This window comes from Ruminococcus sp. AF31-8BH (assembly GCF_003460605.1).
Taxonomy (GTDB): Bacteria; Bacillota; Clostridia; order Lachnospirales; family Lachnospiraceae; genus Blautia_A; species Blautia_A acetigignens.
The window spans coordinates 130120-187790 of record NZ_QTVN01000009.1 but is presented as its reverse complement, the minus strand read 5'-3'; the positions used below and the strand labels follow the sequence as shown (position 1 = coordinate 187790).

Genomic DNA, 57671 nt, shown 5'->3' with positions numbered 1-57671 from the left:
ATTGCAGTTCAGACAAAATACAATCTGGTACGTATGTACATAGTGATTCAATGCAAATTACACATTATATATTTTTCAGGCTGGCTGTCGGAAGTAGCATGACAATTAGCCTGTTTTTCGGAAAGGAGGAGATACAAATGCAGAAAGCACAATACGGCATTTTAAGGCTTGCAAAATACAAAGGACCTGAAATCAGCAATATTGAAGCACATAATGAACGGAAAAAAGGAAAATATGCCAGCAATCCGGATATAGATAACAGTCGAAAAAATCTGAATTATCACTTGGTTGAACCAGTCGGAAAGTACCGGGCAGAATTGAATCGACTGATTGAAGAATATGGATGCCGGACACGCAAAGACAGTGTACGTGTTATTGAAGCCTTGATTACTGCCACACCAGAATTTTTCAAAGGTAAGAAAAAGAGTGAAGTCAGAGCGTATTTCCAAACAGCTTTGGAATTTATAGAGAAATATCAAGATTCAAAAACAATCCTTTCGGCTGTGGTGCATATGGACGAGAAAACTCCACATATGCACCTTTCCTTTGTCCCGATAACCCAAGATGGGAGGCTCTGTGCAAAAGAGATTCTTGGAAATAAGAAAAAGCTGACCTGGTGGCAGGATGAGTTCTGGAAACACATGGTAGAAAAATATCCAGATCTGGAACGTGGAGAAGCCGCCAGTATGACCGGGCGTGAACATATTCCGCCACGACTTTTTAAAGAAGCAGCACATCTTACCCGGCAGGCTAAGCAGATTACTGATTTGCTGGAAAACACAAATTTCTTTAATGCCGGTAAAAATACAGATAAAGCGGTAGAACTTTTACAGAAATTCTTTCCTGCAATGGAGAACTTTCAGACACAGGTCCGGAAATATGATAAGACGATTAGTTCCTTAAAGTCAGATAATGTATCATTAAAAAGGCAGACACAGGATTTGAGCAGATAGGTAAAAGAAGCAACGTCCAGCAGTATACGAAAGAAAATGGATGATGCCAGGCTCAGAGCTGACTATGAAAATCTCCAGAATCTGATGGATTGTATTCCACCAGAAATACTGGAACTGGCAAAACGAGGACAATTAACCCATTCAGATCGTGAACGGTAAAATTATTTTAAAGTGGACAGACACGAAAACTGTCCACTTTTTATATGATAGTTATAGAAAATTTAAAAGAAAGGATGTGATAACCTTGCGGAAGCCAACGTATTATCTTTGGCGTAATGATTTTTCTTCACAGGAAGAATTTGAAGCTGAACGTAAGAAATATGCTGATATTGGCTTCAGGGTTGTCACATTTCTGGATGGAGATTCAAACACTAATATTCATGATGGTATTAAAGCACTGGTTAAAAATCACTGGGATAGTGTATAATTTAACCAGTTTTTGTTTTCAGAGCCGCCGCTTCTTTTTTGCGTAATTCTTCTGTAAAATGGAAGTTATCTATTTCTCCTCTTCGTTAAGACCTAGTACAGCGAATATTACTTGCTATCCCTGATACCTTATTCTTTCTACCAGCGTTTCCTTTTTCAGATTACTGCTTAAAACACAGGAAAGTACAATCTGCAACAGACCGACCAAAAAAATCATAATAAAAATTGGTACGATTGGAACATGATAGATATTCATTCCAAATATTCCATTATGTTTTGCATAGGAAAAAAGTGCATAGCCGAGCGGCAGACCAATGATCAAAGCTACGCATATGGTGCCAACCGTAAAAATCAGTCCCTGTAACTGCAGGCATAAATTTAATTGTTTATTTGTCATACCCACAGCCTGTAATATACCATATTCCTGCTTTTTTGTCGTAATATTCATGATCATGGTATTCGCCATATTCATAAACCCGATGAGTCCTACAATAGCCATAAACAGATAACAGCCAAGCTTCATCATGCTGCTTGCAAATTCGGCAGATTGTAACTGCGCATGATAAGTATCCATTTTTATATGCGAAGTATTAGAAATCAAAGTATTCAGACTTTGTTCTACAGATGCCACATCTTTTTTATCACAGTCCACCCACAGATAGCCATAGGCTGTTCCTCTCAGATTCATGGAACGATATACACCTTCCGGAATGACAAGATAAGTGTCCGCACTTACAAAAGATCCTGCAATCTTTCCCTGATAGGTATAGGTCCCACTTCCATTCTCAAAGTCAAATGCAATGGATTCACCCGGAGCATATCCATCTTGTTCCATCCACGTTGACCAGCCAAAGAAAATATCACCATTCTTTACCGCCTGATCATAGTCCATAGAGCCAATATCCCCTTCTTGGCGCATAAAATCAAAATCCTTTTTACTCACAATAGTAGCCGGAAATCTTGTTCCGTTCAGATTTACAGAGACAATCTCTCTCGTCATGACATCTGTTACTCCCGGAATGCTTTTGATTTCTTCAATCAGCGAATCATTCAATGGATCATCCGTCAGAATCGTATCCAGATTATTCTCCGGATATCTTTCATCATACTCAGCAGAATAGTCAAGCTGCAGTTCAAATTGTCCATGATTAACGGAAAGACGTGCTTCATGCTCCGTGTCAATATTTCCCACATAATTAGAGATAATCACAAACAATACGCAAGAAAAACCCATTGTGAGGATAGTACCAATAGTTCTTTTGGGATTACCCGTTACATTTGCCATTGCCATAGAAAACACGGTGACATTTTTCCTGCCATTTCGTTTTCCTTTTTTTTGTGTTTCTGCATTTTCTAAATACCGTGTTGCTTCGATAGGTGAAATCCGTGAAACAATTTTCATTGGTTTACGCAGCGCCAAAGCAACGGTAAGAAATGATACGAAAATACAGAGAAGCATAACAGGCAGGGAAAACAGAGGAACCTGCTGATTTTGAACTCCCATAGAGCCAGTTCCGGTTGATACAAGGTTCCCCTGTTCTACCAGCCAGTTAAAACCGCATTTTGCAATCAGAAAGCCCAAAAGCAATCCAACTGGTATTGAAAAAAATGTCAAAAAAATGCCCTCTCTGAAGATCAGTTGTTTCATCTGCTTTTTTGTCGCTCCCAGAGCCTTGATTTTTCCATACTCCTGTATCTTGTTGGCAATACCGACCTGAAAAATATTATAAATAACCACAACAGAGAAAAGTACAATTGCAAGAATCAAAACCCCGCATACCGCAATCGTTTCATAACTCGGCTGCAAGACCCATTGCAAATAGAGATCATTGACTATAACGTTTTTTTCTTCGATCCCACAAGCTGCTGCAATCTGCTTTATAACCGAATCAATATTATTCATAGATACATTTGCAGAATCATTTAAAGTAAAATAAATATTATACTGTCTGTCATTCTCTGCGACGTGCTCATCATAAAACTCCTGTGACCCGAAAGCAACATAAGATGCCTCGATGGTATACTCATCCCGATCATATAGGATTCCGCTGACAACAAATTCTTCCGGCTTATATTCTGACTGCATCCCTGCGCGGTAATCCAGTGTAACCGTATCTCCGACCTTTACATCATCATATCCCATTTCACTAAAAAATGCTCTTCCTGCGGCAATTTCCTGCGTTCCCACCGGATACTTTCCTTCCTTTAACTCATATTCCTTATTATAGGGAAGCATTTTTCTTGCAGTCTCATCCATGCAGACAAACCCGCCTTTTTCATTGCCTTTTATGATACCTTCGGTGCACATAGTGCCTGTAGCATCTATTTCCGCACGGCGGTTTACTTCTTTTAACTGCGATCCGTCTGCTGCAACAAACAAACCATAATTGCTTCCATATGAGCCTGCCGCCTGACTTTTCTGTAAATGAATTACCCCATTTCCCACAGTATTGATAATCACAAGCAGCATCGTAGTCAGACATATGGACATCATGATCAGTATACTTCTTGTCCTGTTCCTTTTGTCATTGCTATATGCAATCCTGCTTATTGTCTTCATCTAAAATCCACCACCTGTCCATCCTCAATTACCAGAATACGATCAGCGACCTGTGCAATTTCGTCATCATGGGTAATCATTACAATTGTCTGTCCATATTTTTTTGCTGTCATCTTAAGCAGAGCGATTACCTCATCACTGGTCTTAGAATCAAGATTTCCTGTCGGCTCATCTGCAAATATAATTTCCGGACGATTCACCAGTGCTCTTGCAATTGCTACTCTCTGCTGCTGCCCTCCGGATAACTGATTTGGCAGATTATAAATCCGGTTTTCAATCCCCAGAGTTGCAATAATATCATTTACATACGCTTCATCCACTTTTCTTCCATCCAGCCCCAGTGGCAGTACAATATTTTCCCAGACATTAACAGATGAAACCAGATTAAATACCTGAAAAACAAATCCGATTTTTCTTCTGCGGAAAACAGCAAGGGCATCTTCCTTCATCCTGTATAAATCTTTCCCTGCTAAAGTAACACTGCCTTTTGTCGGGGTGTCTAGCCCTCCAAGCATATGAAGTAATGTACTTTTACCGGAACCTGACTTTCCAACAATTGCGACAAATTCTCCCTGCTCAATCTGAATGTCCACCTGATTGACCGCTTTGACCTGATTCTCACCTACGCCATAAAACTTACAAAGCTGCTTGGTTTCTAATATCACACTCATGTGTTGCCTCCTTTTCAATTCTGTAAAGCGTACCTTTTCAGCGCGCTTTCTTTGCCTGTTTATATATTTGGTCATTTTTCAACCTACATCCAAATTGTATCAGGGCAATCTTTCATTTCACTTTCAAAAAACGAGCAGAAGTCTTACAGAATTGTAAGATTTCTGCTCACTTAAAATTTAACCAACATATGGTAATTGAATCACAAACGTGCTTCCTTTTTTCTTTTTGCCAGAGGTTACCGTAATCGTACCTGCGTGTTTTTCGATAATTTCTCTCGATAGAAAAAGTCCGATTCCTGTACCACTCTTTTCCATGACCTCCTTGGAACTTCCTCTGTAAAATCGTTGAAAAATTTTGTGATACTCATTCTGCGGAATACCAATTCCCTGATCCTCAATTTCCATTCTTACAAGATCGTTTCTTTTTTGTAACCGGATAAATATTTTTGAACCACACGGACTGTACTTGATTGCATTATCCAGAACGTTGATCACAGCTTCACCAAGCCACCTTTTATCCTGCATAATCGTGCATGTTTCCAGCTCTTTTTCATAGTCAAAAACGAATTCAATTTCTTTCTCATCCGCTTTAGGATAAGTGCGGTTCACAGCAGATATGACAGTATCCATAAGCGGAAGTTTTTTCTTATTAATCTGGATCAGTCCAGTTTCCATCTTAGATATTTCAAGAAGCGACTGCAATAATGTCTCCAGTCCATCCAGAGCACTCCGACAACGGATACGAAACTCCTCCTGTTCTGTGGCACTTAAGTCATTCTGCATCAGCACACTAAAACATGTATCCAAAGCTGCAACCGGTGTCTTTAACTGGTGAGAAATATCAGAAACCATTTCTTTCGTGTTCTCCTTTTCTGCCCTTGCTTCTTCCTTTATCAACTGAATATGATGTCCGATTGCTTCAAGCTGGTCATTCAATTTTTCCAGTTCTGCATGATTTTCCGTTTTCAGTAAATCATCAAATTTATTTTCACGGAATCTGATCAGAATTTCTTCCAACTGGTCTAAAATTTTCTGATGACACGCATCTTCTTTTTTCTTCCAATAAAGTAAAAAAGTCAAAAGAAGCACGCATATCACAGTGCTTACAGCACCAGTCACCATAACCTGATGCCGGAATTGCGAATAAAATGCATTCCCTTTATTCCCCCAGTATCCATATTGCTCCAATAATCGCCTTCCCTGTTCGTTAGTTTCAATATCCTTATCCTTAAGCAATTCCGAAACAGCATCCAGCCCGGAAAATTCTTCCTTTGCAGCAATCTCTGTCATAAGATTCATTTTATATTTATAATCTTCATAAAACACATACGTGGTAAAGCAATTTAATATTGCAAACAATACTATGACAGGTAATACCAAGGAGAGCACTACTGTAATCTTCTTGCGATATCTCTTTGTCACTGCCTTACCTCCTGATTCCATATATACCCAAGACCTCTGATATTCTTTATATAGACCGGTGCAGCCGGATTGTCTTCGATTTTCTCACGGAGTCTTCTGATATTGACAGCGATTGTATTTTCATCCACAAAATCCCCTTCCAGATCAAACACATTTTCCAATATTTGTGTTTTTGAAAGAATCTGTTTCGGATTCTGAAGAAAAAAAGTCAGCATTTTCAACTCCGTTTTTGTCAGACTGATTTCACGACTCTTTATCAGGACTTTCATTTCTCCTGCGATAAATACGATATCTCCCGAAATCATCTTTCCGGCTTCCGCTTTCTCCTGTCTGCGGCGGAAATGTGCTTCTATTTTCAAAAGAAGTACCGAAAGGCTAAACGGCTTTGTAATATAATCATCTGCCCCTGCTTCATATCCCATAACCTGATCCATCTCCTGATCCAGCGCTGTAAGGCAAATAATGTATGTATTATAATTGCTTCTCATCCACCTTACAAATTCCAGTCCATTCCCATCCGGAAGATTCACATCACAAATGGTAACATCCACATTATTATCACTTGCAATTCTTTTCGCTTTTTTCACTGATTCTGCAGAAAAAACCTCATATCCGGATTTTTTCAGTGAGAATGTAATTCCACGATTTAAATTTTCATCATCTTCGACCACGAGTATACCTGGCATAGCATATGCACCTCTCTTTATTAACTATTTTTCCTCTTCGTTAAGACCTAGTTCATTACATATTTGTTCTGCCTCAATATCCTCGGCAGTGACTTTCCCTGTAATATCCCTATAGGCTTCTTTTATTCCATTTTTGACCGCCCACTTAATTATAAAATATAATGCAAGTAAGACGATTAGTGCTGTGCCAAAACTAATTCCTAATTCTTCAAACATTTCATTACCTCTGTCAATTCCGATTTGTTAAGTTTCTATTTTTTAAATTATATCAAATTCTACATGCTTCCGCAATCAAACAACGCATCTAACACTATCTGTTTCTAAGAATCTTAAAATTTTGTTATATACATTTTTAAATTTTAGATATATAATATAATTACATTGTGCTTAATGAATATATTTACATTCAAAGAAAGGAATGTCTATGAATGCAGGATATGTCCGTCTCTCCAGAGACGATGATAAAAGGAATTATGTTTCCATAGAGAATCAGAAGCTGATTATCAACCAGTATGCAGCAGATCATGGTGTGGTTATTGACCGCTGGTATGAAGATGACGGCATTTCCGGCTATATCTTTGACAGACCGGGATTTCAGCAGATGATGGCTGATCTGGATAAAGATATTGATACTGTATATGTCAAAGACTTTTCACGCCTTGGCAGACATAATGCAAAGGTGCTGTTGCTTCTGGATGAATTTCAGGAACGTGGAAAACATCTGGTTGTGATTGACGATAATTATGATTCTATGGATTCCAGTGACGATACGATTGGCATTAAAACATGGTTTAATGAGCGATATGTTAAAGACACCAGTAAAAAAATCAAACGTGCCATAGGTGCCAGACAGAAAGAAGGAACACTGATTACCAGACCACCGTTTGGGTATTGCCGTAATGAAAAGGATAAGACTGTTCTGGAAATTGTACCAAAAGAAGCAGAATACATTAAGCAAATTTATGACTTATATCTTTCCGGTTCCGGCTACCGCAAGATTGCCACATATTTAACCGAACATGGGGCACCTACTCCATCTATGATACAGCGTGAACGTGAAATAGAAGAAGGCAGATTGTCCAAAAGACAGGTAGCGTCTAAATGGTCCGATGCTATGATAAAAGAAATACTGGATAATGATTTTTACATTGGTACCTTTCGTCTGAAAAAACGTGCAAGAAATACGGTTCATGGAAAAGATAAACGTGTGCCGAAGGAAGAACAGTGTATTTTTGAGAATCATCACCCGGCAATTATTGATAAGGCTACCTTTGCTCTGGTACAGGAATTAAAAGAAAAACGTAACCGTACCAATTATCGGGGAAGCCGGGGGCAATGGTTAGGTTCAGAGATTCCCAATCCTTTTGGCAGTTGTCTGTTCTGTAAGGATTGCGGAAGCCGCCTTACACCAATTAAACGCCAGACTTCCAGCAGGGAACGGAAATATTACATCTGCACTACTTATAATACCAAAGGCAGACGTTATTGTTCCAAGGCACATTTAATTGAAGAAGACGACCTGATGGAAGATGTTCTGACCTATATCAAAATGTGCCGAAATGCTCTCTGTGAAGTTATTTCCACTTATGATTTAAAGGATTTTGAAGCAGAAAAGAAAACAATAGAGGAAAAACGGCAGGAACTGCACACAGCTATCAATGAGCGAAAAAGTCAACTGAAAGTTCTGCTTACTCAGAAAGTAAAAGATCTTGCGGTCGCTGCGGGAAATGAAGATTTAATCAACGAGACTTACGATTCTATGCAGAAGGATTTGTTTGCTCAGATTCATGGATTGGAAATGCAGATTAAGGAACTGAATGAAACTGCCATAGAAACGCCGGATGTAAAGGATAAACTGAAGAATGCTCTTGAAGTGGTAGATAAAATCATTGCTGGTGGAAGTCTTGACCGAAGAGATATTGAACTTCTGATTGAAAAAATTGTGGTAGACGAAGATGGAATGCCGGAAATTACATTGAAATATGGATTATCCAATCTGATCCGTTACAGTCCTGCCGATGAAATGAACCGCAGAGAAAATACCATTATTGCCATTGTGATGAAACTGATTGTTGAGGATGAACGTGAGTTTACTTCTGCAAAATATCTGTCAGAGCATATTACTGATTTGGGATTCAAGAAAACAAAACAGAGTATACTTCCATATATTGAACTGATGAAGGGACTTGGTATTCTTGAATCCACAGATAATCCGTTAAAACCATACAATATTATAAAATCAAAAGAAGAAATAGCACAGTTTACCAAAGACTATCTGCCGGATTTATCACCAGAAACCACTGCGAAACAACTATCGGATGATTATTTACATAGTAATAATGATGACAGGCGGCATGCCAGAAATGGTTTTTGAATATATTCTGAAAAACAACGGCATTGACCCGGCAGCAGATCTGGAAATCGACCAGAGCATTGACTTTGGTTCCACAGCGGCGGCTTTTACAGGTGATGCTTCTGCTGCTTTCACAGTGGAATTCGAGCCTTCCGCTACCGCCCTTGAGAAAGAAGGGGCTGGCTATGTGGTTGCCTCTCTTGGCGTAGATTCCGGATACGTCCCCTACACCTCTTACAGCGCCAAAACCAGCTTTCTCAATGAAAATCCCCAGGTCATCCAAAGCTTTACAACCGCCCTTCAGAAGGGAATGGATTACGTGCAAAGCCACACTCCTGAAGAAATTGCACAGGTAATCGCACCGCAGTTCCCGGAAACCGATCTGGATACTCTCACCACCATCGTCACCCGCTATTATGAACAGGACACCTGGAAAGACAATCTGGTATTTGAACAGGACAGCTTCGAACTTCTCCAGGACATTCTGGAAAGCGCAGGCGAGCTTTCTGAAAGAGTCGATTACGAACAGCTTGTTACAACTGAATTTGCGAAATCCGCGGTAAAATAACCCAATTTCAAACACACTCTATCTATACAGAGATGGGAACTGATATGTTTTCCAGGGTAAAACATACAGTCTTCATCTCTGTTTTTTATATTTTATCTGCACAAACTGCTACTCTCCCGCTCTATTTTCTGCTATAATAATAACAAAAAAATCATTTTTCCCACTTTTTTGACCTTTAACCACACATTTTTCCAAAAGGAGGGCCCTATGAAACTGAATCCCTGCTGTATGAACTGTCAGCTTCGCAAGCAGGAAGCGAAAATTCGTCACTTTGATGATGAAGACAGGAAAAAACAATATATGGAAGCAATCCGCCGCCGTTTCGACAATCCAAAGGAAGGCGACTGTGTTCCAAGCATTTCCACGGAACTGAAAAAATTTTACTGCTCCTTCTGGGGCGTCCCTATGGAGGATTTTTCCCAGATCAACAGAGAATATGACCAGCTTATGCTGGATCTGGAGGAGGAACTTCGCTCCACCATCCGCTATTCTGCGGATCCGCTGAAAACTGCCCTGATCTATGCCCGCACCGGCAACTACATCGATTTCGCAGCACTTCCGGAGGTCAGCCAAGAGACTGCCCTTGCCCTTATCAAAAGCGAAAACAAAGATACTCTGGATGAACAGGAGTACAAAAACTTTTGCCAGGATATGAAAAAAGCTGCCAATGTTGTATATATTACCGATAACTGCGGCGAAATCGTCCTGGATAAGCTTGCCATTTCGGTTCTGAAGAAAACGTTTCCCAATGTGCGGATCACGGCACTGGTACGCGGTCTGCCGGCTGGAAACGACGCCACCATGGAAGATGCAGAATTTTGCGGACTCACGGATCTTGTCCCGGTACTGGGAAACGGCAGCGATGTAGGCGGCACCTGGCTCCATGGAATCAGCGCCCATGCGCAGGAGCTTTTGCAAAGCGCAGACGTGATTTTGTCCAAAGGCCAGGGCAATTATGAGCCCCTGCACGGCTGCGGTCTGAACATCTACTACCTGTTTTTGTGCAAATGTGACTGGTTTATCCATCTTTTTCAGGCAAAATCACTGCAGGGAATGTTCATAAACGAGAGGAGATCCCCTGCTGCTACCGCTTTTTCGTCAGATTGACAAGAAACAGTTCAAAAGTTTGTATGATTCTGCCCTAGCCCTTTTAGGTCATTTTCGCTATACTAACAGCAGATGAAAAAAGCATCGAAACAATTTTGATTATCATAATGTATTGAAATTTGGAGGAAAAATCATGGCAAGCTTATCATTACAGCACATTAACAAAACTTACCCAAATGGTTTCCAGGCAGTTAAAGACTTCAACCTTGAAATCGAAGACAAAGAGTTCATCATCTTCGTAGGACCATCCGGATGTGGTAAATCTACAACACTTCGTATGATCGCAGGTCTTGAGGAGATCAGCGGTGGTACATTAAAGATCGGTGACAAAGTTATGAACGATGTAGAGCCGAAAGACCGTGATATCGCAATGGTATTCCAGAACTACGCTCTGTATCCTCATATGACAGTATATGATAACATGGCATTTGGTCTGAAACTTCGTAAAGTTCCGAAAGACCAGATTGACAAAGCAGTTAGAGAAGCTGCAAGAATCCTTGACCTTGAGAAACTTCTTGATCGTAAACCGAAGGCTCTTTCCGGTGGACAGAGACAGCGTGTTGCTATGGGACGTGCTATCGTTCGTAATCCTAAGGTATTCCTTATGGATGAGCCTCTTTCCAACCTGGATGCTAAACTTCGTGTACAGATGCGTATTGAAATTTCCAAGATCCATCAGAGACTGGGTGCAACTATCATCTATGTAACACATGACCAGACAGAGGCTATGACTCTTGGTACCAGAATCGTTGTTATGAAAGATGGTGTTGTTCAGCAGGTTGATACACCACAGCACCTTTATGAGCAGCCAGGCAACCTGTTCGTAGCAGGATTCATGGGATCTCCGCAGATGAACTTCCTTGATGCTCAGATCGCAGAAAAAGGCGGCGACCTTGTTGCTAAAGTTGGTGAGTATGACGTTGTTATCCCAGCTGCAAAAGCGAAAGTTCTGAAAGATGGCGGCTATGTTGGAAAGACAGTTGTTCTTGGTATCCGTCCAGAGGATATTCATGATTCCCAGATGTTCATCGAGGCTTCTCCAAGCGCTCCAATGACATCTACCGTTAAGGTTTATGAGCTTCTTGGTGCTGAAGTATTCCTGTACTTCGATGTAAACGGAACTCAGGTTACAGCACGAGTTGATCCTCGTACAAACTCCAAGACAGGCGATACAATCAAATTCGCATTCGATATGGAGAAATCTCACTTCTTCGACAAAGAGACAGAGCTTGTTATCTGCAACTAATTTTTAGAAGAATGAAATTGGGCCTCAGGGGTTTTCCCCTGGGGCTTTTTTGTGTTATACTGTGAGTATCTAGGACGGATTTTTATTATTTTTTTCACAAAGGAGACAACCTTATGAAATTACTTCAGATTCTCCAGAAATGTCTGGAAGACTGGAAGAACATCAGTCATCTGGACTTCTGCCTTGTTCATTTAGACAACACGATTTATATCAGCACCTGCGACAGAGCCCTGCCTTCCACCGAGAAACTGGACGAATTTAAGGATGAGGAAGCTTTGTGTATTTCCAATATGAACTGCCGCCTTTACAAGGTTATGGAAAACCACCAGCTTCAGTATATTCTGATCGTGTGGGGAAATGCGGAGGCGGCTTCCACTATCGGGGAACTGGCTGTCTGCCAGATCGAGAGCCTGCTCACCGCTTATACGGAGAAAAGTGATAAAAACGTTTTTATGCAGAATCTTCTTCTTGGCTCCTACTCTGAAGTGGACGCTTTTAACCGTGCCAAGAAGCTTCACATTGCTACAACTGTGAGACGTACCGTTTTCCTTGTAGAGACCAAACAGAGCAAGGATGAGAATGCGCTTGCTACCATCCGCAATATTTTTGCTGCCAAAACCCGTGACTTTATCACAGCTATTGACGACTCCGGAATTATTGTCCTTCGGGAGCTGCAGCCTTCTGAAGATTATTCTGATCTGGACGACATTGCTCATATGCTGGTAGACATGCTGAATACTGAGGCCATGACTTCTGCCTGGGTTTCTTACAGCAATATTGCGGATGACCTGAAGCAGCTTCCGGATGCCTATAAGGAGGCCCGCACTGCGCTGGAAGTGGGCAAGATTTTTTACACGGGCAAGAATGTTTTCGGATACAACCGCCTGGGAATCGGACGACTGATTTACCAGCTGCCGGTAGAGATCTGCGAGATGTTTATCGATGAGTTTTTCAAGGAAGAGACTCTGGATTCCATTGATGATGAGACTCTTACTACCATCCGCACCTTCTTTGAAAACAACCTGAACCTTTCTGAAACCTCCCGCCAGCTTTATGTGCATCGTAACACGCTGGTGTACCGTTTTGAAAAGCTACAGAAGAAATTTGGATTGGATATCCGGACCTTTGAGGATGCGTTGACATTTAAGCTGGCTATGATGGTAGTGAATTATATTAAGTATAAGAAGGCGAATTAAGTCTTATAATCAGGAAGTTACTTTTACATTTAACAGGAGCACCGGAAATTTTTCTTGACTTAAAGTTGGGTTTAACATGTATAATAAAGAAAACTATTTTGGCCATGGAGCACTGCTGCTCTGTGGCCTGTCTTTCAAGAAAGGAGTATTTACTTTGATCAAGACAGTTACTTTGAATAGAAATCAGCAACCCACCAAAGAACAAATTCAACAAATAGAAGCTGCTGCCAAAAAGGATATTGTTTTTGATGAAGATTCTCCTGCCCTTACCCCAGCAATGGAGAAAGCCTTTCGTTTGGCGGCCAAAAATCGAAATACACAAAAGAAAACAGGTGTCTCATAATTTCTAATATTGGACACTTTACAAAATTATTTTGGCGGATTCCATTAAATGGATCCGCCATTTTTGTTTAGGACTGCAGATATGCCTGCAGTATAGCAGCGCAATCTTCTGTTATCTTCTATCTTCTCATCCTCTTCTCGCTTGCACGAAGAGTGAGTGTTTCTAAGATGCTTACATATTCGTCTCATCTTCCTTCGCCCACTCAAAGGTGCATCTCACAGCTTTCTTCCAGCCTTTCAGCTTCTTGCTGCGTTCTTCGGCGGTCATGTGAGGGGCAAATTTCTGGCCGATCTGCCAGTTTTGTTTTACTTCGGATGCGTCTTTCCAGAAGCCGGTGGCAAGGCCGGCAAGATAGGATGCGCCAAGGGCGGTAGTTTCGATGCAGCTTGGGCGGACTACCTGGGTGTCCAAGAGGTCGGCCTGGAACTGCATGAGGAAGTTGTTGGCGCTGGCGCCGCCGTCTACGCGGAGGGCGCTAAGATCAAGGCCGGAATCCTTTTCCATGGCTTCCAGCACGTCATGCACCTGGTAGGCAAGGGACTCTACAGTAGCCCGCACAAGATGGGCTTTTCCTGCGCCCCTGGTAAGGCCCAGAATGGCTCCTCTTGCGTACTGATCCCAATAGGGCGCGCCAAGTCCGGTAAAAGCAGGCACTACATAGACGCCGTTTGTGTCTGACACAGACAGACAGTATTTCTCGGAATCCGGGGAGCTTTCCAGGATTCCAACCTCATCGCGCAGCCACTGGATTGCCGCACCAGCCACAAAAACGCTTCCCTCAAGAGCGTAACCGGGCGTTCCGTCGGCTTTTACAGCAATGGTGGTAAGAAGTCCGTTCTTTGATTCTACGGCTGTATCTCCGGTGTGCATAAGCATGAAACATCCGGTTCCATATGTATTTTTCACATCACCGGATTCGAAACAGCACTGGCCGAAAAGTGCTGCCTGCTGGTCTCCTGCTGCGCCTGCGATGGGAATTCTGCCGCCGATCAGATTCTCGTTGGTATAGCCGTAAATGCAGCTGCTCGGCTTTACCTCCGGCAGCATGCATTCGGGAATATTCAGATACTCCAGAATCTCTTTGTCCCATTTTCTCTGGTGAATATCAAAAAGCATGGTTCTGGAAGCATTGGTGTAATCAGTCACATGCACTTTTCCCTTTGTCAGCTTCCAGATCAGCCAGGTGTCCACAGTTCCAAAAAGCAGTTCTCCATTTTGGGCACGTTCTCTTGCTCCCTCCACATGATCCAGGATCCATTTCAGCTTGGTTCCGGAAAAATAAGCGTCCGGAATCAGTCCGGTCTTCTTTCGCACCAGCTCTGACATACCATCTTTTTCCATCTTCTCAATCATATCGGCTGTTCTGCGGCACTGCCACACAATTGCCGGATAGACAGGCTCTCCTGTCTTTTTGTCCCATACAATGGTTGTCTCACGCTGGTTGGTGATTCCGATGGCATGGATGTCCTCTGCATCCACGCCGATCTTGCTCATGGCCTCAGTAGCCACGGAAATCTGAGAGGACCAGATTTCCTTTGGGTCATGCTCCACCCAGCCAGGCTTCGGATAATACTGTTTGTATTCCTTCTGGGCAACACTGCACATATTGCCCTTCTTATCAAATAAAATACATCTGGAACTGGTAGTTCCCTGGTCCAATGCCATTATATATTTTCCCATAGTACACCTCGTTTTTACTAAATTCTTAATTCCTATTATAACCGATTCCCTTATGTAAGGAAACACCCTAATCTGTCAAAAACTTCATACAAAAAGCGCCAGCCCTCAAAGTTTCCCCTGCAGGCTGACGCCGAAATTTCTTATATATAATTTTATGCAAGTAAGGTCTTGCCGATGAAATAAACCAGAACCAGCACACCAAGTACGATTCGGTACCAGCCGAATGCCTTGAAGTCATGCTTCTTGATATAGCCCATCAGGAACTTGATTGCAAGGATGGAAACCACAAATGCAACCACCATACCGATTACCAGAATCAATACCTCTGTTCCTGTAAATCCAAAGCCGAATTTCAGCAGCTTCAGAAGGCTGGCTCCGAACATAACCGGAATGCCAAGGAAGAAGGTAAACTCAGCTGCAACGGTACGGGAGGTACCAACCAGGATTCCTCCGATAATGGTGGAACCGGATCTGGAAGTTCCCGGAACAACAGAAAGAACCTGGAAGCAGCCAATCAAAAATGCAGTCTTGAAAGTCAGATCTTCCAGACTTGTGCACTGCGGCTCTCTGCCTTTGTTGTAGTTTTCCACAATGATAAACAGAACACCGTAGACAATTAACGCGATGGCTACTACAACATAGTTGTTGAAATGCGCCTCAATAAAATCATTAAACGGAAGCGCAATAATGATAGTCGGCAGACATGCTACCACGATCTTAAACCACAGGATCCATTTGTCCTTATCACAGTAGCGCTCAACAAAATTCAGAATTACCTGCGCCCATTTCGGCTTCTTAGCGATGGCCATCTGAGTTCTTCTGGGAAGCTTCTTTATGTAAAACGGCCACAGCTTATTCCAGTACAAAACAACGACTGCGAGAATTGCTCCCAGCTGGATCACAACCAGAAATACATCCATAAAATCCTGAGAAACATTCAGGTGAATAAACTCATCCACCAGGATCATATGGCCGGTACTGCTGATAGGAAGCCACTCTGTAATTCCTTCCACAATACCAAGGAGAATTACCTTTAAAAGTTCGATAATATCCATTTCTACCCCTTTCTTATCTTGAACAAAATGAGGACGGAGACTTAAATTTCTCCGTCCTCTTTAGTATATTACATCAAATGACTTTCGTAAACTTGTATTTTGCTTTTTTCGCAAAATTTAGCTTTTGTTTAACAGCTGCTTATCTTCTGGCGATAGTCGCGATATCGATCAGGCTCAACTTCTTGGCATCTGTGTTCTCAAGACTGGTTACCAGAGCTTCTGCTGTATCAAGGCTGGTAAGAACATTTACACCAGTCTCGATGGCATTACGTCTGATCACGAATCCATCCTTCTGATGCTCAACGCCCTGGGATGGGATGTCGATAACCACATCAATCTTATGACCAAGGATCAGGTCCATAAGGTTCGGTGCAGGCTGCTCCAGCTTGTTGGTGCGGATTACCTTAACGCCGTGCTCTTTCAAAGTATTTGCGGTTCCTCTTGTAGCGTAGATACGGTATCCAAGTGCCTCGAATCTCTTTGCGATCGGAACTGCATCTTCCTGCTCTTCCGGTCTGACTGTCATGATCATGTTCTTGTACTTCGGCAGACGGATTCCGGCACCAAGGAATGCTTTGTAAAGAGCCTCATTGAAGGTCTCTGCAATACCAAGGCACTCACCTGTGGACTTCATCTCCGGTCCAAGGCTGATATCAGCGCCGCGGATCTTCTCGAAGGAGAATACCGGCATCTTGATGGCAATATGTTTTGCTTCCGGCTGAAGTCCTGGCTCATAGCCCATGTCTTTCAGCTTGTATCCAAGGATTACCTTGGTTGCCAGCGGTACGATCGGGATTCCGGTAACCTTGCTGATGTAAGGTACGGTACGGCTGGAACGCGGGTTAACCTCAATTACGTATACGTCATCTCCAAGAACGATAAACTGGATGTTGATCATACCGATGACATGCAGTGCTCTTGCAAGACGTTTGGTGTACTCTGCAATAGTCTCTTTTGCTTTTTCACTGATGGTTCTTGCCGGATATACGGAAATACTGTCACCGGAATGGATTCCGGCACGCTCAATATGCTCCATAATACCAGGAATCAAAATGTCCTCGCCGTCGCATACGGCATCAACCTCGATTTCTTTTCCCATCAGGTACTTGTCAACAAGGATTGGATGCTCCTGTGCGATCTGGTTGATCACACCGATGTACTCTTCCACATCCTCATCGCTTACTGCAATACGCATTCCCTGACCGCCAAGTACATAGGAAGGACGAACCAGAACCGGATAGCCCAGCTCATTTGCAGCTTTCTTCGCTTCCTCTGCGGTAAATACAGTGTGTCCCTTCGGTCTCGGGATCTGGCACTTCTCAAGAATCTCATCAAACAGCTCACGGTCCTCAGCTGCATCTACGTTCTCAGCAGATGTTCCAAGAATCTTCACGCCCATCTTGGTAAGAGCTTCTGTCAGCTTGATGGCAGTCTGTCCGCCGAACTGAACAACCGCTCCGTCCGGTTTCTCAATATTTACAATATTCTCAACATCCTCCGGTGTAAGGGGCTCAAAATACAGCTTATCTGCAATATCAAAGTCTGTACTTACAGTTTCCGGATTGTTGTTGATAATAATCGTCTCATAGCCTTCCTTCGCAAAAGCCCAGGTACAGTGTACGGAGCAGAAATCGAACTCAATACCCTGTCCGATACGGATCGGTCCGGAACCAAGTACCAGGATCTTTTTCTTATCCGGTGTGGCAATTGCTTCGTTCTCTGTGCCTTCGTCACCATATACAGAATAGTAATACGGAGTTGCAGCAGCAAACTCTGCGGCACAGGTATCAACCATCTTGTATGCAGCCTTGATGCCGTACTCACTGCGAAGTCCCTTGATTTCATCCTCAGTTTTGCCTGTAAGGCGGGCAATGATGTAGTCCGGGAACTCCATGCGTTTTGCTTCCAGAAGAAGTTCTTTGGTAAGCTTTCTGTTCTTCAGTGCATTCTCCATACCTACCAGGATTGCAATCTTGTCAATGAACCAGATATCGATCTGTGTGATATCGTGAAGCATGGACTGCGGCATACCGCGGCGGATTGCTTCTGCAATCTTCCAGATTCTGCGGTCATCTACGATCTCAAGCTCTGCAAGAAGCTCCTCGTCTGTAAGCTGGGTAAAATCATAAGACATCAGGCTGTCCACATGCTGCTCCAGGGAACGGATCGCTTTCATAAGCGCGCCCTCGAAGTTGTGGCAGATACTCATAACCTCACCGGTAGCCTTCATCTGTGTGGTAAGGGTTCTCTTCGCTGTAATAAATTTATCAAACGGAAGTCTCGGAATCTTCACTACACAGTAGTCAAGCATTGGCTCGAAGCTTGCGTATGTTTTGCCTGTGATGGCATTTGGAATCTCATCCAGTGTATATCCAAGGGCAATCTTTGCAGCAACCTTAGCAATGGGATAACCGGTAGCCTTACTTGCAAGTGCAGAAGAACGGCTTACACGTGGGTTAACCTCGATTACACAGTACTCAAAGCTGTCTGGCTTCAGCGCATACTGAACATTACAGCCGCCTGTGATTCCAAGCTCTGTGATAATATTAAGAGCAGATGTACGAAGCATCTGATACTCTTTGTCACCAAGAGTCTGAGATGGTGCAACTACAATAGAGTCTCCTGTGTGAACACCAACCGGGTCAATATTTTCCATATTGCAGACGGTAATACAGTTTCCTGCACCGTCACGCATTACCTCATACTCAATTTCTTTCCAGCCTGCGATACAGCGTTCTACCAGAACCTCTCCGACACGGGAAAGACGAAGTCCATTCTCCAGGATCTCGCGAAGCTCATATTCATTATGGGCAATACCGCCGCCGCTTCCACCAAGGGTATAAGCAGGACGAAGTACAACCGGATAACCGATGGTATTGGTAAATGCAAGTCCATCCTCTACTGTTGTAACAACCTTAGATGCTGCAACCGGCTCACCGATTTTTTCCATGGTATCTTTAAATTCCTGACGGTCCTCAGCCTTCTTAATGGTCTGAGCTGTAGTTCCGATCAGTCTTACATTATGCTCCTTCAGGAAACCCTTTTCATCCAGCTCCATAGCCAGATTCAAGCCTGCCTGTCCGCCAAGAGTAGGAAGTACACTGTCCGGTTTCTCCTTCAGGATCAGCTGCTCTACAACCTCTACAGTAAGAGGTTCAATATAAACACGGTCAGCAATGTCTTTATCTGTCATAATGGTTGCCGGGTTGGAGTTCAGAAGAACAACCTCAAGGCCTTCTTCTTTTAAAGAACGGCAGGCCTGTGTTCCTGCATAATCGAACTCTGCTGCCTGACCGATGATGATCGGACCAGAACCAATAACAAGTACTTTTTTAATGTCTTTATTTCTTGGCATTATTTATTTCCTCCCATCATATCCATAAATCTGTCAAACAGGTAACTGGAATCTTGCGGTCCCGGGCATGCCTCCGGATGGAACTGAACTGTAAAAATATTTTTTCCAACATATGCCATTCCCTCATTTGTGCCGTCATTAACATTTACAAATGCAGGATGCGCAATGTTTTTCTCCTCAAGGTCCTTGGCATCCACTACATAACCATGGTTCTGTGATGAGATATAAACTCTTCCTGTCGCAAGATCCTTCACCGGGTGATTTCCGCCGCGGTGACCGTATTTCATCTTATAAGTATCTCCCCCTGTTGCAAGTGCCATAAGCTGATGTCCAAGACAAATTGCAAAAATCGGAACATTGGAATCGTAGAGCTTCTTTACCTCTTTAATAATAGAAGTACATTCCTTGGGGTCTCCAGGGCCATTGCTGAGCATGATTCCGTCCGGATGATCTGCCAGAATCTCTTCTGCAGGAGTAAGTGCCGGATAAATAGTCACCTCACATCCACGTTTGTTCAGTGAATGAGCAATATTACGTTTTGCACCAAAGTCCATAAGTGCAACCTTCGGACCATCTCCGGGAAGGATTTCCTTCTCGCGGCAGGTTACCTTTTCTACTACTTTACCAGTTGTATATGCTTTTAACTTGGGGAGAATTGTGCTTAAATCATAGTTTTCATCCACTGTGATCATACCATTCATGGTACCTTTCTCACGGAGGATTTTGGTAAGTGCACGGGTGTCAATTCCTGCGATTCCAGGAATGTCATGTTTGGTCAAGAAATGCTGAATCGTGTCAACGCTTCTGAAATTGCTTGGAACACGGGATAACTCACGCACGATAAACGCGTCGATCCACGGCTTTGCGGATTCCTGGTCATCATAGCAGATTCCGTAGTTTCCTATTAACGGATAAGTCATGCAAACCGCCTGTCCTGCGTAAGACGGATCAGTCATTACCTCCAGATATCCTGTCATGGAAGTATTGAATACGATCTCACTGATGACTTCTCTTGCAGCGCCAATGCTGGTTCCTGTAAATACATGGCCATCTTCTAATATCAGAAATGCTTTCATACAATCTCCCTTTCTTATGTCGTATTTTATCCTAAATCTTCAAGATTGTATCATAGCAAAATGCTTTTTTCAATAAAATACAGGCAAAAAAAAATTCTGTTGCGCAAAAAAAAATTGCACAACAGAAAAAAGCTACTGGATCTCAGATATCTCTGGTATTCGTAACAAAAGAAAAAAAATAATGCAGGAGATGGGACTTGAACCCACACGATCTTGCGACCACAGGCACCTGAAGCCTGCGCGTCTGCCAATTCCGCCACTCCTGCATTTCTTATGTTTCAATCGCTTTCTCGCGACTGCTTGATTATAATACAACATATTCACTTGAATGTCAACACTAATTTTCAAAAAAATTTAAAAAATTTTGAATTTATATTGTTAGTCCATTCTGGTCTTTTTTAAGGTGTCAAATGAAACTGCAATTTATAATAAGAAAGATGGCCATATACAGACGGCCAGGTCTATATTTTTACACCAGAGAAATGAAATATGACGTACAAAAGAATCAGAGAGCTTCGGGAGGATCATGATTTGACGCAGACATATATGGCACACTATCTGAATGTAAATCAGCGCACTTACTCGCGATATGAAAGAGGGGAACGGAGCGTTCCTCTTGAACAATTATGCCGGATTGCTGACTTCTACAAGGTAAGTGTGGATTATCTGCTTGGACGTACTGATGTAAAGCGTCCTTACCCTGCATCCCGGCTCTCCAGGAAAACGTGAGACTTAGAGCAGCAGAAACAGCATCAAGGCTCGCGTCCTGCAAAACACAAAGAGACATCTTCTTTCAAAGGAGATGTCTCTTTATGTTTATATGTTTTCTCTTTTTCTTTTTTTGTCAGGAAGCAGGCTGGATACCGCCCACAGCACAGTACCGGCGGCGATGCAAAAATCCGAAAGGTTAAATACCATCCTGCGCATATCCTTGTTCTTTACATTAAAGCTGATATAATCTGTAACATAGCCCTTATTTCTGCGGTCCATGTAATTCGACATACCGCCTCCAAGAACCATGGCAAGTCCCATTCTTCCAAGCCTGCGGCCATGAATAAGCTCATGCCAGTATTCCCCCAGCACACAGCCAAGACCTGCTAAGGAAAGCTCACGACAGCTTTCCTCATCAAGCTTTATTTTTCCAAACACCATGTTCTTGTTGTGACAATTTCGAAGGATCACTCTGCCTCCAAGTACTTCCTCGCGGCTTCCCTGAAGCCTGGTACTGTCTACATGCTCCTTAATTTTGTGATCCAGCAGAAAAATTCCTCCTGCAATACTCAGTGAAAGCATACTCACTTCTCCTCGACATCTTCCATTTTCTTATCGCAGGTCTCAGAAGCTTCTGCTTCTTCTTTGGCAGAAGCATTTTCAGGTTCTGTCTCGCTCTCTTCTACTGTCTCTATGTGTTCATCTGATGCTTCTTCTGGCATCCCTTCCTCCGCTTCTACCGGCTCCTCTGTCTTGGAATCTACAACCTCTCCCTCTGTTGCTTCAGGCTCAGGGTTCGGACATGGAGAACCACAAAGGGGACAAAATGCTGCACTTCTGTCAATAGACTTGCCACATGCAGGACAGATTTTCTGCCCCTTTAAATCAGCTGCCGCATCCTTATATCCTGCAATAATCTGCAAATGCTGCTGGATTTCTTCACAGAATCCCTTCAGTCCATCTTCTACCTCTGTACCATCCTTGTATTTCTCAAAGATTACGTTTCCAATATCAGCCTTCAGCTTCTGCACCATCTGCTCTTCACTGGCAATTTTACTTTTGATCTTCTGTGTCTCATAGATCTGACTTGCTTTTTTACTAAAATCCTTCGTTGTTCTTGTTATCGTGTCACTTAATTCATCAAAAAAATCGCGTGCCATTTTGCCATCTCCTTTATTTATATAAAAAGTGTTGACCACATGTTACCTGTGCAGGCAGCCAAAAAGCAGCTGCGGATTTACTGTACTGAGAGAAGCGGGATTTCCTGACCTCGAAGCAGGATTCTCGGTCCTCCGGTACCTTCAATATATTCTCTTGTAATAATCACCTGTCCAATGCTGTCATCCTTTGGAATCTCATACATGATATCCAGCATATACTCTTCCAGGATAGCGCGCAGTCCTCTGGCACCTGTATGCTTCTCCAGAGCTTTAGCTGCAATAGCATGAAGGGCTTCTTCTTCATAATCCAGCTTTACCTCATCTAATGCAAGAAGCTTCTGGTACTGCTTCAGAATCGCATTCTTAGGCTCCTTAAGAATCTGTACCAGCATATCCTCATTCAGTCCGTTCAGCGTATAGATAATCGGAAGACGTCCGATAAACTCAGGAATCATGCCAAACGCACGAATATCATCTACAGTTACCTTCTCCAGAATATGAGGATCGTTGTCATATTTATCCTTAAGATCTGCATAAAAACCGATGGATGCCTGCTTATTCAGTCTCTCCTTAATGATATTCTCCAGATCCGGGAAAGCGCCCCCGCAAATAAACAGAATATTCTTCGTGTTCACAGTAACCATCGGAACCATCGCATTCTTGCTGTTGGCACCTACCGGAACCTCCACCTCGCTTCCCTCAAGAAGCTTCAAAAGTCCCTGCTGTACAGCCTCACCGCTTACATCTCGCTGATTGGTATTTTTCTTCTTGGCAAGCTTATCAATCTCATCAATAAAGATAATGCCGTGTTCCGCTTTCTCTACATCATTGTCTGCAGCTGCAAGAAGCTTGGAAACCACACTCTCAATATCGTCACCGATATAGCCAGCCTCTGTAAGCGAAGTGGCATCTGCAATAGCAAGCGGCACATCCAGAAGTCTGGCGAGAGTTTTCACCAGATAGGTTTTACCGCTGCCTGTAGGTCCGATCATAAGCATATTGGACTTCTCAATCTCAATTTCATCCATAGTATCTGTAGCAACACGTTTATAATGGTTATAAACAGCAACAGACATTACCTTCTTGGCACGCTCCTGTCCGATTACATATTCATCAAGGCTTGCCTTGATCTTGTGAGGTGCCGGAATCTTCTTAAGGTCAATGGCTGGCTTGGCAGCCTCCTTTTTCTTCTTTATTTTCTTCGGATGGGGAATGGCATCCTGAAGGCTTCCCAGATTGATCATGCTTACATTCGGCATGTTCAGAAGATCATTCAGGTTCAGTCCATTATTCATCTGCTGGGTCATAGTGTCAAAGCTCTTCTGCATACAATCGTTGCAGATATGTATATTATTAGGCAGTTCGATCATCTTGCCAGCCTGGCTCTCCGGTCGATGACAGAGAAAGCAGAATTTCTCATATTCGCTGTCATTCTGCTGATTGCTGTCGTTGTTCTCTGTTATATCTCCATCGATGATCTCGTCTCTTTCATCGTCAAAATGATCTGTCATAATTTTTCCTTTCCTGTTTCTTATTCTGTCCTTTTATTGTAGCATATTTTTGTCAGATTTAGAAATTAACTTTTTATAAACAAAGGGGAGCATTTCGCTCCCCTGAAATTTACTGATTACTATCCGGTCTGGCACCTAGCGTGACTGTAATCGTGGATTCCACATATTCTCCGTCGCTCAGGCGTGCCACGCCCACCTCTATTTCTTCTCCTGCTGTATAGTACTGGAGCTTGTCGTTGATATCCGCTTTGCTGGAAACCTTCTGTCCGTCCAGCTTGGTAATAATATCACTCTTCTGGATTCCCGCATTGTCTGCTGCGCCGCCGGAAACAACGTCCATGACAAAAGCACCTGCCGGCATATTATACATCTGGATTGCCTCTCTGGAAAGATCAGCAAACTTCACGCCCAGGTATCCTGCCTGTGATTCATCCGAAACCTTATCTCTTGTTTTGCGGTTCATCAACTCTTCCAGAATCGGCTGTGCCTTGGAAATCGGGATTGCATATCCGGTACCTTCCACACTGCTGGATGCAATTTTGGCACAATTGATACCGATCAGCTCACCCTGCATATTCAAAAGTGCGCCGCCGCTGTTTCCAGGATTGATGGCTGCATCTGTCTGGATCAGGTCTTCATAAGTATTGGAATCAGACTGAACAGTTCGCTCCAAAGCACTTACCCATCCGGAGGTTACAGTCTGACCATATCCAAGGGCATTTCCAATAGCTACTACCTGCTCACCAACAATCAGGTCATCTGAATTGCCAAGCTGCGCAATCTTAATCTGATTCATGGTCTCTTCCGGGATATCACTTTTCTCCACTGCAATGACTGCCAGGTCTGTATCCTCATCTGTACCTTTGATCTTTGCGGAAACCGCTCCATCAATATTCAAATCTCCATTGCTGGTCACATAATTCTCAGTTTCCTGCTCTGCATTCACCACATCATCGCCAATGAAGCATACGCTTAAAGTAGTTGCTCCCTCTACCACATGATTGTTAGTAGCAATCAGAAGCTCACTGTCATTCTCTCCTACAATAATACCGGAACCGCTTCCTGTGCTTGGATACTCCATTCCATAACCGAAAAAGCTGCGGATCTCCTGCATGCTGACGGAGGTGATTGCCACAACAGAGGGCATGGCAGCCTGTGCAACTCCAGCCACAGGTCCTTTCTCATTTGCAACTGCGTCTGCGCTTACAGTATCGCTGCTGCTCTGGCTGGTCTCATCGGAAACAGAGGAGGTAAGCGTCTCTGCAGTGCCTACAGATGTGGTGGTATCTTTCTTAAAATACTGATCAGATACCGCATTCACCGCCTGAAAAACAAGGCCTGCCACCAGGCCAAAGATTACAGCCAGGGTAATGGTGTTTCCTGCTTTTTTTCCAAAGGAAGAAGATTCTCTCTTTTCATGATGCTTCCGATGTTTGGTCTTCTCTTCTTCCGGCTTCTTTTCCTGTTCGTCTACCTGGTAATGTGCATATTTAGGTTCTGCACCTTGTTCACCGGAAGTGCTTCCGGCACTGCTGCCAGATTCATTTCCCCCATAATTATGGGAGGCATAATAATTGCCATTATCTGAGTCTGCAGCATTGCCGCCAGATTCTCTGCTTCGCGTGTATTTATAATGATACGTTACATTCTCATTCAGATCTTCTTCGGGGGCTGTCTGCTGATCAGATGCAGCCTGCGCGGACACATCTGAATCTGACTGCCGGGGCGTATCATCCGTCTTCTTCGGATCCTGTCCCCAATTCCATTCATCACTCATGTTTTGCTCCCTTCTATGTTAAATCCTAACAATTTCTTTTATTTTATAGTACAAGTTTAGCAATCAATTGTGTTGAAAATGTGATAGATTCTTTAAGAAAAGGTGACAGCGTCAAAAGCCCTATTTTTCTTCCTGTTTTTTCCAGTATTCACGGTTCATGGTACAGAAAAGGATCATTTTCTCCGGCAGCTTCCGGTATCTTTTTCCAAGGAAATATCCTGCATATTTAAATCCGCTCTGCGCGATCAGCCCGGGAATCAGCCAGATATGTCCTGTTTTTACCAGATAGGCAAGACTTTTCTTTACAAGACGAATTCCCTCCCCTTCTGAGGGAACACCTGCGAAAATCTCCGGATGCTCGGCCTGGGAAACACCCAGGTCAAAATTACGGTGAAACTGCTGGCGACAGGAATAATTGTGGGAATGGATCACACAGGCATCTGCTGCGTAGGCAATCCCGTATCCTTTTTTTGCCATGGTTCCGGCATAGATCATGTCCTCATTAAAAATCGCATGCTCGATAAAGCCGCCCATTTCCTGGTAAATCTTTTTCTTATATGCGGCGCACACATTGGAACAGAAATAGGTCTTAATTCCGTATGCGGCAGTATCCTTCTCCCATTTCACGGAAGATTTGTCCGGATAATTAAAGGTACGGGTATATTTTTCCAGATAGGCACAGTCTTCTCTGGCCAGCTGTCTTGCAAAGGAAGCACCTACCTTTGGATTCTCCTGCAGCGGGCGGATCAGATTCTGGATCAGATCCTGATCTGCCGGAACGGCATCCTGAGTCATAAATACCATAATATCTGCATCGGAAAGCTTCGCTGCGGCCCGCCTGGTTCCGCCATGGTCAAAGTCTTCTTTTTTCAGATGGGTCACTTTCACTTTTGGAAAAGCATCCTCCCATTTGGGATTCCAGAATTTTTCTTCTGTATTCATGACAATGATATTTTCTATGGGATAACTCTGGCTGCAAAGTGCATCCAAAAGACCGGCAAATTCTTCCCCCGGACGATATGCAGGAATGATCACATCTACTTTTTCCATTGCCGCTTTCCTCCTTGCGTTTAAAAAAGGGACCATTCCTTCTCGGATGGTCCCCGAATTTTTTCTTTATAATGATGTCACTTCAAGATATCTTTTCTTTTAATATTCGCTTCCGTCTTCAAAGCCATCATCACTATAATCATTATCACTGTAATCGCTGCTATAGTCATCACTGTAATCATCGCTATAGTCGCTGCTGTAATCATTATAATCGTAATTTCCGCTTCCATCTCCCTGCCATACAACATCAGACGAAGTGTCATCACTGGTTACAGCTGGAGCTTCATCCACTAATGTGTCCGCTCCTCCTACAAGCTCAATGATCTTGTCATTGGCTTCAATAATATTCTGGGACGGCTCATAGCTCTCATCTGCGCCGTACAGGAATGCATGCAGTTCCTTAACGTTTTCCTCCAGGGTATCTGCAACTACCATGCTGGCATTCTTAACATCCGCAAACTTGTATTTCGATGGGAAACCTGTAGTATCTGCAATATTGTATCCGATCAGGCTCGGAACCATGTTCAGCAGCTCGGTCTTGGAAACAGATGTAGTAATCAGCGGGAATACCTGATCCATAATATTGAAAATAGTGGTAATTCCAGCCTTCTTCGCCTTATCCACCATAAGGCCGATCACTCGTCTCTGGCGCTCGGTACGTCCCATATCCATACTGGATGTGTAACGGATTCGGCAGTAGGAGACAACCTGTACTCCATTCAGATGATACTCTCCAAGAGCAGCCTCCTCATCAACAGGCTTTGGATCCGGCAGTTCCACCGGAGTGTAGCTCTTTCCAGTCTCTTCCGAGGTTTCAATACAGTAGTCATTCATGAAAACCATTTCTGCATAAGAAAGAGGAAGATCAAGTCCGCCTAAAGCATCTACCGCTTCTGCCATTGCACTGAAGTTTACCGTTACATAATCTGTAATATTCAGATCCAGCATGGTATTCAGCATGGAAATCGCCTGCTCCGGGCCGCCGTATGCATATGCTGCATTCGCCTTGGTATAAGTGTCATTTCCAATATTCAGAAGGGTGTCACGATATATGGAAGCCAGCTTCACTTCTTTGGTATCATTATTGATGCTTGCAACAATAATGGTATCACTGTTCTGCGCATCCAGCGCTGCATTCTTGGAACGCTTGTCAATTGCAAAAAGCGCATATGTGGTATAACCGGTCATCTGCGGTGCCGTCACATTCGTAACAATTTTACTCTCGTCCAGCTGCGGTGTCTCAATCTTATTCAGTCTGCTGTCGATCTGTCCGTATACATACAGACCGCCGATAAACAGAAGCAGACAAAGAATCTCAACAATAAACAGGGCTGTCTTCCTTTTTTTACCAGGTCTTGCCATTTCTCTTTCCTTTCTCAGTAAGCATTCTTATTAATAAATCCCTTAAAAATTGTCATAAACAATATTTTTATATCCAGACCAACGGTCCAGTTCTCAATGTAATACAAATCATACTCGATTCTTTTGCGGATGGAGGTATCTCCTCTGTAGCCATTTACCTGCGCCCATCCGGTCAGTCCCGGTCTTACCTGGTGCTTCACCATGTATCTTGGAATCTCCTCACGGAATTTCTCCACAAAAAATGGTCTCTCCGGTCTTGGTCCCACCAGGCTCATGTCTCCCTTCAGAATGTTAAACAGCTGGGGAAGCTCATCAATACTGGTCCGGCGCATAAATCTTCCAATTCCTGTAACTCTGGGATCGTTTTTCACAGTCCAGGCTTTCTTCTCCTCCGCCTCCGGCTGAATCTCCATGGAACGGAATTTGTACATCCAGAAAGTCTGGTTATGAAGTCCCACTCGCTCCTGGCGATAGATCAGCGGTCCCGGGGATGTGATCTTAATTAAAATACACATCACCAGCATAACCGGAGATGCCACAATGATCCCGATAATGGATCCGATAATATCCATCACTCTCTTGATCATGGAATTGAAGGTATTGCTCAGGGGCACATACCGGATATTGATGACCGGAAGTCCCAGGATATCTTCTGTATATGGTTTGGTAGGAATAATCTTATTATAGTCCGGAATAAACTTTGTATGCACTCCTGATTTCTCGCAAAGTGCAACAATCTCCTCCAGCCGGTAATATTCACTTAAGCCAAGCGTAATCGCAATCTCATCCAGCCTGCTCTCAGGCAGGATCACATTCAGATTGGCAATTCGTCCAATTACCTTAATGCCCTTGTACATAGTACCCGCAGGAATATTGTCATCCAGAATTCCTCTCACAACATAACCCCACTGCGGATTCTCCCTGATGCGGTCAATATATTCCTCTGCTGCCCGGCTGTATCCTACAAGTACCACCTGCTTCTGGTTCAGTCCGCGCTTTCGCATATTCCGCAGGCTGTAGAAAATGAGCATTCTCACTCCCCAGCTGGCCAGAATACAGATTCCATAGAACATATACAGCACAGAACGGGAAATATTCCCCTCTTCAATGGTGTACAGTATAAATATGGTAATCAGAATACCAAGGGAATTGGCCTTGATAATATTTGACAGCACAAGGCGTCTTCCCTGCATCCGCATAGGCTCATACAGGGAAAACGCATGATATAGCAAAATATATGCAGGCAGAATGAAGATCAGAGCAGACATATACTGCTCAAAGCTTCTTGCACGCACTGCAGTTGCCGCAAACGGGCCGATAAATCGAAGTACCCAGGCAAAGAAATAAGATAGCGTAATTACACAGGCATCTACTACAACATGGAGACGACTGAAATTCTTCTGATTGTCTCTGATCAAGCTTGCCACCTCTGCCTTCTGTCCGCCGCCCATGCACTTCCTTCAAAAGTGCTCCAGGACTGTGACTTTCCTTATCTTATAATAGATAAAACAGAATTGCAACAAATTCTTCAAACTTCATTTATAAAAATTTGATAAACATTCTTTTATGCAAAGAATCTGTAAAAGAGATTCCCCCATAATTCCAGCTGGATCTTTATATACTGTTCCAGATTTTTCAATTTGAATTTGACCTTTTTGTCTCTGTGACTGATCTGAAAACCGTTCTTGATCCCGGCAATGTATTCCCTTCCCATTCCTTTTTGGGTAAAGAACAGAATCTTCATTCCAAATCCCAGGATCAGAAACGGAAGATTCAGAAGGATCTGCAGAAACGGCATATTTTTGTAGATCAGATAAATATTATTTCTGGAAGAATACCTGGTCTTGAAATGATTGTATCTGGAGCCGCTTGTTCCGCTTCCTATATGATACACGATTGCTTTTGGGGCATACCAGTTCTCATAGCCATTGATTCTCGCCCTGTAGCCCACATCGATATCCTCCAGATATGCAAAGTGCTCCTCATCAAAATAACCAATCTTCTCGAATATTTTCTTCCTATATATAGCAGCCCCTGCACAGGAGGTGAAAATTTTGTCCTCACTCTCGCAACTGTGAACATCCTTGCCTTTTCCCCTGGCAAAAGCCCAGCCAAGGGCGCTGTAATAATTTCCGGCATCATCCAGCTTGTCCCTGTCATGATAGCAGATCATGCGGGCACTGCAGGAAAAAGCTCTTCTGTGCCGCTTGATGGCAGCCAGCATTTCTCCCACAAAATAGCGGTCCACTTCTGTATCATTATTTAAAAGAAGCACATAAGGAGCCCTGGCTGCGTAAATTCCCTCATTCACAGCTCTGGAAAACCCAAAATTATCAGGCAGTTCAATAATGTGTACCCAGGGATAATTCCCCATTGTAAAGGCCACGCTGCCATCAGATGATCCATTGTCTACCAGAATCGTCTCGAAATTCTGAAATTCCTGCTGCTCCAGGCTGGAGAGCACTCCCTCCAGATATGCCATGCCATTGTAATTTGGTATAATGACTGATACTTCCTGCATAATTTCTCCTTAGTCTTTCTCGTCATTTTTGCCGGACATACCCGGAATCGGTCTCAGGGAATAATTCCATTTGGTCAGAGAAAGATTCTTGTTATAATTAGGGTCTCCATTCTTCAGAATCCCTATCCAATTGCTTCTCATATACTCAATTTCTCTCTGAAAACGGCGGATCTTGGCATCATCATCCTCAGCTCCCCTGGTCTTGGACTCCATATGGTAAAGCTTCACATAAGGGTCATATACCACCAGATAACCTGCTTTTCCCGCTTTCAGGCAAAGATCCACATCGTTGAATGCCACAGCCAGCTGCTCGGTAAATCCGCCGGCCTTGTCAAAAGCACTGCGCTTCATCATCATGCAGGCGGCAGTTACAGCACTCATGTCCTGCAAAATAGAAGCCTTATGAAGGTATCCAGTGCGCTCTGCAGGCATGTCCACGAACATATGGCCTGCAATCCCGCCAATTCCAACCACACAGCCAGCATGCTGAATGGTATTATCCGGGTAAAGAAGCTTCACGCCTACAGCTCCTACTTCTCTTCGCTGGCATACGCCAAGCATCTCACCCAGCCAATCCTCTGTGATCACGGTCACATCGTTGTTCAGGAATAACAGATACTCGCCTCTGGCATTTTTCACGCCGAAATTATTGATGGCAGAATAGTTGAATTCCTTTTTCCAGCAGATCAGGTGGATTCTTGGATCTGCAGAAATCTTCTTATAATATTCAAAAATCTCATCTGTGGTACTGTTGTTCTCCACAATAATGATTTCGTAGTTGTCGTAAAGAGTGTTTTTCCGAATGGATTCCAGACAGTTCTCCAGAGTCTCCTTCTCATCCTTATTGGGAATGATAATGGAAACAAGAGGATGTCCCTGTACCGGATATTTCACACGATAAAAACCAAGGTCTGCAGTATGGCTGACTGTTCCTTTCACCCCGGTACGCTCAAGATGGGCCTCAATCGCACGCCTGCCGGCTTCAAAAGCATACATCTTGCTTGCAGGATTATCTGCGGTAGATGCCTTATGGGTACGCCAGTGATACAAAATCTCCGGCACATGCACAACCTCACGGGCTTTTTCCACACAGCGGAAAATAAAATCGTAATCCTGCGCACCGTCGAACTCACGGCGAAAGCCTCCCACTTCTTCCACAAGCTGCCGTCTCACAACAAAAAAGTGACAGATATAATTGTTGGAGCGAAGAAGATCGATGTTAAAATCAGGCTTTAAGTGAGGCTGAAAATGCTCGTCCAGTTCAGCCGTCACCTTATCCTCATCTGTATACACTGCATCTGCCTGTTCATGCTCATTCAGTGCATTCACGATCTCATACAGGGTATTGGGAGAAAGAAGGTCATCATGGTCCAGAAGCCCCACAAACTCTCCCTTCGCCATGGAAAATGCCGCATTTGTATTCTCTGCAATTCCCTTATTCTCATTCAGATCCATCCAACGGATGCGACTGTCTTTACTGCTGTACTCTTCCAGAGTCTTTCTCATGGATTCCTCTTCCGGGCTTCCGTTGGCAATGCACAGCTCCCAGTTCTCATAGGTCTGGGCTATAAGAGAATCTATCATCTGCTTCAAAAACAGCTGCGGAGTCCGATACGCAGGAACTACCACGCTGATAAGGGGCGCATAAACAAACTTTTTCTTTCTCTGTTTGTCAAGGACCGTCTGGTCAGGCGCATACGCCTCATACCAGGGACCATATGGAATCTTCTCCGGCTCAAACCGCTCATGGAGCCGGATCCAGAATTCCTTCAGGCCATAATGCCGCAGATATAAAAGTCCCTTCTGGATCATATATGGAGATAATTTTTTGAAGAAACGGGACCACTGGATCCGTCCTTCTGATCCGCTTTTTTCACTCATACCAAAATCCTTTTCTATTATAATTGCCCCTATTTTAACATTGAAGAAACAAATTTGCAAGGAAGGCGTAAAAGAAAGGTTGAATTAACCTGGCTTTTAGGATATGATTGTATCCATAACCAGTACTTATATTTTCTTATTTTACAGGGAAACTATAGGATATGTTATAATTTTATTAAGTTTATTTTCGCACAGGAGTTTATTATATGATGAAAAAGCCAAAGATACTGTCAGCACTTATGGTTCTTGGACTTTCCGCTTCCCTTCTTGGCCAGGTACCGGTTATGGCGGAAGAGGCAGATCAGACCCAGACCACTGATGCAGCCGGTGGAATCACCACCAATTCTATTTCCGGATGGCCTCAGGCCTCCGATATTTCCTCAGAGGCAGCTGTAGTGATGGAGAATTCCACCAATACGGTGCTCTATTCCAAGAATGCAGATGAAGTGCTTTTCCCGGGAAGCACGGTGAAGATCATGACCTGCCTTCTTGCTCTTGAAAATGCACAGCTGACCGATCAGGTTACAATGACCGCTACCGGAGTTTCCGGAGTTACCGATGGAGGTGCCAGCATCTCCTCCCAGGTGGATGAGGTTTTCACTGTGGAGCAGTGTCTGTACGCCATCATGGTAGCCTCTGCCAATGATATCGCTTTGCAGATTGCAGAGCATGTGGGAGGTTCTGTAGATAATTTTGTACAGATGATGAACAGCCGTGCCCAGGAGCTTGGCTGCACCAATACCGTTTTTACCAATCCCACCGGACTTCCCGATGACAATCAGCATACCACAGCCCACGATATGGCACTGATCATGCAGGCTGCCATCCAGAGCGAATCCTTCCGCACTATTGCAGCAGCCACCAGCTATACCATCCCGGCTACTAATAAAGCCGCTGACCGTAATCTGACCAGTAAGTTTACCATGACCGATACCGCAAGCACTGGTTTCTATGAGGGCTGCATAGGAGGAAAAGAGGGCTATACAGAGGCCTCCGGCAGCACACTGGTGTGCGCAGCCCAGCGAGACGGCATGACACTGATCAGCGTTGTTTTGAAGGGTGCTTCCGGACAGACCGCACCGGATGCGGCCTCCATTTTGAATTACGGATTCGATCAGTTCCAGCTGCTTTCTCTTGGAGACAGTGATTTCAGTATTATCTCCGGCGGAGATGTGGTCGTCCCCAACGGCACTGCAGAAGACAGCCTGACTACAGAAGATACACAGAACGGCGATGAGATCGACCGCACTTATCTGTTTAACGGAGCGGCTGTGGGATCAGCTGTCCTTGAGGTGACACAGGCACAGGACACTGCATCTGTTCAGGAAGGTGAACAGAATATGCAGGCCGCCAGAGAATATTCGGAGGCACACACTTACATTCCTTATTATGTGATTGCCGGAGCTTTCCTTATTCTTCTTATTTTCTTTATCTGGAGAATTGTTAAGGTCGTGAAATCTTAACCTATCAAAAAATCAGCCCGAGCAGGATGCTATTGTGCATCTGCTCAGGCTGATTTTTTATTGCTGCCAGGGATTTCGGTTTCAATGATTATTTCATTATTTTCCAAAATCCGCTTCGATTTTCTTCTCGGATTCCATACGAAAGGTGCAGTCCCCACGTACAAGGCTAAGATTCGGATTGTAGTAGGGATCTCCTTTTTTCAGGAACTCTGCATGGCGTTCGCGGAAATGGCTGATTTCCTTTTTAAAGCGCTGCTGTTTTTCCTCGGTATTTTCCATACCGCGTGATTTGGACTCATAATGATAAAGGCATGCCTCGGGAGTGAACACAACTAATTTACCAAGTGCTCTGGCTCTCAGACAGAAATCAATGTCATTTAATGCCACAGTAAAGCTTTCATCCAGTCCATGAAGCTGGTCAAAAACAGACCGTTTCACCATGAGGCAGGCTCCGGTTACCGCACTTTCATCCTGGGCAACTCCAAGACGCCATAAATATCCCATTGCATTTCTGTCGTAACCTGTAAGAATATGTCCTGCAAAACCTGCAATTCCCACAACCACGCCTGCATGCTGTACCGTATTGTCCGGATACAGAAGCTTGGCTCCAACGATAGCCACATCCTCCCGCTGGCAGTATCCCATAAGATTCTCCAGCCACTGCGGAGTGATGACTTCCGTATCATTGTTCAGAAGCAGCAGGAATTCTCCCTCTGCATACTGTGCACCAAAATTATTGATCGCGGAATAATTAAAGGGGCCATCCCATTTAACCACCTTTACTTCTGAATACCGCTTCTCAAGTTCTTCATAATAACAGAAGGTTTTCTCTTCCTCGCTGTTATTTTCAATTACAATAATCTCAAAATTTTTCCATGTGCTTTTTTCCATAATGGAGGTCACGCATTTCTCCAGATCTGCAGTGTGATCCTTATTGGGAATCAGAATAGAGACCTTTGGATTTCCCTTTATGGCAAAATAGCTTCGGAAAACAACAGGATTTCCTGTATATTCTACGACTGCATCAATTCCCATACGCTTATAATGCTCTGTCAAAGCCTTCTCACCGGCAATCACTGCATATGGCTTGTCATCCGGATTCCCTGCGGTAGAGCCCTCATGGCTTCTCCAGTGATAAAGGAGCTTGGGAATATGTCGGATATTCTGTGTATGTTCGGTACAGCGCAGCAGGAAATCATAGTCCTGGGAACCATCATATTCTCCCTGCAGAAGGCCAACCTTATCAAGAAGGGTTCTCTTCACAACCACAAGATGACAGATGTAATTAACACAATGCAGGTAGTCCGGATTAAAGTCCGGCTTAAAATGAGGATACAGACGTTTTCCCTTGATATCAATAATGTCTTCATCGGAATATAATAACTCTGCTTCTGGATGGCTCTCAATCTCAGCTGCCATCTGATAGAGCGCCTCTTCTGCCAAAGTGTCGTCATGATCAGAAAAAGTAATATAATTGCCTGTTGCGATTCCAATTGCCGCATTGGTATTGTCTGAAATTCTCAGCTGTTTTTCATTATATACCACACGGATTCGGGAATCCTTTTTCTCATATTCTTTCAGAAGATTTTTGATCGGAGAATCCGGGCCGCTGCCATCGGAAAGACACAGTTCCCAGTTGCTGTAGGTCTGGGCAAGAACGGAATCCACCAGAGACTTCAGCAAATATTCATCCGTCTTATACAGCGGAACAACAATGCTGAATTTGATGTTCTCTTTAAAAACCCGCTTTCTCTGTCTGTTTAACTCCTGACGGGTAACTTTATTTTCTTTCAGCCAGGTCTCATACATTCCATCCTTCTGCTTCGGCGTCCTTAAGCGTTCGATGCATTTTTTTGCCATTGGAACAGCACCGTGGGCACGGTAATATACAGCAGCTTTTTTGCTGTAGGTGCCAAGTTTTCCCACAAATTTACTGATAGGAGTGGTTCCGATCTGGTAAACCGTCTTGTTTCCTTCCTGGTCCTTTATCACAAAGTAAACTTTTTTTCCTGTCACATTCTCGATGCGAATGGAAAAGCCGCATTCCTTCTCAATAGGCCATTCCCGGTACATCTCTGCTACATCCATTCTGATGCAGCGTTTCACCTTGATTTTCAGTGGTTTTTTATTTTCATCGTAGGCTCTGTACTGCAAAGGTGTTCTGGCTACTGCCCAGCCTCCAAGACCTACTGCATTTTCCTGGGGTGCAAAAATCTCGGCATCCAGAAAGAACTGCGGCCTGCCCTGCTTCCTGGCAATTTCCAGAACATTGGACTTATACCACAGACGTCTCTGCTTTCCATTTACAGCATAAACCTTAATAACCTTATGCTTCTTCAGATCTTCCGGCAAGGTTAGAAATACATCTGCCCATTTGCCCCCTGGAAACTGCTCATCCAGGGTTCGTTCCCTGGGAGATAAAACGATTCGTTCCTGTACCTCTGATGGAAGAAGTTTTCCATCAAGAAAGCTTTCAATCTGATCTTCTTTCGAAATAATGCCGGTAATCATATATTTTTTACTGTCATCCAGAAGAAAGCGTTCTTTCTCTACCAGCAATACTTTTTGACTCATGTTATTTCCCTTTCTTTTCCATAACCTTCTCATATACCATCTGAAGCATGGGTTTGTTTTTCTCTTCCAGTTCCCTGGTCCGCTGTTCTACAAGATCATTTAACCTTGCGTTCTCCTTTTGCAGATCCTGCAGGCACGCCAGCATATCCTGATTTTCCAGATAGATTTCCAGCTGCATGGTCAATTGCTTCGCACCCTGGGGTACGGCAATGTCTTTTATGTGGGGATCCGGCCTGGATATCAAGGCCCAGCTGCCATGGATAAAACCGTCCGGAACTTCTGCTTCATCCATAGATGCAGTCTGTCCGTCAAATGCCAGTTTCTTTATGTGAACCATACAGGGCTGGTCACCTGGATCAATTCGTATTTTGCGGCACTCTGGAGGCAGATCAATTGTGTAGTCCGCATGGCGTGTCATAATTGGACGCTTCGCGGAAAACGGTTCATAGTACCTGCCCTCTTCATCGCCGAAATACACCTGCAGCAGTCCTGTAGTCTCCACAGAAAATGAACTCATTCCAGGCGTCATCACTCCATACATTTCACGCATGGGAACATGACTGCCTGTGATATATCCCTGAAAAGCTTTCTCCATCTGAGCAAATGAGCTCTGCAGAGCTTCACTGATTCCCAGCTCCTGATAAAGCTTCTCTTCATTTAAAGGTGTCCGGATACTGTTTGTCTGAATATAATAGTGAATGATCCGATACAGAACATATTCACAGGGTACCGGAAATTCAAAGGTCCATTCATAATCCAGCAGCGTGATAGGTTCTGTAAGCATTACATTATCACAAACTATATCAATATTTGTAATCTCCGCACACATAAGCTGAGACGGCAATGTCACATTTCCAAATACCTGCTGAAATTCTGCTGTCACTTCAAATGGTTTCTGGCTGTATACAAGCCGCACCTGCTTCAAAAACTCCACAAGCCGATCAAATGCAGCCTGGATTTCCCCTCTCTGCAGCATGCTGTCCAGATGCTCCGAAAGACTTTCTGCATCCAGATACTCAAATTTCACGCCATCTTCCACGATTTCACATTTATTGCATACAAAGGGGACTTTCTCGTACACAGCATTTAATCTGCTGTTCCAGGAAGCCAGATTGTCCATATGCTCTTTTCCTTCCGGGTAAAGAGCTTTTTTCTGCAGCCAGCGCTTTTTGTTTTCTTCCAGAATATCTGTACGGATGGCAAAACGTCTGCTTCTCTCATTGGAATATTTGCTGTAAATAATCTCTGCCATTATTCTTCCTCTCTTTTCGCAATCACCAGAAACGAATTGGAAAACTCCGGAAAAAGTCCGGCATCCACTAAAGAATCATACACCCTTTCTTCATTAAACAGCTGAATCCTGGGTCTGTCAAAATTACAGAAATTATCTTTCAGTTCTCCCTTTTTTGGAAGGCGTTTATCGGAATAGATGGTCAGCGGAAACTTATAATCCGGATAAGGATAATAGAAGGTGGTCTGAAAGCTGCCTGCAGCATCGATCAGTTCCTGCAGTTCTTTTCTTGAAAAGGTTCTTACCCCTTTCGTATCCGGATAATTTTCAATGCCTTCAAAATATTTCCCTACATGGTCTTCGGTACAGCCAGCCCAGTATTTCAGTCCCAGACGATTTTCTATGGCAATGACCAGCTTTCCGTCTTTTTCCAGATGTCTGGATATGCGGCGAAGCATTTCCACATAAGGCTGATGAGTTCCAATATATCCTTCTGAATATTCGAACACGCCAATCAGCGTGATATAATCATATTTTTCAGTAAGGCTCACCTCAATATCCTGAAAATTTCCCACCATGATCTTTACATTGTCACATTCTCGATTTCGGTAAGCATTAATGGTGCTGCGCATTTTGGACAGATCAATACAGGTTACGCTTCCGGCTTTCTTTGCCAAAGCTCCTGTAATAGGACCGCATCCAGAGCCAATTTCCAGAACCTTGTCTGTTTTCCGGATTGGAAGCCACTCCAGTATATTCTGACGGATATGGGAAAAATGGTAAAGTACCGGCCAGCTGTTTTTCTCTGCAATTACACGATTTAATTCTTCTTCCCCATAACTGCGGGCAATTTCCAGGAGTTCCTCTTCTACAGGACCATCACTGTACAGGTCCTCTCCCGGATAAAACTCATAGTCCAGCGTTACTTTTCCAATTTTTTCCTGCATCTACTATTCTTCCTCCACTGATACTGTGGAATTCATATCATAAAAACCAACGGTGTTCTTGGTAGAAACCACAGTAATGTTGCAAGCGTCATATAAACGGTGAAATACGGTAAAATCTCCATTCTGATATCCGGTACATCCAAAGGAAAGAAGGTATTCTCCCCCCTGCAGATTCATTTCCTGTTCAAAAGTAACCACGCACTCACAGCCTGAAGCGGATTTCTCTACATTTACGCCTTCGTACATGGTATTCGTTCCGGTAATTTCTGTTCCCTGGATATTTTTGAAGGTAAAGGCCATGATTGGCTGCTGAATGCTTTCGTTAAAATGAACCTTCATTTTAATTTTAAACCGGGAACCTTTTTCAATGGTATTGCTCTGGCGGCCCTTGGAATCCAGAACTACAAAATCACAGATCTCAGCCTGCTTGTCTCCATACTCCAAAGTATTGGGATTCACCTGAAAACCACTTCTCCAGTTTGTCTCAGAATTTACAGGTGCTGTATGCTCATCTTCTGCCTGCTTCACTGGATCCTGGTGTACCAGAAGCTGCTTGTACATATCTACCATTGCCTTCGGGGAGCCTTCATCCAGCTTCTCCCCCTGATTCAGCAGGATAACGCGGTCACAGTACTTGGAAACGCTTCCCAGATCATGGCTTACAAATAAAATTGTTTTTCCCTGTTTCTTAAATTCCTCGAATTTATGATAGCACTTCGCCTGGAAAAATACATCTCCTACAGACAAAGCTTCGTCTACTACCAGGATTTCCGGGTCAATATTGATGGCCACTGCAAATGCAAGACGTACGAACATACCGCTTGAATAGGTTTTTACAGGCTGGTGGATAAAGTCACCAATATCTGCAAAACTAAGGATCTCATCCAGGCGCTCATTAATCTCATTCTGGGAAAATCCAAGCATTGTACCATTCAGATACACATTTTCCAGACCTGAATATTCCGGGTTAAAGCCTGCACCTAATTCCAGCAGAGCTGAAATCCTTCCATGCACAGACACTTCCCCTGCAGTGGGCGCAAGTACACCTGTAATAATCTTCAGGATGGTAGACTTACCGGAGCCATTGGTTCCGATAATACCAACACATTCTCCCTCGCGCACATCAAAGCTTACATCTCTTAATGCGTAATGCTCCCGGTAGCGTTTCTTTTTCCCAAAGCCGAGGGAATCCTTCAGACGGTCTGAAGGTTTATTATAAAGCCTGTACATCTTAGACAGGTTCTTTATTTCAATGGCATTTTTACTTTCCACATTAGTTCCTTTCTATTTCCATGCATTATAAAACATCTGCAAAATGAATGCGAAGACGTTTAAAAATCCAGTTTCCGAACAGGAAACAGATGATGGATACTACCCAGAAGTAAATGGTCCAGTTCGGTCTTTCCCAGAACCATCTTTTTATAATAAAGGCATCTCTGTATCCTGACACAATATAAAACATTGGATTCAACTGAAGTATTTTGTACAGTCGGCTCTGTACACCGATCATGCTCTCCGCAACCCACATAATAGGTGTGATCCATACACCAATCTGAAGTATAATTCCGATAATCTGTCCCAGGTCACGAAACAGCACTACAATCGCGCTGGTTGCATAGCACAGCCCCGTTACCAGAAAGAAGGCACATGCACTGTAATAGAAAATCTGTAAATAGTACATATCTGGGAATCTGCCGTTGCACATATAAAGAATAATGGCTAATATAACAAAAAAGCCATGCACAAACAATGCTGAAATAATTTTTACGACCGGCAGCACGCTAATATTAAAAACTACCTTTTTTACCAGGTAATTATATTCAATCAGCGCATTGGTTCCCCCGGAAAGAGCATCTGAAAAGAAAAACCAGGGGACAATTCCCGCTACCAGATAAAGCACAAATGGGATTCCAAGCTCATCTGTGTTGGAGCGGAAGCCCACTGAAAATACAAACCAATATACCAGAATGGTTACAACCGGCTGAACAAATGCCCAGATGGTTCCAAAATAAGATCCTGCATATCTGGTCTTAAAATCATTTTTCGCCAGTTTCATAACCAGCCGGCGGTTTCTGTACAGATCCGCCGGCAGAGAAAAAATTGTTTTAAGCATTTATGATCTCCTATCTCTGAAGTTCCTTTAAACTTCCCCATTTCTGATCCTTGTCAGAGAAGATCAGTTCCATTCCTTCCGGAATCGGCCACTGTACGTTGATATCCGGGTCATTCCAGATCAGACCGCCCTCATCATTGGGATGATAGAAGTCAGAGCATTTGTATGTGAACTCTGCATTCTCGGAAAGAACCAGGAAGCCATGGGCAAATCCCTTCGGAATAAAGAACTGCTTCTTATTCTCTGCTGAAAGAAGAACGCCATACCACTTGCCGTATGTTTTGGAATCTTTTCTTAAGTCAACAGCAACGTCGAATACTTCGCCGTTTACAACACGTACAAGCTTGTCCTGCGGATAGTTCAGCTGGAAATGAAGTCCGCGGAGCACACCGTATCTTGAGCTGGACTGATTGTCCTGTACAAACTCCACATCAATTCCAGCTTCCTTAAAATCATTGTAATTGTATGTTTCCATAAAATAACCTCTGGAATCACCAAATACAGTTGGTTCAATTACCTTTAATCCTTCGATATCGTCACAGTTTGTTACTTTAATTTTTCCCATTTTCTTTTCTCCTTATTTCTATTTTTGTGAAGTCAGAGATAAAATATCCCCCCTGACCTGCTGCCTTTGTCTGATCAGGCTTTGTACTGCTTCGTACATACACCGTCTTTATTAAACACAGAAACGATTCTGTTTTTGCTGGTGAGCTTTATACTCTGGGCACGAACACCTGCTTTCGCCCCGGTTCCATTATAAAAATAATACTTCTTTCCCTTAATGGTATGCCAACCTTTATAGGCTTTTCCATTTCTGTCAAAATAATAGGTAAGCTTCTGTTTGCCCACAGTTATAGAATAAAATTTATTCTGTACGCGAATACCATTTTTATCAAAGTAATAAATATTGCCTGAGGAGTCTATATATTTATAATTGGTCCGCAGTTCAAATGTCTTCGGATTAAAATAATAATACCTGCTTCCAATCTTTTTCATTCCAGTGTACGCCATGCCATTATAACCAAAATAGTATTTCTTTCCGCTTTGGGTCACAAACTGATTGCTTACACGAACACCATTTTTATCCAGGAAAAAGAGTGAAGTAGCTGATTTCCGCAATTTGTTCCTGTACATAGCACCGTTAGCTCTGCTAAAATAATAACATTTACCGTCAATTCTTTTCCAGCCGGTGACTTTTACGTTGTTTTCATAATAATATTTCCTGCTGCCCTCTGTAACCCAGCCATTTTTCATCGGGACCTTGTCCTGATATGACGGCTCTGCGGCAGGTGTATAACCTTGCTGAGGCTGCCATCTTGGTACAATTTTGGCAGTATAATCCACAAACCCAAAATTCACATCCACATTGTCCCATTTTGAAATACCGCTTATAAGATTCTTGGTGGAAGCCATTCCCGAAACTTCGTCGCCAGCCGTCCCCTGCCAGATGGTATACTTGTATGTGCTGGTACTTGGCGCCAGGACATGATCTCCATAATAAGCAATCCAGATATCAATTCCAGCCCCTTCCAGCACACTCCAATCCACAAAATTATTATACCAGTCCAGATTCATATAAAGCATAGGCGTGTACCCAGCCTTACGGATCTCATCGCAGAAAGTAAGGGCAATCTGTGAAATTTCCCTTTTGCTTTTGGTTCCCAGCGTTCGCTCATCCTCCATGTCAAACACTACCGGGTAAGAAACCTTATGCCCTTTCATTTTCTGAATTGCCAGCTGCGCCTCTGCCAGTGCTTCCTTATTGGATTTCGCCAGGCTGTATACATAAGTTCCAACTGGAACGCCAGCTGCCTCCGCCTGTGTCATATTATAATCAAATTTTGAATCCACACGATTCAGACCATAAGAAAGCCGGATAAATGCGAAATCCACATCTTTCTTCACAAGTTTCCAGTCAATCGTTTCCTGCCACTGAGACACATCAATTCCACGCGTGATCGCACCATCTATTTTTTTTCCGCTTCCGTTGTAGCAAACACCATCAATTTTCTTCCAGGCTCTGGCTGCTTCTCCTTCTGTAGAACCTGAAAAAACCCTCACCCTTGCCATTGTTTCCTCTGGTGCAAGATTGTCAATCCTGTCGTAAGGCAAATACCCTGCATTTGCACTGACTGTTGCAGGAGCAGAAATTCCTGCTGCTCCCAATACAGCTGACAATAAACCAGCTGACAGCCACTTTTTCCAATTCTTCATACTTTCTCCTAATTCTTTATTTCTAAATATAAAAGTCAGATGCCTTGCGCCTGCAGCGCTGTCACAGCCGTCGATATAATATGTTAAAAATGTATTACTTCGTTATTATACAGTCTCCTTTTTCAAATTTCAACGTTATTCTCCAAAACAATGAAAAGGTGCCTTAAATTCATCAAAACTGATAAAATTAAGACACCTTTCTGTGCTTGTTTTATGTGAGTTATCAAGGACAAAATTCCTCGTCTCTGACTGTCTTTGTCTTATGCAGCTGGATCTGTGGGATCGTAATATCCGCCGTTCTTCCACCTGGCAGGTACAATTGCCTTGCGTCCAAGAGGTCCCTTGAATGATTCGTTGGAATTATAGGTACCGTCAAAGATATAAATAGTAGAACCGCTGCTGTTATAGTATACCCACTTGGCATCGCCTACACAGGTACGGATACATCCGTGAGAAGCCGGGCTTCCAAGTTTATTGTAAGCACTTACCGGAAGATTATAGCTGTTCGCATAGCTGCATGCAACCGAATGAACGAAAATACCACCCTGTCCTGCTCCGTTTACATGAGTTCCATACTGTCCCCAGGATGGTCCCATAAGTGCCTGCCATCTGCTGTAAGGAGTCAGCGTATATTTGCCCTTCGGGGTAGGTGTCCATGGATTACCTACGGAAACACGGATCGTCTTGACTGGAATGGTACGTGCAGAATCCGCATATACAGTCATAACGCCATTTACACGGTCAACCTCAAAGGTATAAGGTCCTTTGTAAATATTGGTAAGATCGTTGATTCTGTATCCATTCTTATCAAAGTAATATTTCTTGCCGTTGATCCATTTGGATTCGTTTGTCACATAGCCCTTTTTGTCCGGATTAATATAGCGAACCAGGTTCTGTGAGTCATTTACGATTACCCATCCAGTTGTATATTTACCGGTGGAATCCACATAACCGTATCTGCTTCCCTGCTTTACAAACTCATTGGTAACCAGATTGTAGCTTCTGAAGCAATACCAGTTTCCATTCACCTGGCGCCAGCCGTTTCGAAGCAATGCTCCATCGGCATCTGCATAATAGGTCTTATTCTGGTAGCTAAACATCTTATTCTTAACCAGCTGGCCATTTCTGGTAGTTGGAGTTGAAGGCTGGAAGAAGTATTTCTTTCCTTTTACATTAACGAAACCAGTCGCAAAAGTTCCGTTTATTCTGAAATAACCGCCTTTCCCCCAAATATCTGACCAGTGATTTCCGTTTGCGTTAAACCAAAACCAGCCATAAAATCTTCCATTTGATAAGGTTACTGACTGCCAGCCAGTCTTCTTCACAATATTTCCTGCTGTAGAACCGAAATAATATAAGCGGTTTCCAGCTCCCGGACAACGATGCCAGCAATTCTTCCAATTGGCAACAGAACCGTCATCTGTTACATAATATTGTGTATTATTGTATGTAATGATTCTTCGTTTATAGATGATTCCGGATTTCGTCGTTATATAATATTTACGATTGGACGCTTTCACCATCTGGCTCTTAATCAAATATCCGTCTTTATCAATCAGATACGTATATTTCGGATTTTTGCGTCCGCTTAAACCAGTCGGTACAATTCCGTGCTGCCGAAGCTGACCAATTTTGGAACTGCCCTTTCTGGCTGGCTCATAATATCTCCACTGCTCTCCTGCTGAAGTCTTAAACATTTTCCAGCAATCATGAAACATCTTGCCCGGGATTTCCTGGTCATTTGCTGCCGGCTCAAAATAATACTGTGCAGAAACGCCATTGACAGTTAATGTCACATCCCCTGTACGAGGAGTTCCATTCTCATCCAGGCAATAATATTCGCCATTGATCTTGAAATATCCGGTATATGTATTCTGTGCCTTGGCATTCTCATCCAGCTCTGCAACAGTCAAAGCCTTGCCGCTGTTGCCATAGTACTGGAAATTCTTGGTGTCTTTATTCCACAGCCAGTAGTTCTTCTTCATCTGGCCTACTGTAGTCTTCCAAGGTACCAGTGCTGCGCCTTTGCCTTCGTATTCTTTATATGCGGCGGCAACGCTGCTGTCTGCAGGTGTGAAATAATAATCACCGCTGATCTTGCTGGCACACTCTGTTCCATTCAGAGTTTTCTTGCCAAGTACAAGATATCCGTTCTCATCAAACAGATAATATCCGGTATGATTCGTTCCGGTCTCATTTCTGGTAGTGATTGCAACAATGCCATCGGCAATTGTGTAATAATCGTCCTTCAGGCTGGTCACTTCTGCAGTGCCTGCTGCGTCAGTACCCTCAGTGCCTGTTGCTGCATCTGCAGGTTCAGCATTCTGTGCTTCACCACTATTCTGCACAGCTGCTGCGTCCTGCGCTTCGCTGTTATCAGAAAACTCGTCAGCAGTCTGTTCATCAGCAGAGCCAGCCTCCGCTGGAACGTCAGAAGACTGCACATCAGCAATCTGTACAGCTGCTTTCACAGCTTTCTTTTTATGGAGCCTGAATCTGCCGTCTGATGTCTGCTCCCATTCCTTCCATTCAAAAATGGTGCTGGATTCACTGGCCCGCATATCAGCAGCCTCTTCCGGTGTCTCCTGCACTTCAAAAGAATCTGTCTCATCCGTGTTCTCAAATCCCTGCACATCCTGTACAGGATTCTCTGCACTGGTTCTGTCTCCGTTCTCCGTGCTTCCAGATGTAAAGCCATCGGTAACGCTTTCACCTGCACTGACATTCTCCTGCGGGGTCTGCACGGTGTCAGATGTCTCCTGCTGTGATCCATCAACTGATGGAGTTTCCGGCTCAGATACTGCTGGCTGTTCTGCCTCCACTGCATCTGGCTGCTGTGCTTCCCCAGTCTGCTCTGAAGTAAAACCGGATGTAAAGCCGCCATCCAAAGCGGCGGCTGGAACCTCCAGTCCCATAGAAACACTGAGCAAAATTCCTAAAATTGCTGCGGCTGCTCTCTTTTTCATTTTTCTTCCTCCCAAATGTAAAACTTATTCACCAAGTCCCTTATTTATAACCATTACCAGGTTGCGCAATGCCTCTGTTTCATCAGCTCCTTCACAAAATATTGTAATCTCATCACCGCATTTCACACATGCACCCAGGACGCTCAGAACGCTCTTGGCGTTCGCAGTTCCTCCTGCATATTCAAATGTTATCAGAGATTTATATTTCATTGCCTCTTTACAGAGAATCCCGGCCGGCCGCAGATGAAGTCCGGATGGATTATTGATCTGTACCTTTTCACTTACCATAATAACATCACTCCCTTAACCATTATTCGAATCCGCATTTGTAATTTCTGATATGGTTACATCCGCCACTACATCATCCAGAAGTTCAAATCCTTCCGGCAGCTTCACAGTCACCGGAATCTGATAGCTTCCAACACTCATGTCTGATAAATCTACAGATGCTTCTACTTTCTCAATATCAAATTCGTCAAGGTTACTGTCAGTAGCCTTTACACGGATTTCAATCTTGTCGGTTCCAAAAGTTACCAGAAGGTTATCGTCCAGATTATTTACCTTGACCTGGTTGGACGGCAGTCCATAGGAATGGCTGTCCAGGGGCAGAATGCTCACTTTAACCCAAACATCCTCGCTGGTGCCGCTTGTAAGCTTCACATCATCAGGAAGCGCATCCTTAAGGCTTACCTTTTTCTCAATATCAGCAGTCTCTCCTGTGATATCAATGTCAGCACCGCCGATCCAAAGGATATTATCATTCTGCTTCAGAGTGTCCAATGCTTCATCTGTTCCAGCGATACTTACCGTATCTGGAACGGTAGTTACACTCTCCACCTGATATCCTTCTGCCGGTACACCTACAAAATTCGCACCGATATTCACTCCGGTACGTATCTTCCAGAATTTGGTGGTAACAACAACCTTGGTGTTATCTATGGTGATGTACGACATTCTTCCTGCAAAGCTGTCCTGATTCTTATCAATAATATTCAGCTCTGTTTCCTCGGAAAAATCCTTCGTCTTGCCATCTACATCAACCGTTGCATTTACTTTATCTATTTTATTAATTAAGGACTTCGGTCCTGTAATCTTCACTTTCTCCGGGCTGGCGGTCTGTGAGCCAACCTCATAGCCTTTTCCTGGCTGACTGGAGCCATAATTTACATTAACCAGGAACTCCTGGGTTACCTTCTCCTCCAGTCTGACACTGAGATACTGGGGTGTTACCTTAATGTTGTCAGGACTGATTCCCGGACAGGAAGCCGTAATGGGAACCATAACCGGATCTGTATCCAGGCTGCCTGCCTGCTGCAGGTCTGCCGTCAGCGTAATATTCGCCTGGGTGATCTTGGTGAGAAGCCGTCTTTCTCCTGTAATGGTAACACGGATGGGGTCCGGATCATCATCCTGCATGCACATCATATTCGCACTGTCCACATAAGCCGTATTCTGTAACTCCACCTTGTCGCCAGCAATGGTGATACTTTTGGTGGACACCGGATTGTCTACATTTACCACAATAAACCAGATCAGAAATCCGATGAGAACAGACATGATTTTCAAAGGGAAATTCCTAGTCAGCTTTGTGTTCTTCATGTTTCATTCTCCCTTTCAGCAGATGACGGAGTTTACTGTTATTGACAACCTTCTTGTTCTGGGCCTTGATCAGAGCAGATCTTAACTCAGCGCTGGTAAGCCCTCTGCTGAGTTCCCCATTCTGTGCCACGGAAACCTGGCCGGTCTCCTCAGAGACGATAATGGTAAGGGAATCGCTTACCTCACTGATTCCCACTCCCGCTCTATGTCTGGTACCAAGCTGCTTGCTCAGTTCCATATTATCGGACAGAGGCAGATAACAGGTTGCTGCCACAATACGATTGCCACGCACAAGAACAGCACCGTCATGAAGCGGTGTATTATGCTCAAAAATATTGATCAGAAGCTGGCTGGTAAGAACCGCATCCACATTGATTCCGGTACGCTCATATTCACTGAGACGGATATTCTGTTCAATTACGATCAGAGCTCCGGTCCGCACCTCTCCCATATCAAAGCATGCCTTTACCAGCTCATTGATGGTCTTATCCGTAAATCGCTCCTGTACTTCCTTCCCGGAATCCAGTGGAAAAATAGATGCCACAATCTTCTTCTGCCCCAATTGCTCCAGCATTTTACGCAGTTCAGGCTGAAAAATAACAACTACGCTGGTAAGAAGTATGGTAGATAGATTCTTAATGATCCAAAGGATCGTATTCATCTTCAAGATATAAGCAACCAAAATAAAAAGGAGCACGATCAGGATTCCCTTAAGCAGCGTATAGGCACGGGTAAATTTTATCCATACCATAAACTGATATATAAAAAAGGAAATCAGGGCAATCTCCAGTATGTCTGTAACTCCCAGACTGGGCAGGGATAATTTTGACAAATATCCTGATAATGTGACTGCCAAATCCTGCATAGCGTACTCCTTTCCGGTACAGGTCTTCCCCACGCTCAGTGGGGAAGCCGTCTTCATTGTTTCATTAATATCCTGCTTTTAGAGATCCTTCAGGGATTCCTCAAGCTTTTTCTCAAAATCCACATCCTTTGCAGCTGGTTTCTCGGCCTGTCTCGGTCTTTTCTCAGCAGCTGGAACAGCAGTTTTCTTTCTCTTCGGTCTTTCATCCTGACGGAAAATCGGATTCGCATAGGTGCCGGAGGACTCTTCTGACCTGCGCTCTTCTCTTACCGGCTCTGCATTGATCTTCTTGATGCTTCTTTCTGAGGTAGCAACAGATGCCTTGGGCACTGCCTTCACATAGTAGAAATACTCATCATCCTCGTATTCCAGCCTCTCAGCTCTGCTGTAATCCCCGCCAAATGCGAAGAATTCCAGCACCAGTGCAAGAAGCACTGCTAAAACCGTACACACAAGCAGCGGTACCATTGCAACGGTTGCATTCAGGTTCATTCCAAAACTTCCAACCAGCATTATAAACACATATGCCACACCGCCTGTAATAATGGATATCCTCCATGCATGATCAAAAGAACGGGTACGGATCAGGTTCACCAGCAGTGTCACTGCTACAAAAGCTACAACAGCGATCCACATTCCCCAGTTCTGCACCAGACCGTCTGCCATGATCTGCAGTTTGTCTGTCATATCAAGATCCGGATTCGACAGAATCGCGGACTGTACTCTTAAGAAGCGGATAAAATAATACATTACCACACCGCATCCGGCCGGAATTGCAGACAGGCTGCTCTCCATCAGTCCGCTTCCAATCGGAAGCAGTGCCGGAATACTGAATGCAAAGGAAAGCGGGGTAAACACAAATGTTATATTCTGCTCTCCGCTGAATCTCATAAAGAAAATGAGCATCAGCAGAATAATCACCAGCATAAAGCCTGCCACTTCAATTCCAAGCGCATAGCTGTGAGCAAGGATCAGTATAAAACCAATATACATCATAGCGGAAGACGGCAGGATAGAACAGATCAGTGCCAGGATCAGAATGACAAATACGTTATTCAGCTGGGACATATACCCCATATTGGAATTGACCCATAAAAAATATACCAGCGCAAGCACAAATTTCAGTACAGGCAGGATATACATTTCATACTGCCCGTATATTCCTTTTATTTTCTGCTTTAATTCAAGTAATGCTGTCATTTTCTATATCCTCCTGACATTTCACGTCCTGCGAATTTCTTTTCTTCACGGTTGTAAATCTTCTCCAGCCTAGTCAGCTGAGAATAATACTCCTTCACGCTTTTCTTGGCTCTGTGATATTTCACGGTATACTGAATATAGGTAAGCAGTGTATACACAACCAGTGTCCCCACATATCCAGCCAGGACCACCACACCAAGAGAAACCAGATCCATCTTGTGAACATTATCCAGAAGATATTCCAGATTATATGCTGCGATCAGTGCAAGTATCAGTCCATATCCAATTGTAACAAGGAAAAAATTCTTAATCAGTGCCAGACCGATATAATCACTCCTGTAATACTTGCTCACCGGAAGATATTTCCTGCCTTCCTGTTTCTCATATAAAGCAAGCCGGTCCATTATCTTTACTTTTTCTTCATTTATCATAAATGGCTCCTTATGCATTTCTTTTAAAGCTGAAAAGCTATACTCATACAGGATGATTGTATCATATATCCCATGGCATGAAAAGTGTTTTTTTACCTGTTGCTTCCAATACATACCGTCAGGAAAAATACATGGGATGCACCCTTTTCCAGAAGAGCATGTGCAAGCACATCCATGGTACTTCCAGTAGTATACACATCATCAATCAGCAAAATACGCATTCCCGATGGATTTCCCACAACCTGGAAAGCTTTCTTCAGATTCTTCTTGCGTCCTGCCGCATCCAGCTTCTTCTGGGACCTGGTCGCCCTGCTCTTCTTCAGAAGCGAAACATCCACCGGAATTCCCGCACTTTTGGCCAGCTCCTCTGCAAGCAGTTCTGCCTGGTTAAACCCTCTTTTGCGCAGCTTCCTCCAGTGAAGCGGAACTGGAACGATCACATCCGGCTTCCACAAAGCCAGCTGATCCCTCCCATAAAGATACAGTGCTCTTCCGTAAAAGCGGCTGTATTCCCGGCAGCCAAAGTATTTATATTTCATAATCGAGTATTTCATCCGGTCATCATACAGAAAAATACCTCTTCCCTGGTCAAAAGCACCCGGGGCGGCCTTGCAGTCCCTGCAGTATTCTTCCTCTTCACTCACCGGTTTTCCGCATTTGTAGCATCTTGCTCCCTGGATGGGTCTCAGGTCTCCTGCACACTCCGGACAGATCAGTGCATGGCTGTCCTTAAGAATCCTGTGACACAGGGGACACCGTCTGGGATACAGCAGGTTCAGAAAGCTCCCGTATCCTTGTTCCAAGAGAGCTGTAACGTTTTTGCTGCTTCTCATTGCGGATCATCTCCCCAAAGGTTTCCTCACTTCCAACTACAGTTACGCATTTCCTTGCCCGCGTCACTCCTGTATACAGAAGGTTGCGGTTCATCAGCATCTTCGGGCCGGAAAGAAGGGGCAGGATTACTGCCGGGTACTCCGACCCCTGGGATTTATGTATGGTTATGGCATATGCAAGCTCCAGTTCTTCCAGCTGTTTAAAGGAATAATCTGCGAAACGGCCATCCTCGAACTCCACAGTGGCAGTCTCTGCAAATTCATTAATTTCCTTCAGAATTCCTGTATCTCCATTGAACACGCCTACGCCTTCCTCTACCGGAATTCCGTATTTTCCACGGACTTCCCATTCCATCTGATAGTTGTTCCGGATCTGCATGACCTTATCCCCTTCCCGGAAAAGCCGTTCGCCGATCTCTTTTTCTTTTTTGTCAGGGCCAGCCGGATTCAGATACATCTGCAAAATCTGGTTCAGCCTTTCCACTCCAAGAAGTCCCTTTCTCATAGGCGTCAGAACCTGGATTTCAAAAGGCTTTGCATCCACATATCGCGGAAGCTTCTCCTGAATCAGTGCGATAACCACCCGGATAATAATGTCCGCATCGTATCTCTTTAAAAAGAAAAAATCCCGGCTTTTATTATCCAGAGAAATCTGCTGTCCATTGTGGATTTTGTGGGCGTTCACCACAATATCACTGTGAGAAGCCTGTCGGAAAATCTTCTTCAGCTCTACCACTGGAAAAACTCCGCTTTGTATGATATCGCGCAGCACATTTCCAGGTCCCACGCTTGGCAGCTGGTTCTCATCGCCTACCAGTATGATCCTGGTTCCGGCTGTCACAGCAAGAAGCAGGGAATGCATGAGAAAAATATCCACCATAGACATCTCATCAATGATGATCACATCCGTATCTAACGGATTCTCCGCATTTCTGTCAAAATGAATGCCCTGGGACTCCCGGTTGTCATCATCAGGAACTCCATTCAGCTCAAGCAGGCGGTGTATGGTCTGCGCCTCATATCCAGTAGCCTCTGTCATGCGCTTCGCCGCACGTCCCGTTGGCGCTGCCAGCCGAAGCGTCGCCCCTTCTCCTTCAAAAAAACGGATAATGGCATTGATGGTGGTTGTTTTACCGGTACCAGGTCCTCCTGTGAGCACAAACAGTCCGTTTCCCGCAGCTTCTATCACAGCTTTCTTCTGCATTTCTTCAAGCACGGTACCTGTTTCTTTCTCAATCTGAGCGATCCGTCTCTCCATCATCTGTTCATCCTGAGGATAACGGATATTCAGCTCCGTCAGCATTCTGGCAGTATTCAGCTCCAAATGATAATACTGACTTGGATAAACAAGCACGATGCCGTCTTTCTCCTTCAGTACCAGCTTCCTGTCAAGAGCCATATCCATGAGATGCTTCTCCATATAAGAAACATCTACACGCAGCAGCTGGGATGCCCTTGCGAACAGCTCTTCCTTGGGAAGATAGACATGGCCTTCCCCGGAAGCCTGGATAAGAGTATACATCATGCCGCTGCGGATCCTGTAATCTGAATCTGCGTGAATCCCAATACGGGATGCAATGGCATCTGCTATTTTGAAGCCTACACCGGAAATATCATCAGCAAGACGATATGGATTTTCCTGAAGGACTCCATACACGGACTGGCCATATTTCTGATAGATCTTGGCTCCAAGATTCAGGGAAATCCCATATTTCTGCAGGAACATCATCGCTTTTCGCATATCCGCCTTCTCGGTAACCTGAGCAGCGATTTCCCTGGCCTTCTTTTCACTGATCCCCTTCACCTCTGCCAGTCTTTCCGGCTCTTCTTCCACGATTCGCAGGGTGTCCTCGCCGAAATACCGGACGATTCTCGCAGCCAGTGCAACTCCCACTCCCTTAATCGCTCCGGAACCAAGATAACGCTCCATTGCCTGGGTATCCTCCGGTGCTTTCTCCGCATAGGAATGGATCACAAACTGCCTGCCGTACACATGATGCTGGGAAAACTGTCCCTCTGCTTCAATGGTTACCCCCTGGGTAATATCCGGAAAGGTTCCCACGCAGGTGACTTCTTCCTCGGAATCTGAGGTTTTAAGTACCATAACTGTGTAGCCGTTTTCTTCATTTCGGAATACCACATGATCAATATATCCTGTAATTTTCTCACTCATCCCTTATTCTCCTGCTGCCAGTACATATCCAAAAGTCATCCCTTCTGGTATTCCCATCAGACAGAATCCCTCCTGTTCACAAAGGGTACTGCATAAGCAGTACCCTTCTCCTGAATAATCCATTATAATCTCCGCAAATACAGTCCCTGCCATTACTCTTCCATTCTGGTAAGTACTTCGGCATATTTGCCGGTTCCCACCACAACAGCGGACATGGCATCCTGCACGGTAAGTGTGCTTACTCCAGTCTTCTGCTCAATCAGAGTATCCATTCCGTGAAGCATCGCTCCGCCTCCGGTCAGCACAATTCCCCGGTCTACAATATCTGCAGCCAGCTCCGGAGGCGTTTTCTCCAGAACTCCATGTACCGTCTCTACGATCTGATTGGTAGCGTCCTTCAAGGCAATGCGGATTTCCTCGGAAGTTAAAGTGACCACCTTGGGAAGTCCTGTGATCACGTTTCTTCCCTTTACTTCCAGTGTCCGCGGTGAAGCCTCCTGGCTTGCGGTTCCGATTTTTATCTTGATGTTCTCGGCAGCATCCTCGCCGATATAAAGGCTGTGATTCTTTCTCACATAGCTCATGATTGCCTGGTCAAAATTATCCCCGGCAACCTTCACAGATGCAGATACAACCAGTCCTGCCATGGAGATTACCGCCACATCCGTAGTTCCGCCTCCAATATCCACAATGAGATTTCCAAATGGCTTGGTCACATCCACTCCGGCACCGATGGCAGCTGCAATGGGCTCTTCCACAAGGAATACCTCCCTTGCTCCAGCCTGATAGGTTGCTTCCTCCACCGCCTTCTTCTCGATTTCTGTAGTTCCGCTGGGGATGCAGATGCTGATTCTGGGCTTGCGGAAAGCATGTCTTCCCATAGCCCTGGAAATAAAGTATTTCAGCATTTTCTCCATAACGGTGTAATCCACGATCACACCCTGGCGGATGGGACGAATCACTTCCAAGTTGGAAGATAAATGGCCGCTCATCTGTCTGGCTTCTTCGCCGATTGCTTTTATTTTCTCTGTATTTTTATCATAAACCACTACGGACGGCTCGCTGAGTACCAGTCCCCGTCCAGTGGAATATACCTGACTGTTCCTGGTTCCCAGGTCAATTCCAATATCACTGGCAGGCATTGAATTCCCCTTTCTTTACTCCATTGACAACAATTCATTCTGATATCTTTCTTCGTACCATTATAAACAAAAATGTCCCAATTGGAAAGAGGATTATTTGAGATATTTTGCTACATAGTGTCCAGTATGGGATGCCGGGTTCTTCGCAACCTCCTCAGGAGTACCCTTGGCAACAACGGTTCCGCCGCCGTCACCGCCTTCCGGACCGATATCAATAATGTAATCTGCCGTCTTAATGACATCCAGGTTATGCTCAATCACAACTACAGTATTACCGCCATCTGACAGTCTGCGGAGAATCTCCACCAGCTTCTGCACATCTGCAAAGTGAAGTCCGGTAGTCGGCTCATCCAGAATATAAATGGTTTTACCTGTACTGCGCCTGCTCAACTCAGTCGCCAGCTTAATACGCTGTGCCTCCCCTCCTGACAGAGTAGTAGATGGCTGTCCCAGACGGATATAAGAAAGTCCCACATCATACAGTGTCTCAATCTTTCTTCTGATGGACGGAACATTCTCAAAGAAGGTCATGGCCTCCTCCACTGTCATGTTCAGCACATCATAAATGCTCTTGTCCTTATATTTCACCTCCAGCGTCTCACGGTTGTACCGCTTGCCCTTGCACACCTCGCAGGGTACGTATACGTCCGGCAGGAAGTGCATCTCAATCTTGATGATTCCATCACCGCTGCAGGCCTCACATCTGCCGCCCTTCACATTAAAGCTGAAGCGGCCTTTCTTATAGCCCTTGGCCTTGGCATCAGCAGTGGCAGCAAACAGGTCACGGATCTGATCAAAGACTCCTGTGTAGGTGGCAGGATTGGATCTGGGCGTACGTCCGATAGGAGACTGGTCAATGGCAATTACCTTGTCCAGCTGATCAATTCCCAGAATAGCATCATGCTTGCCCGGTATTACTCTGGCTCTATTCAGTTCTTTTGCCAGATGCTTATAGAGGATTTCATTAATCAAAGAACTCTTGCCGGAACCGGAAACACCTGTAATGCAGGTCATGATTCCCAACGGAATATCTACATCAATATGCTTCAGGTTATTCTCTGCTGCACCCTTGATGGTAAGAAATCCAGTGGGTTCCTTACGCACTTCCGGTACCGGGATTTTCAGCCTGCCGCTGAGATAAGCACCTGTAATGGAGTCCGGATTCTTCATCAGCTCCTCGGCAGTTCCCATTCCTACCAGCTGTCCGCCGTGCTCACCAGCTCCCGGTCCAATATCCACAATACAGTCTGCTGCACGCATGGTATCTTCATCATGCTCCACCACGATCAGGCTGTTGCCCAGATCACGCAGATGCATCAGCGCTCCCAGAAGCTTGTCATTGTCTCTCTGATGCAGTCCGATGCTTGGCTCGTCCAGAATATAAGCAACGCCCACCAGTCCGGAACCAATCTGGGTTGCCAGACGGATTCTCTGAGCCTCACCGCCTGACAAGGTTCCTGTCGCCCGTGCCAGGGAAAGATATTCCAGTCCTACATCTGCCAGGAATCCCACTCTCGCCCGGATTTCCTTCAAAATCTGTTTGCCGATCAGCAGCTGCTGAGGTGACAGCTCCATCTTCTGCAAAAACACCTTCAGCTTATCAATGGACATATTGGTCACTTCATAAATGTTCTTATCCGCAACAGTAACCGCCAGGGATTCCTTCTTCAGTCGCTGTCCCTTGCAGGCAGTACATGGAGTGATCTGCATAAAGCTCTCATACTCCTGCTTCATGGATTCAGAACCAGTCTCCTTGTAGCGCTGCTCCACATTGCGGATCAGGCCTGGAAAGGCCACATCATAAACGCCCTCTCCACGCTGGCCCTTATAATAAACCTTCACAGAATGTCCGCCTGTACCGTACAGAAGAATATCCTGTATCTTTTTAGGATAGTCCTGAAATGGCGTATCCAGATCAAATCCATACTCCCGGCACAGTGCATTCAGAATTGCGTTGGTAAAGCTGCTCTTATCCGTACAGGACTGCCATCCCATTACGGTGATAGCTCCCTGTGCAATACTCAGGGACTTATCTGGAATCATCAGATCCGGATCAAATTCCATCTTATATCCAAGTCCCAGACACTGTGGGCATGCACCAAAAGGATTGTTAAAGGAAAAACTTCTCGGCTCAATTTCATCAATGCTGATTCCGCAGTCCGGGCAGGAAAAGCTCTGGCTGAAATTCATATAATTCCCATCCATGGTATCCACAACTGCCAGTCCATCTGCCAGATTCAGCACGGTCTCAAGAGAATCGGTAAGTCGCTTCTCGATTCCCGGCTTCACAATCAGACGGTCTACAATAATGGCAATGTTGTGCTTAATATTCTTATCCAGAGTGATCTCCTCGGAAAGCTCATACACATTCCCATCAATCTCTGCCCTTACATAGCCGCTGCGTCTAGCCTGATCCAGAAGCTTGGCATGGGTTCCCTTGCGTCCGCGGACTACCGGGGCAAGAAGCTGGATCTTGGTGCGCTCCGGCAGCTCCATAATCTGATCCACCATCTGGTCTACCGTCTGCTTGGCAATTACCTTCCCGCACTTCGGGCAGTGTGGAATTCCCACGCGGGCATATAAAAGACGGAAATAGTCATAAATCTCTGTCACAGTTCCCACTGTAGACCTTGGGTTGCGGTTCGTGGACTTCTGATCAATGGAAATCGCAGGAGGAAGCCCCTCAATGCTCTCCACATCTGGCTTCTCCATCTGACCCAGGAACTGTCTGGCATAGGAGGACAAAGATTCCATATAACGTCTCTGCCCCTCTGCATATATAGTATCAAAGGCAAGGGAAGACTTGCCGGAACCGCTCAGGCCGGTAAGAACCACAAACTTATCCCTTGGAATATCCACGCTGAGATTCTTCAGATTGTTCTCATTAGCTCCTCTGATTCTGATAAACTGTTTCTTATTCTCTGCTGCCATCTGTTCCTCCATTTCCAAACCGCCAGCTGCGGCTATCATCACCTTGTATTTCACATAATTCCGAAACTTCTTCCGGCTTCTTATTGAGTTTGCATCATTTTCTCAAGGATATCATGTGAACATGTGTTCGTCAAGTGGTTCTTATCTCTTTTTCAAAGGAGAAAATCCGCCATAACTGCATTGCTTACATGAATCCCAGCTCTGGATAAACAGATTCTTCCGTCCTCCTCCAGAAGCAGTCCCTGTTTTTTATATTTCTCCAACACTTCTCCATATATCTTCTCTATGGAAGTTCCGAAATATTCCTGAAAATCTTTTT

Annotated in this window: 45 protein-coding genes, 1 tRNA gene and 2 pseudogenes (2 of these 48 only partly in view); 11 read left to right on the top strand and 37 right to left on the bottom strand. The window is 44.2% G+C overall.

Annotation, left to right across the window (positions count from 1 at the left end; all coding sequences use genetic code 11):
• The 3 genes and pseudogenes from DWZ38_RS12875 to DWZ38_RS12865 form a co-directional block, all read left to right on the top strand.
• Positions 1–102: the final stretch of a DUF5906 domain-containing protein gene (locus DWZ38_RS12875; RefSeq protein ID WP_117853261.1), read on the top strand. Its footprint begins 696 nt before the window's first position; the window shows 102 of its 798 coding nt (coding positions 697–798); its start codon lies beyond the left edge, outside the window; the stop codon is at positions 100–102.
• Positions 103–137: 35 nt separating this feature from the next.
• Positions 138–1112, top strand: a pseudogene (mobV, locus tag DWZ38_RS12870) (MobV family relaxase).
• Positions 1102–1380, top strand: coding sequence for a hypothetical protein (locus tag DWZ38_RS12865; protein ID WP_243000257.1), 279 nt, complete (start codon positions 1102–1104; stop codon positions 1378–1380). The pseudogene mobV and the gene DWZ38_RS12865 overlap by 11 nt, the downstream one beginning before the upstream one ends.
• A gap of 114 nt (positions 1381–1494) precedes the next feature.
• On the opposite strand, the gene DWZ38_RS12860 is transcribed toward DWZ38_RS12865, so the two are convergent.
• The 5 genes from DWZ38_RS12860 to DWZ38_RS12840 all read right to left on the bottom strand — a co-directional run bounded on the left by DWZ38_RS12860 (position 1495) and on the right by DWZ38_RS12840 (position 6934).
• On the bottom strand, positions 1495–3939 hold the full coding sequence (locus DWZ38_RS12860) for an ABC transporter permease (RefSeq protein ID WP_117853258.1): 2445 nt from the start codon (positions 3937–3939) through the stop codon (positions 1495–1497).
• A complete protein-coding gene (locus DWZ38_RS12855) occupies positions 3936–4610 on the bottom strand; it encodes an ABC transporter ATP-binding protein (protein ID WP_117853256.1) in 675 nt (224 codons plus the stop codon). Before DWZ38_RS12855 ends, DWZ38_RS12860 begins: the two co-directional genes overlap by 4 nt.
• Positions 4611–4787: 177 nt before the next feature.
• Positions 4788–6053 (bottom strand): HAMP domain-containing sensor histidine kinase, encoded by a 1266-nt coding sequence (locus DWZ38_RS12850; protein WP_117853254.1) that lies wholly within the window; start codon positions 6051–6053, stop codon positions 4788–4790.
• Positions 6029–6718 carry a response regulator transcription factor gene (locus DWZ38_RS12845; protein WP_117853252.1) on the bottom strand — a complete coding sequence of 230 codons (690 nt, stop codon included), beginning with the start codon at positions 6716–6718 and terminating at the stop codon, positions 6029–6031. The genes DWZ38_RS12850 and DWZ38_RS12845 overlap by 25 nt, the downstream gene beginning before the upstream one ends.
• Positions 6719–6742: 24 nt before the next feature.
• On the bottom strand, positions 6743–6934 hold the full coding sequence (locus DWZ38_RS12840; protein ID WP_117853249.1) for a DUF6019 family protein: 192 nt from the start codon (positions 6932–6934) through the stop codon (positions 6743–6745).
• 202 nt (positions 6935–7136) lie between these two features.
• Between DWZ38_RS12840 and DWZ38_RS12835 the strand changes: the two genes are divergently transcribed.
• The 6 genes and pseudogenes from DWZ38_RS12835 (at position 7137) to DWZ38_RS12810 (ending at position 13531) form a co-directional block, all read left to right on the top strand.
• On the top strand, positions 7137–9092 hold the full coding sequence (locus DWZ38_RS12835) for a recombinase family protein (protein ID WP_347519681.1): 1956 nt from the start codon (positions 7137–7139) through the stop codon (positions 9090–9092).
• A pseudogene (locus DWZ38_RS12830) lies at positions 9067–9639 on the top strand (ABC transporter substrate-binding protein); the annotation flags it as partial. The gene DWZ38_RS12835 and the pseudogene DWZ38_RS12830, both read left to right, overlap by 26 nt.
• 207 nt (positions 9640–9846) lie before the next feature.
• Positions 9847–10746 (top strand): ARMT1-like domain-containing protein, encoded by a 900-nt coding sequence (locus DWZ38_RS12825; protein ID WP_117853243.1) that lies wholly within the window; start codon positions 9847–9849, stop codon positions 10744–10746.
• Between the two features lie 133 nt (positions 10747–10879).
• Positions 10880–11992, top strand: coding sequence for a sn-glycerol-3-phosphate ABC transporter ATP-binding protein UgpC (gene ugpC, locus DWZ38_RS12820; RefSeq protein ID WP_117853240.1), 1113 nt, complete (start codon positions 10880–10882; stop codon positions 11990–11992).
• Positions 11993–12105: 113 nt separating this feature from the next.
• Positions 12106–13188 carry a helix-turn-helix domain-containing protein gene (locus tag DWZ38_RS12815; RefSeq protein ID WP_117853238.1) on the top strand — a complete coding sequence of 361 codons (1083 nt, stop codon included), beginning with the start codon at positions 12106–12108 and terminating at the stop codon, positions 13186–13188.
• Positions 13189–13264: 76 nt separating this feature from the next.
• Positions 13265–13531: a hypothetical protein gene (locus tag DWZ38_RS12810; protein ID WP_021925814.1), complete on the top strand. Its 267-nt coding sequence runs from the start codon at positions 13265–13267 to the stop codon at positions 13529–13531.
• Positions 13532–13702: 171 nt separating this feature from the next.
• Here DWZ38_RS12810 and glpK read toward each other — a convergent pair whose 3' ends face one another.
• The 5 genes from glpK to DWZ38_RS12785 form a co-directional block, all read right to left on the bottom strand.
• Positions 13703–15211, bottom strand: a complete 1509-nt coding sequence (gene glpK / locus DWZ38_RS12805; RefSeq protein WP_117853234.1) for a glycerol kinase GlpK — start codon at positions 15209–15211, stop codon at positions 13703–13705.
• Positions 15212–15363: 152 nt separating this feature from the next.
• Entirely contained in the window at positions 15364–16266 is a 903-nt protein-coding gene (locus DWZ38_RS12800; protein WP_117853232.1) for an undecaprenyl-diphosphate phosphatase, read from the bottom strand.
• A 139-nt stretch (positions 16267–16405) separates the two neighbouring features.
• Positions 16406–19621, bottom strand: coding sequence for a carbamoyl-phosphate synthase large subunit (gene carB, locus DWZ38_RS12795; RefSeq protein ID WP_117853229.1), 3216 nt, complete (start codon positions 19619–19621; stop codon positions 16406–16408).
• On the bottom strand, positions 19621–20697 hold the full coding sequence (locus tag DWZ38_RS12790) for a carbamoyl phosphate synthase small subunit (RefSeq protein WP_117853227.1): 1077 nt from the start codon (positions 20695–20697) through the stop codon (positions 19621–19623). The genes carB and DWZ38_RS12790 overlap by 1 nt, the downstream gene beginning before the upstream one ends.
• A gap of 182 nt (positions 20698–20879) precedes the next feature.
• Positions 20880–20963 (bottom strand) — tRNA-Leu (locus DWZ38_RS12785).
• Between the two features lie 223 nt (positions 20964–21186).
• Between DWZ38_RS12785 and DWZ38_RS12780 the strand changes: the two genes are divergently transcribed.
• Complete coding sequence (locus tag DWZ38_RS12780; RefSeq protein WP_021926312.1) at positions 21187–21426, top strand: helix-turn-helix transcriptional regulator; 240 nt, start codon at positions 21187–21189, stop codon at positions 21424–21426.
• A gap of 87 nt (positions 21427–21513) precedes the next feature.
• On the opposite strand, the gene DWZ38_RS12775 is transcribed toward DWZ38_RS12780, so the two are convergent.
• The 9 genes from DWZ38_RS12775 to DWZ38_RS12735 all read right to left on the bottom strand — a co-directional run bounded on the left by DWZ38_RS12775 (position 21514) and on the right by DWZ38_RS12735 (position 32670).
• On the bottom strand, positions 21514–21990 hold the full coding sequence (locus DWZ38_RS12775; RefSeq protein ID WP_117853224.1) for a signal peptidase II: 477 nt from the start codon (positions 21988–21990) through the stop codon (positions 21514–21516).
• 2 nt (positions 21991–21992) lie between these two features.
• A complete protein-coding gene (locus DWZ38_RS12770) occupies positions 21993–22568 on the bottom strand; it encodes a zinc ribbon domain-containing protein (RefSeq protein ID WP_117853222.1) in 576 nt (191 codons plus the stop codon).
• 77 nt (positions 22569–22645) lie between these two features.
• Complete coding sequence (gene clpX, locus DWZ38_RS12765; protein ID WP_117853220.1) at positions 22646–24079, bottom strand: ATP-dependent Clp protease ATP-binding subunit ClpX; 1434 nt, start codon at positions 24077–24079, stop codon at positions 22646–22648.
• A gap of 109 nt (positions 24080–24188) precedes the next feature.
• A complete protein-coding gene (locus tag DWZ38_RS12760) occupies positions 24189–25856 on the bottom strand; it encodes a trypsin-like peptidase domain-containing protein (RefSeq protein ID WP_117853217.1) in 1668 nt (555 codons plus the stop codon).
• A 120-nt stretch (positions 25857–25976) separates the two neighbouring features.
• Positions 25977–26906, bottom strand: coding sequence for a glycosyltransferase family 2 protein (locus tag DWZ38_RS12755; RefSeq protein ID WP_117853215.1), 930 nt, complete (start codon positions 26904–26906; stop codon positions 25977–25979).
• A 99-nt stretch (positions 26907–27005) separates the two neighbouring features.
• Complete coding sequence (locus DWZ38_RS12750; RefSeq protein ID WP_117853213.1) at positions 27006–28268, bottom strand: LCP family protein; 1263 nt, start codon at positions 28266–28268, stop codon at positions 27006–27008.
• A 14-nt stretch (positions 28269–28282) separates the two neighbouring features.
• Positions 28283–29686, bottom strand: coding sequence for an undecaprenyl-phosphate glucose phosphotransferase (locus DWZ38_RS12745; protein WP_117853359.1), 1404 nt, complete (start codon positions 29684–29686; stop codon positions 28283–28285).
• Between the two features lie 146 nt (positions 29687–29832).
• The gene (locus DWZ38_RS12740) at positions 29833–30789 is read right to left on the bottom strand and encodes a glycosyltransferase family 2 protein (protein ID WP_117853211.1); all 957 of its coding nucleotides are present in this window, start codon (positions 30787–30789) and stop codon (positions 29833–29835) included.
• Between the two features lie 9 nt (positions 30790–30798).
• Entirely contained in the window at positions 30799–32670 is a 1872-nt protein-coding gene (locus DWZ38_RS12735) for a glycosyltransferase family 2 protein (protein WP_117853208.1), read from the bottom strand.
• Positions 32671–32876: 206 nt separating this feature from the next.
• On the opposite strand from DWZ38_RS12735, the gene DWZ38_RS12730 reads away from it, so the two are divergent.
• The gene (locus DWZ38_RS12730) at positions 32877–34133 is read left to right on the top strand and encodes a D-alanyl-D-alanine carboxypeptidase family protein (protein WP_243000256.1); all 1257 of its coding nucleotides are present in this window, start codon (positions 32877–32879) and stop codon (positions 34131–34133) included.
• Between the two features lie 96 nt (positions 34134–34229).
• On the opposite strand, the gene DWZ38_RS12725 is transcribed toward DWZ38_RS12730, so the two are convergent.
• The 18 genes from DWZ38_RS12725 to hemW all read right to left on the bottom strand — a co-directional run.
• A complete protein-coding gene (locus DWZ38_RS12725) occupies positions 34230–36707 on the bottom strand; it encodes a glycosyltransferase family 2 protein (protein ID WP_021926301.1) in 2478 nt (825 codons plus the stop codon).
• A gap of 1 nt (position 36708) precedes the next feature.
• Positions 36709–37959, bottom strand: a complete 1251-nt coding sequence (locus tag DWZ38_RS12720) for a hypothetical protein (protein WP_117853203.1) — start codon at positions 37957–37959, stop codon at positions 36709–36711.
• Positions 37959–38885 carry a class I SAM-dependent methyltransferase gene (locus tag DWZ38_RS12715; RefSeq protein WP_117853200.1) on the bottom strand — a complete coding sequence of 309 codons (927 nt, stop codon included), beginning with the start codon at positions 38883–38885 and terminating at the stop codon, positions 37959–37961. Before DWZ38_RS12715 ends, DWZ38_RS12720 begins: the two co-directional genes overlap by 1 nt.
• Before the next feature lie 3 nt (positions 38886–38888).
• Positions 38889–40157, bottom strand: coding sequence for an ABC transporter ATP-binding protein (locus DWZ38_RS12710; RefSeq protein WP_243000255.1), 1269 nt, complete (start codon positions 40155–40157; stop codon positions 38889–38891).
• A gap of 25 nt (positions 40158–40182) precedes the next feature.
• Positions 40183–40998 carry an ABC transporter permease gene (locus DWZ38_RS12705; RefSeq protein WP_021926298.1) on the bottom strand — a complete coding sequence of 272 codons (816 nt, stop codon included), beginning with the start codon at positions 40996–40998 and terminating at the stop codon, positions 40183–40185.
• Positions 40999–41008: 10 nt separating this feature from the next.
• On the bottom strand, positions 41009–41563 hold the full coding sequence (rfbC, locus tag DWZ38_RS12700) for a dTDP-4-dehydrorhamnose 3,5-epimerase (RefSeq protein ID WP_021926297.1): 555 nt from the start codon (positions 41561–41563) through the stop codon (positions 41009–41011).
• Between the two features lie 74 nt (positions 41564–41637).
• Positions 41638–43212 carry a GH25 family lysozyme gene (locus DWZ38_RS12695; RefSeq protein WP_117853198.1) on the bottom strand — a complete coding sequence of 525 codons (1575 nt, stop codon included), beginning with the start codon at positions 43210–43212 and terminating at the stop codon, positions 41638–41640.
• A 260-nt stretch (positions 43213–43472) separates the two neighbouring features.
• On the bottom strand, positions 43473–46178 hold the full coding sequence (locus tag DWZ38_RS12690; RefSeq protein ID WP_117853196.1) for a L,D-transpeptidase family protein: 2706 nt from the start codon (positions 46176–46178) through the stop codon (positions 43473–43475).
• Positions 46179–46202: 24 nt separating this feature from the next.
• Positions 46203–46466, bottom strand: a complete 264-nt coding sequence (locus DWZ38_RS12685; RefSeq protein ID WP_021926293.1) for an HPr family phosphocarrier protein — start codon at positions 46464–46466, stop codon at positions 46203–46205.
• Positions 46467–46481: 15 nt separating this feature from the next.
• On the bottom strand, positions 46482–47777 hold the full coding sequence (locus DWZ38_RS12680; protein WP_117853194.1) for a CdaR family protein: 1296 nt from the start codon (positions 47775–47777) through the stop codon (positions 46482–46484).
• Positions 47755–48642 (bottom strand): diadenylate cyclase CdaA, encoded by an 888-nt coding sequence (cdaA, locus tag DWZ38_RS12675; RefSeq protein WP_021926291.1) that lies wholly within the window; start codon positions 48640–48642, stop codon positions 47755–47757. The genes DWZ38_RS12680 and cdaA overlap by 23 nt, the downstream gene beginning before the upstream one ends.
• A 78-nt stretch (positions 48643–48720) precedes the next feature.
• Entirely contained in the window at positions 48721–49842 is a 1122-nt protein-coding gene (locus tag DWZ38_RS12670) for a hypothetical protein (RefSeq protein WP_021926290.1), read from the bottom strand.
• Positions 49839–50273 (bottom strand): hypothetical protein, encoded by a 435-nt coding sequence (locus DWZ38_RS12665; protein WP_021926289.1) that lies wholly within the window; start codon positions 50271–50273, stop codon positions 49839–49841. The genes DWZ38_RS12670 and DWZ38_RS12665 overlap by 4 nt, the downstream gene beginning before the upstream one ends.
• Before the next feature lie 92 nt (positions 50274–50365).
• On the bottom strand, positions 50366–51076 hold the full coding sequence (locus DWZ38_RS12660) for a ComF family protein (RefSeq protein ID WP_243000254.1): 711 nt from the start codon (positions 51074–51076) through the stop codon (positions 50366–50368).
• Positions 51003–53279, bottom strand: a complete 2277-nt coding sequence (locus DWZ38_RS12655; protein WP_021926287.1) for an ATP-dependent RecD-like DNA helicase — start codon at positions 53277–53279, stop codon at positions 51003–51005. Before DWZ38_RS12655 ends, DWZ38_RS12660 begins: the two co-directional genes overlap by 74 nt.
• Before the next feature lie 152 nt (positions 53280–53431).
• Positions 53432–54421 (bottom strand): rod shape-determining protein, encoded by a 990-nt coding sequence (locus DWZ38_RS12650; RefSeq protein ID WP_021926285.1) that lies wholly within the window; start codon positions 54419–54421, stop codon positions 53432–53434.
• A 93-nt stretch (positions 54422–54514) separates the two neighbouring features.
• A complete protein-coding gene (gene uvrA, locus DWZ38_RS12645; protein WP_117853352.1) occupies positions 54515–57352 on the bottom strand; it encodes an excinuclease ABC subunit UvrA in 2838 nt (945 codons plus the stop codon).
• Positions 57353–57504: 152 nt separating this feature from the next.
• On the bottom strand, positions 57505–57671 hold the end of the coding sequence (gene hemW / locus DWZ38_RS12640; protein WP_117853190.1) for a radical SAM family heme chaperone HemW. Its footprint extends 967 nt past the window's final position; the window shows 167 of its 1134 coding nt (coding positions 968–1134); its start codon lies off the right edge, out of view; it ends in the stop codon at positions 57505–57507.

What these genes read in the sequence shown, in the direction of transcription:
- DWZ38_RS12860 (WP_117853258.1), bottom strand. Translation starts at nt 3,939, where the DNA reads ATGAAGACAATAAGCAGGATTGCATATAGCAATGACAAAAGGAACAGG.
- DWZ38_RS12855 (WP_117853256.1), bottom strand. Translation starts at nt 4,610, where the DNA reads ATGAGTGTGATATTAGAAACCAAGCAGCTTTGTAAGTTTTATGGCGTA.
- DWZ38_RS12850 (WP_117853254.1), bottom strand. Translation starts at nt 6,053, where the DNA reads ATGGAATCAGGAGGTAAGGCAGTGACAAAGAGATATCGCAAGAAGATT.
- DWZ38_RS12845 (WP_117853252.1), bottom strand. Translation starts at nt 6,718, where the DNA reads ATGCCAGGTATACTCGTGGTCGAAGATGATGAAAATTTAAATCGTGGA.
- DWZ38_RS12840 (WP_117853249.1), bottom strand. Translation starts at nt 6,934, where the DNA reads ATGTTTGAAGAATTAGGAATTAGTTTTGGCACAGCACTAATCGTCTTA.
- DWZ38_RS12835 (WP_347519681.1), top strand. Translation starts at nt 7,137, where the DNA reads ATGTCTATGAATGCAGGATATGTCCGTCTCTCCAGAGACGATGATAAA.
- DWZ38_RS12825 (WP_117853243.1), top strand. Translation starts at nt 9,847, where the DNA reads ATGAAACTGAATCCCTGCTGTATGAACTGTCAGCTTCGCAAGCAGGAA.
- ugpC (WP_117853240.1), top strand. Translation starts at nt 10,880, where the DNA reads ATGGCAAGCTTATCATTACAGCACATTAACAAAACTTACCCAAATGGT.
- DWZ38_RS12815 (WP_117853238.1), top strand. Translation starts at nt 12,106, where the DNA reads ATGAAATTACTTCAGATTCTCCAGAAATGTCTGGAAGACTGGAAGAAC.
- DWZ38_RS12810 (WP_021925814.1), top strand. Translation starts at nt 13,265, where the DNA reads ATGTATAATAAAGAAAACTATTTTGGCCATGGAGCACTGCTGCTCTGT.
- glpK (WP_117853234.1), bottom strand. Translation starts at nt 15,211, where the DNA reads ATGGGAAAATATATAATGGCATTGGACCAGGGAACTACCAGTTCCAGA.
- DWZ38_RS12800 (WP_117853232.1), bottom strand. Translation starts at nt 16,266, where the DNA reads ATGGATATTATCGAACTTTTAAAGGTAATTCTCCTTGGTATTGTGGAA.
- carB (WP_117853229.1), bottom strand. Translation starts at nt 19,621, where the DNA reads ATGCCAAGAAATAAAGACATTAAAAAAGTACTTGTTATTGGTTCTGGT.
- DWZ38_RS12790 (WP_117853227.1), bottom strand. Translation starts at nt 20,697, where the DNA reads ATGAAAGCATTTCTGATATTAGAAGATGGCCATGTATTTACAGGAACC.
- DWZ38_RS12780 (WP_021926312.1), top strand. Translation starts at nt 21,187, where the DNA reads ATGACGTACAAAAGAATCAGAGAGCTTCGGGAGGATCATGATTTGACG.
- DWZ38_RS12775 (WP_117853224.1), bottom strand. Translation starts at nt 21,990, where the DNA reads ATGCTTTCACTGAGTATTGCAGGAGGAATTTTTCTGCTGGATCACAAA.
- DWZ38_RS12770 (WP_117853222.1), bottom strand. Translation starts at nt 22,568, where the DNA reads ATGGCACGCGATTTTTTTGATGAATTAAGTGACACGATAACAAGAACA.
- clpX (WP_117853220.1), bottom strand. Translation starts at nt 24,079, where the DNA reads ATGACAGATCATTTTGACGATGAAAGAGACGAGATCATCGATGGAGAT.
- DWZ38_RS12760 (WP_117853217.1), bottom strand. Translation starts at nt 25,856, where the DNA reads ATGAGTGATGAATGGAATTGGGGACAGGATCCGAAGAAGACGGATGAT.
- DWZ38_RS12755 (WP_117853215.1), bottom strand. Translation starts at nt 26,906, where the DNA reads ATGGAAAAAGTAGATGTGATCATTCCTGCATATCGTCCGGGGGAAGAA.
- DWZ38_RS12750 (WP_117853213.1), bottom strand. Translation starts at nt 28,268, where the DNA reads ATGGCAAGACCTGGTAAAAAAAGGAAGACAGCCCTGTTTATTGTTGAG.
- DWZ38_RS12740 (WP_117853211.1), bottom strand. Translation starts at nt 30,789, where the DNA reads ATGCAGGAAGTATCAGTCATTATACCAAATTACAATGGCATGGCATAT.
- DWZ38_RS12735 (WP_117853208.1), bottom strand. Translation starts at nt 32,670, where the DNA reads ATGAGTGAAAAAAGCGGATCAGAAGGACGGATCCAGTGGTCCCGTTTC.
- DWZ38_RS12730 (WP_243000256.1), top strand. Translation starts at nt 32,877, where the DNA reads ATGATGAAAAAGCCAAAGATACTGTCAGCACTTATGGTTCTTGGACTT.
- DWZ38_RS12725 (WP_021926301.1), bottom strand. Translation starts at nt 36,707, where the DNA reads ATGAGTCAAAAAGTATTGCTGGTAGAGAAAGAACGCTTTCTTCTGGAT.
- DWZ38_RS12720 (WP_117853203.1), bottom strand. Translation starts at nt 37,959, where the DNA reads ATGGCAGAGATTATTTACAGCAAATATTCCAATGAGAGAAGCAGACGT.
- DWZ38_RS12715 (WP_117853200.1), bottom strand. Translation starts at nt 38,885, where the DNA reads ATGCAGGAAAAAATTGGAAAAGTAACGCTGGACTATGAGTTTTATCCG.
- DWZ38_RS12705 (WP_021926298.1), bottom strand. Translation starts at nt 40,998, where the DNA reads ATGCTTAAAACAATTTTTTCTCTGCCGGCGGATCTGTACAGAAACCGC.
- rfbC (WP_021926297.1), bottom strand. Translation starts at nt 41,563, where the DNA reads ATGGGAAAAATTAAAGTAACAAACTGTGACGATATCGAAGGATTAAAG.
- DWZ38_RS12695 (WP_117853198.1), bottom strand. Translation starts at nt 43,212, where the DNA reads ATGAAGAATTGGAAAAAGTGGCTGTCAGCTGGTTTATTGTCAGCTGTA.
- DWZ38_RS12690 (WP_117853196.1), bottom strand. Translation starts at nt 46,178, where the DNA reads ATGAAAAAGAGAGCAGCCGCAGCAATTTTAGGAATTTTGCTCAGTGTT.
- DWZ38_RS12685 (WP_021926293.1), bottom strand. Translation starts at nt 46,466, where the DNA reads ATGGTAAGTGAAAAGGTACAGATCAATAATCCATCCGGACTTCATCTG.
- DWZ38_RS12680 (WP_117853194.1), bottom strand. Translation starts at nt 47,777, where the DNA reads ATGAAGAACACAAAGCTGACTAGGAATTTCCCTTTGAAAATCATGTCT.
- cdaA (WP_021926291.1), bottom strand. Translation starts at nt 48,642, where the DNA reads ATGCAGGATTTGGCAGTCACATTATCAGGATATTTGTCAAAATTATCC.
- DWZ38_RS12670 (WP_021926290.1), bottom strand. Translation starts at nt 49,842, where the DNA reads ATGACAGCATTACTTGAATTAAAGCAGAAAATAAAAGGAATATACGGG.
- DWZ38_RS12665 (WP_021926289.1), bottom strand. Translation starts at nt 50,273, where the DNA reads ATGATAAATGAAGAAAAAGTAAAGATAATGGACCGGCTTGCTTTATAT.
- DWZ38_RS12655 (WP_021926287.1), bottom strand. Translation starts at nt 53,279, where the DNA reads ATGAGTGAGAAAATTACAGGATATATTGATCATGTGGTATTCCGAAAT.
- DWZ38_RS12650 (WP_021926285.1), bottom strand. Translation starts at nt 54,421, where the DNA reads ATGCCTGCCAGTGATATTGGAATTGACCTGGGAACCAGGAACAGTCAG.
- uvrA (WP_117853352.1), bottom strand. Translation starts at nt 57,352, where the DNA reads ATGGCAGCAGAGAATAAGAAACAGTTTATCAGAATCAGAGGAGCTAAT.